This is a genomic window from Gardnerella sp. CCPDSM (genome assembly GCF_056754715.1).
The window spans coordinates 172091-229761 of record NZ_JBQEQO010000003.1 but is presented as its reverse complement, the minus strand read 5'-3'; the positions used below and the strand labels follow the sequence as shown (position 1 = coordinate 229761).

Annotated in this window: 46 protein-coding genes and 3 tRNA genes; 37 read left to right on the top strand and 12 right to left on the bottom strand. The window is 43.3% G+C overall.

All coding sequences use genetic code 11. The features are described 5' to 3' along the window. Nucleotides 1-186 precede the first annotated feature (186 nt). The 4 genes from nrdF to nrdH all read right to left on the bottom strand — a co-directional run bounded on the left by nrdF (nt 187) and on the right by nrdH (nt 4427). Nucleotides 187-1266, bottom strand: a complete 1080-nt coding sequence (nrdF, locus tag ACTJLE_RS03180; protein ID WP_481267388.1) for a class 1b ribonucleoside-diphosphate reductase subunit beta — start codon at nt 1264-1266, stop codon at nt 187-189. 97 nt (nt 1267-1363) lie between these two features. Continuing rightward, entirely contained in the window at nt 1364-3598 is a 2235-nt protein-coding gene (gene nrdE, locus ACTJLE_RS03175; RefSeq protein WP_481267387.1) for a class 1b ribonucleoside-diphosphate reductase subunit alpha, read from the bottom strand. A 72-nt stretch (nt 3599-3670) separates the two neighbouring features. Beyond that, nucleotides 3671-4162 (bottom strand): class Ib ribonucleoside-diphosphate reductase assembly flavoprotein NrdI, encoded by a 492-nt coding sequence (nrdI, locus tag ACTJLE_RS03170; RefSeq protein WP_481267386.1) that lies wholly within the window; start codon nt 4160-4162, stop codon nt 3671-3673. Continuing rightward, nucleotides 4155-4427, bottom strand: a complete 273-nt coding sequence (gene nrdH, locus ACTJLE_RS03165; RefSeq protein WP_119487099.1) for a glutaredoxin-like protein NrdH — start codon at nt 4425-4427, stop codon at nt 4155-4157. Before nrdH ends, nrdI begins: the two co-directional genes overlap by 8 nt. Nucleotides 4428-4849: 422 nt before the next feature. Between nrdH and gndA the strand changes: the two genes are divergently transcribed. Next, entirely contained in the window at nt 4850-6304 is a 1455-nt protein-coding gene (gndA, locus tag ACTJLE_RS03160; RefSeq protein ID WP_481267385.1) for an NADP-dependent phosphogluconate dehydrogenase, read from the top strand. A 93-nt stretch (nt 6305-6397) separates the two neighbouring features. Here gndA and pgl read toward each other — a convergent pair whose 3' ends face one another. From pgl to ACTJLE_RS03140, 4 genes are all read right to left on the bottom strand, one after another. Further along, nucleotides 6398-7231 carry a 6-phosphogluconolactonase gene (gene pgl / locus ACTJLE_RS03155; RefSeq protein WP_481267384.1) on the bottom strand — a complete coding sequence of 278 codons (834 nt, stop codon included), beginning with the start codon at nt 7229-7231 and terminating at the stop codon, nt 6398-6400. A 66-nt stretch (nt 7232-7297) separates the two neighbouring features. Then, nucleotides 7298-8239, bottom strand: coding sequence for a glucose-6-phosphate dehydrogenase assembly protein OpcA (locus ACTJLE_RS03150; RefSeq protein ID WP_481267383.1), 942 nt, complete (start codon nt 8237-8239; stop codon nt 7298-7300). Further along, nucleotides 8236-9816: a glucose-6-phosphate dehydrogenase gene (gene zwf, locus ACTJLE_RS03145; protein WP_481267399.1), complete on the bottom strand. Its 1581-nt coding sequence runs from the start codon at nt 9814-9816 to the stop codon at nt 8236-8238. Before zwf ends, ACTJLE_RS03150 begins: the two co-directional genes overlap by 4 nt. Nucleotides 9817-9964: 148 nt before the next feature. Next, the gene (locus ACTJLE_RS03140) at nt 9965-12523 is read right to left on the bottom strand and encodes an acyltransferase family protein (protein ID WP_481267382.1); all 2559 of its coding nucleotides are present in this window, start codon (nt 12521-12523) and stop codon (nt 9965-9967) included. A 209-nt stretch (nt 12524-12732) separates the two neighbouring features. Here ACTJLE_RS03140 and ACTJLE_RS03135 point away from each other — a divergent pair, with 209 nt between their 5' ends. Beyond that, on the top strand, nt 12733-13227 hold the full coding sequence (locus ACTJLE_RS03135) for an inorganic diphosphatase (protein WP_004105658.1): 495 nt from the start codon (nt 12733-12735) through the stop codon (nt 13225-13227). 144 nt (nt 13228-13371) lie between these two features. On the opposite strand, the gene ACTJLE_RS03130 is transcribed toward ACTJLE_RS03135, so the two are convergent. Continuing rightward, nucleotides 13372-14163 carry a beta-carotene 15,15'-monooxygenase gene (locus tag ACTJLE_RS03130; RefSeq protein ID WP_481267381.1) on the bottom strand — a complete coding sequence of 264 codons (792 nt, stop codon included), beginning with the start codon at nt 14161-14163 and terminating at the stop codon, nt 13372-13374. 354 nt (nt 14164-14517) lie between these two features. Here ACTJLE_RS03130 and ACTJLE_RS03125 point away from each other — a divergent pair, with 354 nt between their 5' ends. The 14 genes from ACTJLE_RS03125 to ACTJLE_RS03060 all read left to right on the top strand — a co-directional run bounded on the left by ACTJLE_RS03125 (nt 14518) and on the right by ACTJLE_RS03060 (nt 31672). After that, on the top strand, nt 14518-15444 hold the full coding sequence (locus tag ACTJLE_RS03125; protein ID WP_481267380.1) for a winged helix-turn-helix domain-containing protein: 927 nt from the start codon (nt 14518-14520) through the stop codon (nt 15442-15444). A 1-nt stretch (nt 15445) separates the two neighbouring features. Beyond that, entirely contained in the window at nt 15446-16111 is a 666-nt protein-coding gene (gene nth, locus ACTJLE_RS03120; protein WP_481267379.1) for an endonuclease III, read from the top strand. Between the two features lie 147 nt (nt 16112-16258). Then, the gene (locus tag ACTJLE_RS03115) at nt 16259-17746 is read left to right on the top strand and encodes an ABC transporter substrate-binding protein (RefSeq protein ID WP_481267398.1); all 1488 of its coding nucleotides are present in this window, start codon (nt 16259-16261) and stop codon (nt 17744-17746) included. A 58-nt stretch (nt 17747-17804) separates the two neighbouring features. Further along, nucleotides 17805-20564 (top strand): valine--tRNA ligase, encoded by a 2760-nt coding sequence (gene valS, locus ACTJLE_RS03110; protein WP_481267378.1) that lies wholly within the window; start codon nt 17805-17807, stop codon nt 20562-20564. Nucleotides 20565-20694: 130 nt separating this feature from the next. Beyond that, nucleotides 20695-22491: an arginine--tRNA ligase gene (argS, locus tag ACTJLE_RS03105; protein ID WP_481267377.1), complete on the top strand. Its 1797-nt coding sequence runs from the start codon at nt 20695-20697 to the stop codon at nt 22489-22491. 256 nt (nt 22492-22747) lie between these two features. Next, on the top strand, nt 22748-24262 hold the full coding sequence (brnQ, locus tag ACTJLE_RS03100; protein WP_481267376.1) for a branched-chain amino acid transport system II carrier protein: 1515 nt from the start codon (nt 22748-22750) through the stop codon (nt 24260-24262). A 371-nt stretch (nt 24263-24633) separates the two neighbouring features. Next, nucleotides 24634-25914: an ABC transporter substrate-binding protein gene (locus ACTJLE_RS03095; RefSeq protein ID WP_004135811.1), complete on the top strand. Its 1281-nt coding sequence runs from the start codon at nt 24634-24636 to the stop codon at nt 25912-25914. A gap of 2 nt (nt 25915-25916) precedes the next feature. After that, nucleotides 25917-26882, top strand: coding sequence for a carbohydrate ABC transporter permease (locus tag ACTJLE_RS03090; RefSeq protein WP_481267375.1), 966 nt, complete (start codon nt 25917-25919; stop codon nt 26880-26882). Next, nucleotides 26866-27708: a carbohydrate ABC transporter permease gene (locus ACTJLE_RS03085; RefSeq protein WP_481267374.1), complete on the top strand. Its 843-nt coding sequence runs from the start codon at nt 26866-26868 to the stop codon at nt 27706-27708. The genes ACTJLE_RS03090 and ACTJLE_RS03085 overlap by 17 nt, the downstream gene beginning before the upstream one ends. 55 nt (nt 27709-27763) lie before the next feature. Next, nucleotides 27764-29158: a glycoside hydrolase family 13 protein gene (locus ACTJLE_RS03080; RefSeq protein ID WP_481267373.1), complete on the top strand. Its 1395-nt coding sequence runs from the start codon at nt 27764-27766 to the stop codon at nt 29156-29158. After that, the gene (locus ACTJLE_RS03075; RefSeq protein WP_481267372.1) at nt 29155-30219 is read left to right on the top strand and encodes a LacI family DNA-binding transcriptional regulator; all 1065 of its coding nucleotides are present in this window, start codon (nt 29155-29157) and stop codon (nt 30217-30219) included. Before ACTJLE_RS03080 ends, ACTJLE_RS03075 begins: the two co-directional genes overlap by 4 nt. Nucleotides 30220-30353: 134 nt before the next feature. After that, nucleotides 30354-30593 (top strand): BRO-N domain-containing protein, encoded by a 240-nt coding sequence (locus ACTJLE_RS03070; protein WP_481267371.1) that lies wholly within the window; start codon nt 30354-30356, stop codon nt 30591-30593. A gap of 99 nt (nt 30594-30692) precedes the next feature. Then, nucleotides 30693-31217, top strand: coding sequence for an ImmA/IrrE family metallo-endopeptidase (locus ACTJLE_RS03065; protein ID WP_481267370.1), 525 nt, complete (start codon nt 30693-30695; stop codon nt 31215-31217). Between the two features lie 8 nt (nt 31218-31225). Then, entirely contained in the window at nt 31226-31672 is a 447-nt protein-coding gene (locus tag ACTJLE_RS03060; protein ID WP_481267369.1) for a hypothetical protein, read from the top strand. 435 nt (nt 31673-32107) lie between these two features. On the opposite strand, the gene ACTJLE_RS03055 is transcribed toward ACTJLE_RS03060, so the two are convergent. Then, a complete protein-coding gene (locus ACTJLE_RS03055) occupies nt 32108-32455 on the bottom strand; it encodes a phenylpyruvate tautomerase MIF-related protein (RefSeq protein WP_016636848.1) in 348 nt (115 codons plus the stop codon). 84 nt (nt 32456-32539) lie between these two features. Between ACTJLE_RS03055 and ACTJLE_RS03050 the strand changes: the two genes are divergently transcribed. From ACTJLE_RS03050 to ACTJLE_RS03005, 10 genes are all read left to right on the top strand, one after another. Further along, the gene (locus ACTJLE_RS03050) at nt 32540-33049 is read left to right on the top strand and encodes a GtrA family protein (protein ID WP_375169125.1); all 510 of its coding nucleotides are present in this window, start codon (nt 32540-32542) and stop codon (nt 33047-33049) included. 15 nt (nt 33050-33064) lie between these two features. Then, on the top strand, nt 33065-33793 hold the full coding sequence (locus ACTJLE_RS03045) for a histidine phosphatase family protein (RefSeq protein ID WP_481267368.1): 729 nt from the start codon (nt 33065-33067) through the stop codon (nt 33791-33793). Nucleotides 33794-33837: 44 nt separating this feature from the next. Then, a complete protein-coding gene (locus ACTJLE_RS03040) occupies nt 33838-34830 on the top strand; it encodes a hypothetical protein (RefSeq protein ID WP_481267367.1) in 993 nt (330 codons plus the stop codon). A 28-nt stretch (nt 34831-34858) separates the two neighbouring features. Further along, complete coding sequence (gltX, locus tag ACTJLE_RS03035) at nt 34859-36421, top strand: glutamate--tRNA ligase (protein WP_481267366.1); 1563 nt, start codon at nt 34859-34861, stop codon at nt 36419-36421. Between the two features lie 175 nt (nt 36422-36596). Then, a tRNA-Glu gene (locus ACTJLE_RS03030) sits at nt 36597-36669 on the top strand. Nucleotides 36670-36709: 40 nt separating this feature from the next. Next, nucleotides 36710-36781, top strand: a tRNA-Gln gene (locus tag ACTJLE_RS03025). A 371-nt stretch (nt 36782-37152) separates the two neighbouring features. Continuing rightward, nucleotides 37153-38448: a metallophosphoesterase gene (locus ACTJLE_RS03020; protein WP_481267365.1), complete on the top strand. Its 1296-nt coding sequence runs from the start codon at nt 37153-37155 to the stop codon at nt 38446-38448. A 121-nt stretch (nt 38449-38569) separates the two neighbouring features. Then, on the top strand, nt 38570-39931 hold the full coding sequence (murA, locus tag ACTJLE_RS03015) for a UDP-N-acetylglucosamine 1-carboxyvinyltransferase (RefSeq protein WP_481267364.1): 1362 nt from the start codon (nt 38570-38572) through the stop codon (nt 39929-39931). Nucleotides 39932-40068: 137 nt separating this feature from the next. Then, complete coding sequence (locus ACTJLE_RS03010) at nt 40069-42165, top strand: serine/threonine protein kinase (protein ID WP_481267363.1); 2097 nt, start codon at nt 40069-40071, stop codon at nt 42163-42165. Between the two features lie 108 nt (nt 42166-42273). Beyond that, the gene (locus tag ACTJLE_RS03005) at nt 42274-44496 is read left to right on the top strand and encodes a hypothetical protein (protein WP_481267362.1); all 2223 of its coding nucleotides are present in this window, start codon (nt 42274-42276) and stop codon (nt 44494-44496) included. Between the two features lie 56 nt (nt 44497-44552). Here the strand turns inward: ACTJLE_RS03005 and ACTJLE_RS03000 are convergent. Continuing rightward, nucleotides 44553-44625 (bottom strand) — tRNA-Ala (locus tag ACTJLE_RS03000). A gap of 137 nt (nt 44626-44762) precedes the next feature. Then, nucleotides 44763-45449, bottom strand: a complete 687-nt coding sequence (locus ACTJLE_RS02995; protein ID WP_481267361.1) for a DedA family protein — start codon at nt 45447-45449, stop codon at nt 44763-44765. Nucleotides 45450-45679: 230 nt separating this feature from the next. Between ACTJLE_RS02995 and ACTJLE_RS02990 the strand changes: the two genes are divergently transcribed. The 11 genes from ACTJLE_RS02990 (at nt 45680) to mtnN (ending at nt 57642) form a co-directional block, all read left to right on the top strand. Further along, on the top strand, nt 45680-46471 hold the full coding sequence (locus tag ACTJLE_RS02990) for a teichoic acid transporter (RefSeq protein ID WP_481267360.1): 792 nt from the start codon (nt 45680-45682) through the stop codon (nt 46469-46471). 157 nt (nt 46472-46628) lie between these two features. Further along, nucleotides 46629-46898, top strand: coding sequence for a 30S ribosomal protein S15 (gene rpsO / locus ACTJLE_RS02985; protein WP_004109774.1), 270 nt, complete (start codon nt 46629-46631; stop codon nt 46896-46898). 137 nt (nt 46899-47035) lie between these two features. Continuing rightward, nucleotides 47036-47167 carry a hypothetical protein gene (locus ACTJLE_RS02980; protein ID WP_479691523.1) on the top strand — a complete coding sequence of 44 codons (132 nt, stop codon included), beginning with the start codon at nt 47036-47038 and terminating at the stop codon, nt 47165-47167. Between the two features lie 24 nt (nt 47168-47191). Beyond that, nucleotides 47192-49993: a polyribonucleotide nucleotidyltransferase gene (locus ACTJLE_RS02975; RefSeq protein ID WP_481267359.1), complete on the top strand. Its 2802-nt coding sequence runs from the start codon at nt 47192-47194 to the stop codon at nt 49991-49993. Nucleotides 49994-50114: 121 nt separating this feature from the next. Then, nucleotides 50115-50978 carry an aldo/keto reductase gene (locus ACTJLE_RS02970; protein ID WP_481267358.1) on the top strand — a complete coding sequence of 288 codons (864 nt, stop codon included), beginning with the start codon at nt 50115-50117 and terminating at the stop codon, nt 50976-50978. A gap of 13 nt (nt 50979-50991) precedes the next feature. Continuing rightward, a complete protein-coding gene (locus tag ACTJLE_RS02965; protein WP_481267397.1) occupies nt 50992-51957 on the top strand; it encodes a purine nucleoside phosphorylase YfiH/LACC1 family protein in 966 nt (321 codons plus the stop codon). A gap of 134 nt (nt 51958-52091) precedes the next feature. Further along, nucleotides 52092-53495, top strand: coding sequence for a cell division protein (locus ACTJLE_RS02960; protein WP_481267357.1), 1404 nt, complete (start codon nt 52092-52094; stop codon nt 53493-53495). Nucleotides 53496-53638: 143 nt separating this feature from the next. After that, nucleotides 53639-54973, top strand: a complete 1335-nt coding sequence (locus tag ACTJLE_RS02955) for a C1 family peptidase (protein WP_119487293.1) — start codon at nt 53639-53641, stop codon at nt 54971-54973. A 158-nt stretch (nt 54974-55131) separates the two neighbouring features. Further along, nucleotides 55132-56313 (top strand): 3-deoxy-7-phosphoheptulonate synthase, encoded by a 1182-nt coding sequence (locus tag ACTJLE_RS02950; RefSeq protein ID WP_481267356.1) that lies wholly within the window; start codon nt 55132-55134, stop codon nt 56311-56313. Between the two features lie 105 nt (nt 56314-56418). Next, the gene (locus ACTJLE_RS02945) at nt 56419-56910 is read left to right on the top strand and encodes a hypothetical protein (protein ID WP_481267355.1); all 492 of its coding nucleotides are present in this window, start codon (nt 56419-56421) and stop codon (nt 56908-56910) included. A 6-nt stretch (nt 56911-56916) separates the two neighbouring features. Then, nucleotides 56917-57642, top strand: a complete 726-nt coding sequence (mtnN, locus tag ACTJLE_RS02940) for a 5'-methylthioadenosine/S-adenosylhomocysteine nucleosidase (protein ID WP_481267354.1) — start codon at nt 56917-56919, stop codon at nt 57640-57642. Nucleotides 57643-57671 lie beyond the last annotated feature (29 nt).

The following is a 57671-nucleotide window of genomic DNA, read 5'->3' as shown; positions in this document are numbered from 1 at the left end:
TTTCCATAGTTTTATCATAAAGCTGAGCAGTCTGTGCTACTTTCTAATTTTTAGTTTTTACGTAGGCTCTATTTTGCTGTAATAATTAATCTACCTAAATTAAAATTGGTTAACTAATTAAATTAATTAGTTAACCAATCAGTTAGTCAGTAAATTAAACAGTAAGTTAATCAATCAACTGTGCGATTAGAAGTCCCAATCGTCGTCGTCGGTTTCAACAGACTTGCCCATAATGTAGCTGGAACCAGAGCCGGAGAAGAAGTCGTGATTTTCGTCGGCAGCAGGAGAAAGAGCCGCAAGAATTTCCGGACTTACATGAGTTTCTTCTTCGCTGTACTTAGCAGGGTAACCAAGGTTCATCAAAGCCTTGTTAGCGTTGTAACGAACGAAGTCAAAAACGTCATCGTGGAAGTCAAATCCTTCATAAATCTGACCAGAATACTCAACTTCCAAATCGTACAAAGTATCAAGCAAGTTCATAGTAAACTTTTCAAGATTCTTCTTATCGTTCTCGCTTCTAAGCTCCAATCCGCGCTGGAACTTGTAGCCGGAGTAATAGCCGTGAATAGCTTTATCTCGCAAAATCAAACGAATCATATCTGCAGTGTTCATCATCTTGCCGCGAGAAGCAAAATAAAGTGGAAGGTAGAAGCCCGCGTAAAGAAGAAGCGAAGAAAGCATAGTTGCTGCAATCTTGCGCTTAAGCGGATCTTCGCTCTCATACTCGCAAAGCACGGTGGTAACGCGCTGCTGCAAAACGTCGTTTCCAACAGCCCAACGGTAAGCTTCGTCAATCTCTTCGCTAGAGCAAAGAGTGGAGAAAATAGAGGAGTAGGAGCGAGCGTGAATCGATTGCATAAAAGCAATATTCGTGTAAATAGCCTGCTCGTGCTCAGTGCGAGCGTGCTCAATCTGGCAAAGCTCACCAATAGTTGCCTGGCTTGTGTCAAGCAAAGTCAAGCCAGTAAAAACGCGAGTAGTGGTCTTGCGTTCAAGGTCGGTCAGTGTTCGCCAAGAAGGAATATCGTTGCTCAGCGGCACTTTTTCTGGAAGCCAGAAGTTAGCAATAAGACGATTCCAAACGTCCAAATCCTTGTCGTCAACAATATTATTCCAATTAACTGGGCGCACGCGCGAACCGTGATGATAGCGGTACTGAGCTGGAGTGATGGAAGCTGCCATCATAGCGTCATCTGCTATTACGCGATTCGTGCCGAAAGGCTTATCGAGGCTACTTCTAAGCTCGGTTGGGCTGAGTTCTGTCATAATTACTCCTGATTCTGTGTTTACGTTTTTATAAAATTTTTAAGTTTTGATTTAATTTTTGTAAGATTTACAGCGCTAAGATTTTTAGCGCTACGACTTACAGCGTGCAGCTTACGCAACCCTCGATTTCCGTACCTTCCAAAGCTTTCTGGCGAATACGAATGTAGTAAAGAGTCTTAATTCCCTTACGCCACGCGTAAATCTGAGCCTTGTTCAAATCGCGAGTAGTAGTAGTGTCTGGGAAGAACAAAGTAAGAGACAATCCCTGATCCACATGCTGAGTTGCTTCAGCGTAAGTGTCAATAATCGCCTTCCAACCAATCTCGTAAGCGTCCTTAAAGTACTGCATATTGTCATTCGTCATGTAAGCGGCAGGGTAGTAGACGCGACCAACTTTGCCCTCTTTACGAATCTCAATACGCGAAGCAATAGGGTGAATTGAACTCGTGGAATGATTGATGTACGAAATTGAACCAGTTGGAGGAACAGCTTGCAAATACTCGTTGTAAATGCCATCGCGCAAAATCTCGTCGCGCAACTGCTCCCAATCGCTGACGGTTGGAATTGCAACGTTAAAACGAGCAAACAAATCGCGAACCTTTTGAGTTTTAGGCTCAAGAGAGCGGCTGCCATCTGTGTACTTATCGAAATAGTTGCCTTTGCCTGCAGGCTTAGCGTAGGCGCTAGTCTTAAAGCTTGCAAAAGCGCGGCCGCGCTCCACAGCCAAAGCGTGAGAAGCCTTATAAGCGTGGTAAGCAACCGTCATAAAGTACATGTCTGTAAAGTCAAGAGCTTCCTCGCTTCCGTACTGCATGTGCTCGCGAGCAAGGAAACCGTGCAAATTCATTTGACCCAAGCCAATAGCGTGGCCTTCCTCGTTGCCGCGACGAATTGAAGGCACGGAATCAATCGAAGTGTGTTCGGAGACAGAAGTGAGAGCGCGCACAGCCAAATCAACGCTTTCGCCTAAGTTACCATCCATTGCCTTAGCGATATTAAGAGAGCCAAGATTGCAAGAAATATCGCGACCAACGTGGCTATAAGACAAGTCTGCATTATAAGTGCTTGCTTCTTGAGTTTGCAAAATCTCGGAGCACAAGTTGCTCATAGTAATGCGACCTTCAATAGGATTCGTGCGATTCACAGTATCCTCAAACAAAATGTAAGGGTAACCAGACTCAAACTGAATCTCTGCAAGAGTCATAAAGAATTCGCGAGCGTCAATGTACTTCTTATGAATGCGCGGATTTGCAACCATCTCATCGTAATGCTCGGTAACAGAAATGTCTGCGAAAGGCTTACCATACTCGCGCTCAACATCGTAAGGGCTAAACAAAGCCATTTTTTCCTTACGCTTAGCAAGCTCAAAAGTAATATCTGGAATCACAACACCCAAAGAAAGCGACTTAATACGAATCTTCTCATCCGCGTTCTCACGCTTAGTATCAAGGAAACGCATAATATCTGGATGGTGAGCATTAATATAAACGGCACCTGCACCCTGGCGAGCGCCAAGCTGATTAGCGTAAGAGAATGAATCTTCCAAAAGCTTCATAACAGGCACAACGCCGCTAGACTGATTCTCGATTCGCTTAATAGGAGCGCCAAGCTCGCGCAAATTCGTAAGCAAAAGCGCCACGCCGCCGCCGCGCTTAGAAAGTTGCAAAGCAGAATTAATTCCGCGCGCAATAGACTCCATATTATCTTCCAAACGCACGAGGAAACAGCTCACAGCCTCTCCGCGCTGAGCTTTACCAAGATTCAAGAACGTTGGGGTAGCTTGCTGGAAGCGTCCTGCGAGCATTTCGTCCAAATAGTTGAGAGCTGCTTTTTCGTCACCGTCTGCAAGTTCCAAAGCGACTGCAGCTGCACGCTGAGCGAAGTTTTCCAAATACTGCTTTCCGTCAAAAGTCTTTAAAGCGTAAGAAGTGTAGAACTTAAAAGCGCCCAAGAAAGTGCCGAAAGTGTGGTGAGCGGATTCTGCGTGCTCGTAGAATTTATCTAGAAACTCGTCGCTGTACTTTCCGAACACATTGCCGTTGTAATAGTAGTTGTCAATTAAATAATTCAAGCGTTCGCGAGTGGAAGCAAACTTCATGCTGTGTTCTTGCACGTAACCCGAAACGTAAAGCTTTTCTGCTTCCTGATCTTTGTCAAACTGAATGCCTTTTTCTGGGTCAAAAAGACCGAGCATAGCGTTAAGAACGTGGTAGTCGCGGCTGTTGCGAATGCGCTCTGCTGTGCTGCTGGCAGCTGCGTTTGCAGTTTCGCTGGAGTCAGTGTGATCAAGATTAAGCGAAGTAGATTCGCTCATCGGATCCGTGCTATTCATTTGATTATTCCTTTCCTCGTGCGTTAGTTTTGCTTTTCAAACGCTGTTTTTTGTTGATTTTGTTTATTTTGTTTATTTCGTTTCTTTTAATTGCCTTAAAAATCTAGGTATTCCCTGCGCCACTTTTTCAATATCTTCTTGAGTTCCTGTAAGCTCAAACGAATACATATTTGGAATAGCGCACTTTCCTGCAATCTGACCGCCTGCAGCGCAATAAGCGTCTCCAAAATTCGTGTTTCCGGAAGAAATTACGCCGCGAATAAACGAACGATTTTCGCGATTATTTAGGAATTTGCGAACTTGCATTGGTATTGCTTTTGAAATATTTCCGCCGCCGTAAGTTGGCACGATTAGCACGTACGGTTCGCGCACGTTTAATTCCGGATCTTTCGGACGAAGCGGTATTCGGTACACGTTTACGTTATTGCTTGGAAAATCGCAATTTTGCACGAATCGTAACGTGTTTTCGGAAACTGATGAAAAATATACTACAGCTCCGATTGATTCGCCTTGTGCACGAGATTCTGGTTCGCTTGGTTTTGTGATGTTTTCTTGTTCACTCATTGTTTTCAGCTTCTTTTGATGACTCCGTGGAAGTTCCGAGTCTATCTGCAATTTGTGCGATTAAATCTGGGCGGTATCCGCTCCAGGATGCATCTGGCGCAATTACTACAGGCGCTTGACGGTAGCCTGCATTGCGTAGCTGATCTAATGCTTCAGGACTTTTGGATAAATCAACAGTTTCAAAATTCACTCCGAGTTTTGTGAACTGTCGCTTAGTTGCATCACACTGTGGGCAATGAGGTTTGGTAAACACTGTAATTGTCATTTCAATCTCCTCTGGTGATGGGGAATTTCGTAATTCCTGGTTGTATCGACAAAAGCCAAGAAGCTAGCTTACTCCAAATAAGCACTATTTATAGTGGTGTGTCGATTGCATAAACACTACATATAGTTATTGCTTAAAATAGCTAAAAATAGCGTGTTTGTAAGCGTGTCGTGTTTTGTAAGTGGAATGTGCGCTTAGTTTTAGCTATTAAAAATGTAATTTTTATCACAAAATTTATATTTGCAACTACTAAATTTGTATATTGTGAAGCCTTGTGCATATCCGTCGATAAAATTAAAGTTGCGTTTCTTGAAGGGGCGTAACGCAAAGTAAAGATTGTGCATTTTATAGTTAATGCAGATTGCTTTAGTGCGCAAAGCGTGCGTGCAAACAAAACAAAATACAAGATAAGAGGTGTCATAATGACTCAAGCTCAGGCAAATATTGGCGTTGTTGGCTTGGCGGCCATGGGTTCTAATTTAGCGCGTAATCTCGCGCATCATGGCAATACTGTTGCTGTTTACAATCGTCATTATTCTCGCACCGAAACTTTGATGAACGAGCACGGTAGCGAAGGTGCTTTCGTTCCTGCAAAAACTGTTGAGGAATTTGTGGCATCTCTAAAGCGTCCGCGCACTGCAATAATCATGGTAAAAGCTGGTGCTCCTACGGATGCTGTTATTGAAGAACTTGCGAATGCTATGGAGCCGGGAGATATTATCGTTGACGGCGGAAACTCCTACTTTGAAGATACGATTCGCAGAGAGCGTGATATCCGCGCGCGTGGTCTTCATTACGTTGGTTGCGGTGTTTCTGGCGGCGAAGAAGGCGCTTTGCGCGGTCCTTCTATGATGCCGGGTGGCACTGAGGAATCTTGGAAAACTCTTGGCCCTATTTTGAAGTCGATTGCGGCTGTTGCAGAAGGCGAGCCTTGCGTAACGCATATTGGTACTGACGGCGCTGGTCATTTTGTGAAGATGGTTCACAATGGCATTGAGTACTCGGATATGCAGCTTATTGCTGAAAGCTACGATTTAATGCTTCGCGGCTTGGGGATGAAGTCCGACGAAATTGCGGATGTGTTTAGTGAGTGGAATAAGGGCGAGCTTGATTCTTATTTGATTGAGATTACTGCGGATGTGCTTCGCCAAAAGGATGCTAAGACCGGTAAGCCTTTAGTTGAGATGATGGTTGATCATGCTGGCATGAAGGGCACTGGTACTTGGACTGTGCAGTCTGCGCTTTCGCTTGGAATTCCAGTTACTGGTATTGCTGAAGCTGTGTTTGCTCGTGGACTTTCCAGCCAGGTTCACTTGCGTGAAGCTGCTGAAAGCCAAGGTTTAACTGGCCCGGACGCGCATTTTGATTTGAACGATGATGAGCGTAAGGCGTTTATTGATGATATTCGTCAAGCTTTGTACGCTTCTAAGATTGTCTCTTACGCACAGGGCTTCGACGAGATTGCGGCTGCTGCAATTGAGCATGATTGGAAGATTGACCAAGCTGCTGTTGCTCGCATTTGGCGAGGTGGATGCATTATTCGTGCTCAGTTCTTGAACCGTGTTTCTGAGGCTTTTGAGTCCGGTGAAGCAAGCGTTTCTTTGCTTTTCGCTCCTTACTTTAAGGATGCTATTGAAAAGTCGCAGGCTGCTTGGCGTCGTGTTATTGCGCGTGCAGTTGAGCATGGCGTGCCTGTTCCAGCATTCTCCAGCTTGCTTGCATACTATGATGGTTTGCGTTCCAAGCGTTTGCCAGCTTCGTTGATTCAAGCTCAGCGCGACTTCTTCGGCGCTCACACTTACGGACGCATTGACGAGCCAGGCGTATTCCACACTTTGTGGGCAGAGCCTAATCGCCCAGAAGTAAAGCAAGATTAAAACAAATAATATTTATAAATAACAGGCTTCTGTATTTGTTATGCAGAAGCCTGTATTTTATTGTGATGAATTATTATGCGCATTTCGCGAAATCTAGTCAATACACTCAATAGCAGCTTGCAGTGTGCCTGCGGTGGTTAGCCAAGAGATTTCGTCAGTTCCGTTTGCAAAAGACGCAGGATATTCAGGATTATTAGCTCCCGAAAGTGAATTCATTAAAGCAGCGCCCTTTTCTGCTCCAGCAGTCAAAAACCAAGTGCAGCGACTGTGAGCCAGCACAGGAACTGTAAGAGACAATCGCATTGGCGGAAGCTTAGGGGAGTGGTTTACGCCAACAACAATGCGCTCGCGATTATTAACTTGCGGCAATCCCGGGAAAAGAGAAGCCATATGCGCGTCCGGGCCCATGCCAAGAATTGCTAAATCAAATACTGGCTCTGGCCCAAGTAATCCTATAATTTCTTCCTCATAGTCGCGCGCTGCAGCATCTAAAATAGCGTCATTTTCAGCGTCGCTGGCTGCTGCAATTTCTTTCGCACTACGTTCATCTGCCGGCATCTCGTGAATATGAGATTCTGCCAAAGCTTTGTGAGAAGTAAGTAAGTCGAGAAGCGCTTCGCGAGTTTTGCGTGCGTTACGATCCTCGCTATCGTAAGCTACGAAACGCTCATCTGCCCACCAAATATGCACTAAATCCCAATCAATCACAGTCAAAAGTGGGTTGCTGGCAAGCATTTGGAACATGCGAATTGAATCCGTACCGCCAGTAATAAGTAAATGGAATGGCTTGTCGAGATTTTGCACATTAGCTTGTGATTCCATAATAATAATTGCCAAGCGTTGAGCTGCAATGGCTGAAAGTACGTCAGGGTTATTGTAGCCGTAAACGCTTGCGTTGTGCGCAAAAGTAACTTCGCTATCTGTCATAGTTATTCCTTTTATGCCGTTAAAAATGTTTCACGCGTTGTTTCACGTTTTGTATTTTTTATAGACTTAATTATTTTCTGCAGGATTATCTCGAACCAGCTGCGCGTAAATTTCGTCCGGATCAATGCGTCGCAATTCCTCGCTTAAGCAATCATCCAAAGTGCGAATAGGAAGAGCAATAGGCTGAGCAGTCTGATAGGGAAGACTAATTAAAGCTTGATCTCCTCCAGCAGGGCGAGTAAGAGACAAAGTGCCATCCTCGCGCTCTAAAGTTACGGAAGTAATAGCTTTAGCATCAGGATTTTCGACTATTTCTACAGGCACACGCAGACTGCTCTTAAGCCAAGCCGCAAGCAAATGCAAAGAAACATAGTGCGTAGGGCCGGTAACTTTTGCGCTAGTAATTGGCAAATGCGGAGGCTGATCAAGCATAGAAGCAAGTAAAGCACGCCATGGAGTAAGACGCGTCCAAGACAAATCTGCATCTTGCGGAGACCAGTTTTTGCGCAAGTTTTGAACAGTTTTAAGAGTGTCATCTGCGCGCTGAGCGTCAGTAATTCTGCTACTAGCCATAGCTCCAAGCAAATCGTGAGCAGGATCTTCAGGAGCATTCGTTGGCCACCAAGCTACAATCGGCGCATCCGGCACAAGCAGCGGAATAACAAGCGTATCCGGGTGACGAACCAGGCCGTTATGCGGATACAAAATAATAATTTCGCCAGCTCCAGCATCAGCACCAAAACGCACTTGAGCGTCAAGATTTGGCACAACTTCTCCGCGTTCAGCAGCATCCTCGCTAGACCAGTCTCGAACCATAGCAATAACTCGGCAAGGATGCTCGCGACTTGCAGCATTAGCAGCTTCGAGAGCATGCTCCAATTCCTTAAGATCCGTGTCGATTAAAAGAGTAAGAACGCGTCCGGTTGCAGATTCTCCGCGCTCTTCGTGCAATTCGTCGATTTTTTGCGAAATTTTACTGGTATTAGTATCAGGAAGGTTGATAATCATGGCAGCCTCCAATGGCGATTATTACGAGCAAGCATATCGTCAGCTTCCTTAGGACCCCAAGTTCCAGCGCGATACGGCTGTGGTTGTGTGCCAAGAGAACTCCAGAATTCCTCAATAGGATCCAAAATCTTCCAGCTCAAATCTACTTCTTCAGTAGTTGGGAACAGTGGAGGTTCTCCAAGAAGAACGTCAAGAATTAAGCGCTCGTAAGCTTCAGGTGAGCTTTCTGTAAAAGAACGTCCGTAACTAAAGTCCATAGAAACGTCGCGAACTTCCATAGCAGTTCCTCCAGGAACTTTTGCGCCGAAACGCATAGTAACGCCCTCGTCTGGCTGAACGCGAATCACAATAGCATTACTACCAAGCTCTCGAACAGCAGTTGATTCAAACGGCAAGTGCGGAGCGCGTTTAAAAATCACAGCAATTTCCGTAACGCGCTTTCCTAAACGTTTGCCGGTTCGCAAATAGAATGGCACTCCAGCCCAGCGGCGAGTATCAACGTCTAGTCGCACGGCAGCATACGTTTCAGTAGTGCTTTTAGGGTCGATTCCTTGCTCTTCCAAATAGCCAACTGCTTTATAAGAGCCTTGCCATCCTGCTGCATACTGTCCGCGAGCAGTATTTGCTGCCAAATCGTGAGGCAAACGAATAGCAGATAAAACTTTCGTTTTTTCTGCAGTCAAATCGCTGGCGCGGAAACTTACAGGCTCTTCCATAGCGGTAAGTGCCATAAGCTGAAGCAAGTGGTTCTGAATCACATCTCGTGCAGCACCAATGCCGTCGTAATAACCGGCACGTCCGCCAATACCAATATCTTCAGCCATCGTAATTTGCACGTGATCAACATAATTCGCGTTCCAAATCGGCTCGTACATTGCGTTAGCAAAACGGAAAGCAAGCAAATTTTGCACCGTTTCCTTACCCAAATAATGGTCAATGCGGAATACTGAATTAGGATCAAAAACTTCTGAAACAACGCGGTCTAATTCGCGAGCGCTCGCTAAATCATGGCCGAAAGGCTTTTCAATAATTACGCGGCGCCACGCGTGTTCGGAAGAGTGAGAAAGTCCGGATGCTGCTAACTGTTGCGCAACAATAGGGAAGCTTGAAGGCGGAATAGACATGTAAAATGCGTGGTTTCCGCGCGTACCGCGATCCCTATCTAACTCGTTTACCGTTTTGCTTAAACGCTCAAACGCAGAAGCATCGTCAAAAGTGCCGCGCACGAAACGTATGCCTTTTGCAAGATTAATCCAAGTTGACTCGCGAAATGGAGTACGGCAATGCTGCTCAATATTTTCGCGCACAAAGTTTACGAAATGCTCATCCGTCCAGTCTCGTCTTGCAAAACCAGTTAAACCAAATCCTGGAGGAAGAAGTCCACGGTTCGCTAAATCGTACACTGCTGGCATAAGCTTTTTGCGTGCTAAATCGCCTGTAATTCCAAAAATTACCAAACTGCACGGGCCAGCGATGCGAGCTAAACGCAAGTCGCGCGGATCTCGCAATGGGTTCGTCCACGCAGACTCGTCATCAGTAGCGTGTTGCGTGTTAAAAGGAATCCTCAACTCAGTCATATATACCATCGTAATATTTTGACGCTATTTTTCCTACTCGAGTTGCTATTTTAGTTACATTTTCGATATAGGATTTTCTTGTAGCTAACGCAAAATCGTTACGCTTGTTAAAATCTGAGTTTTTAAAATGCGTTAATCCTTTATTAAATTACGCTCCGCACAACGCAAGTCGAATCATCTTCGAGTATTGCGGGCCGCCGACTGGAGTTAAATGAACGCCATCATCTGTTAAGTATTCAGAATGGCCTTCACTAAAACCGTGCCAATCAATAATGCCAACGTTAGGATGCGTTGCCGCAAACTTGCGCAAGCGATCGTTAGTTACATCCTGCCAAGGCTGCGGAACGCGAGTTGTGACGAAATAAACAGGTTTGCCATGAACTACGTCAACCATATGTTGGAGCACGCTGTCATCGTGTGGAGGACCATTCGTGCCTAGAGCGTAGATAACTATATCTCCAGCATGCTTGCCCGAAATATCCTGCTCGTATTCATCAGCACCGTGGAAGATTTGCCGACTTACTTTTCCGTCAATATAAGCGTTCGGCATAACTTTTAACAAGTACGGCTTAGCGCCTTCCGTAATGGAATCTCCAACCATTGTGAAGTTTACAGAACAAGTTCCCGTGTTCTTGTCGATTCTAGTATGTGAAGCAATAAGATTTCTTGGAACTTTTTCTGCAATAGGGAATAGTATGCGATGCTTCGATGGGGTTGGAGGAAGCGTCTGCTTTGTTACGTTTTTACGCAATCCTTTTATCTTCTTACGCGTTGAAGAAGATCCTGCTTTATTTGAAGAAGAGTTCTTCTTTTGCGTATTTTGTTGCGCTGTAGCTGCTGATAATTCTGGACGGAGCTGTATAGAACGCTGTTCTGCAATGCTGCGCCAGTTTAAAGGCAACGCAATTAACGCAACTGTTATTACGCAGCAGATTGTTAATGCTACGCAATGTATTAGCTTATGCAAATGATTTTTTGCTTTATTTTCAAACAGCTGGTAGAAGCATTCCGCTATTACAACTGTGGCAGCTAATTGAAGTAACTGTTCCCACCAAGAAACTGCGGTTGTTCTAGTTGCAGGATTGCATAATTCAAGTAATGGGAAATGTACTAAATAAATCGCAAAAGATCGCTTGCCTAAGTAAGCTAATGGTTTTAAAGCAAATATTCTGGAGCAAATATTGTCGGATTGAGTGCAAGACCAAACTATAATCGTGCAAGCTGCAGCGGTTATAGTGTATCCGCCAAAAGTAAATACAGAAGAAGTACCATCTGCGTATACAAAGCAAAGGCACAGAATTATTGTTGCTGCAATTCCTATAGCAGAACGCTGCCAAGACTTCAAAGGAGAGTAAAACACTGTTTTTGGAGTGTTAAAAGCATCTTCTGGAAGCTCGCGTATGTCGGATGCGTCCGGCTTCTTTCCGGAAGTTTCAGAAGAATCTTGCGCATCTTCTGTTAAATCAATTTGCAATCCTGCGCGTAAATCTTCAGGAATACCATCGTCGTAAGCATTTTTTTCGGCGCTTATTTCTGAGGATGCGCTTGATTGCGATTCTGAATTATTCGAAGCATTTTCGTAATTGTCTGCTTTATTCTTCGAAAGCTCAACAATAATATTCTTCTTACCGCGCACAAAATACCACACGTGAATAAGCCATGCGTGTAAAGAATGCTTACTAAACCATGCGCAGTACATTGCAAGCATTGCGCCTAGCAAAAATTCCGAAGCGCGAGTATCAAGCGAATAGTACACGCGAGCTGGAGTTGTGTAATTGCCAAACAAATACGCAAAAGTAAAAGTAAGAGCAGAAGAAAGTATTGCTAAACCAGCAGTTATGTACATTCTTACCATTGCTTTTCTTACGAACTTTATTAACGCTGTAAGAATAAGCGGCCAAATTATGAATGCTTGCATAACAAGGCCCAAATACCAAAGATGCTTAATAGGGGAAGGCAATCCGCTCTGTTCAAAATAAGATAGCTTTCTAGCTACATACATTATGTTGCTAAAGAAGCCTGCTCCCGAAAAAGCGTCTGCTTGTAATTTTGGAAGTAAACTTGGCGAGAAAAGCCACATTATTGGTGCTGTAACGCCAATAATTCCAAGTGTTGGCGGCCAAATTCTTTTAATTCGGTGCCAAACATACTGCCAATAGTTATGCACTCCGCGATTTGAATCAGTGCTATTTTCCTTCTCGCGCACGCTTATGTAACGCAAAACTGTGCGCGTGCAAAAATATCCAGAAAGAACTAAGAAAAGTGTTACGCCTAAAAATCCGCCTGTAAGCATGCTAGGGCGCATGTGAAAGCACACAATTCCAATAATTGCGAGCGCGCGTAATCCGTCGATTGCTAGATTTCTTTTAGGAGCAGACTCTTGTGGCTTTTTGGTGATGTTATTTTCTTTATTTGCAGACGAATCAATTTTGTTAGTCGAATCTTTCTTAACGTCAAAAGTATTCGCTACGGATTCTTTTTTAGAATATGTATTTTCTGCTACGGCTTTTTTACTTGTGCTTGGTTTAGTAGCAATATTTTTTGCTTTAGCTTTCCCTTGATTAGGTGTCGAATTAAGCGGTGAAACAGTGTTGGCATTCACGCGTTTCTTTTTGGTCATTTTGCCTGCACTTTGTAAAACATGCTGGTATGTTTTTGCAACATATTGTGTGTAAAACAGAGCCATAATAACTGCGTATTGAGACACTTCGATTGATAAAGCGTGTCTTGCTAAAATGCTTGATATATCAACGAAAATACAGATTTTTCCATGCAATTTTTCGATGGATTTTTGATTTTTTATTGCACTTGATTATGCAGTTGAAAAAATTGTTACAGCATAACGTTCTTTGGTGCGCGCTAAAGTGAGAGGGAACAGTTATATGAATTGTTATCAACTCTATAAAAGGAGCCAAAATGGCAGAAACTTTTAATGTTGTGGTTGAAATCCCACGCGGTTCTAAAAACAAGTATGAAGTAGACCACGAAACTGGTCGCGTGTTCTTGGATCGTACCCTCTTTACCGCAATGGGTTACCCAGATGATTACGGCTACATTGATGGCACTTTGGGCGAAGATGGCGATCCACTTGACGCTCTCGTGATGATTCCAAATTCTGTGTTCCCAGGTTGCGTTGTTGAGTGCCGCGCTGTTGGCTTGTACCACATGGTTGATGAAGCGGGTGGAGACGATAAGGTTTTGTGCGTGCCTGCAGATGTTCGTTTTGATGACATCAAGGATATTGATGACGTTAACGAGTATCACAAGGCTGAAATCAAGCACTTCTTCGAGCAGTACAAGGCTTTGGAGCCAGGCAAGGAAGTTCTTCCTGGTGACTTCTGGGCTGGCGTAGAGCAGGCTGAGAAGGAAATTGTTGCTGCACGCAAGCGTTTGGAAGAAAGCGAAAAGTAAGTTTCGTTTTTGCGTAAAGCAAGCTAATTAAGCTAAATTAAGCTGAATAAAGCTGAATAAGGCTAAATAAAGCTAAGTAAAAAATAAAATAAATCTAAAATAAAACGTCGAAAGCTACTTTTGTTTTCGGCGTTTTATTTTATTTCATGCTGCTATTAGCATTCCAAGACCTGCAATGTATACAAGCATTCCAGAAAACATGATTGGCATAATCGCAAATGCAATATCGTTAGTGGTTTTATTTTCGTAGTATTCGTTGCAATTATCTCGAACCCACAAATGCGAAAGTCCCGATAATAAAATCACCATTAAAATGCACAGCAGCATTACGAGGATTCCGCCATCTGTGCTGCGCAAAGATGGCATAAAACGAACAATAGACGGCAGGAACAGCCAGCCAGGTAAAGCTGCACAAGCAATACTTGCAGTTAAAGTGTGAGCAAGATTCCTGACTAAATTCGTGCGATTTTCGCGCATCATTTGTCTTAAGAAAGTTACAAAAGTGGCCGCAACAAGAATAAGCGCAAACGACACAGCCCATCTTTCGTATGGGCGAATAGCTGCAATGAATTTGCTCATTGATACAGTTTCGTTATCAATAATAACGCTTTGAGGAAGCCAGCCTTTCAAAGCAAAAGTTGCGCACCACGTAGAAGCAATTCCTGAGCATAAAGCAATAATGCGGTCAACTATATTGCCGTGTAGCGGCCATAATGCTAGGAATGCCAAAAGTATTATCATGCACAAAGCAAGTGTTATTTTTGCTGTTGCAACTGGTAGAGCAGCAGCAATTGCAAGAAGTAATACTACAACAATTTGGCTTGCAATCATTGAAATTGTGCTTGCGCGACGAGATTTATTCTTCTTATCAAGATTTGTGCAAGAAGTAGCATCTTTTTGCGTCTTATCGTTGCAAGTGCATGTTTCATCTCTCATACGCGCTCCCAGCTACTGTAAATGCCAAGTAAAATAAGCCAACTTCGTAATATTTCGGCTTTTGTTAATTCCTTACTAATATCGTATTCTACAACCTGCGCATGTATTTCGAATTATTTTATGTTGATACAACGTTTTTTAGAGATATTTATCAAGCATTTGCTAAATAATCTGATAACTATTTGCCAACTATTTACTAATTATTTGCTAACTATTTATTTAGCAATTAGTTAGCTTTTTGCAATATTTATTTACGAAATTGTGTTGATTATTTTAATATTCTTCGTGGCATGGTTTACAATGCCTGTAAAGGCTTGAATTGGTACTACATCACCTGTTGGTTGGAGGCATCACATGACTGATATTACATTGATGACTTCGTCTGCCTCCCCGGCTTCAGTTTTGCCTTCTCTTACGTTACTTTCTCACCGTGTGCGCGTGCTTGCTTTGAATACCGCAAGTTTAACAAAATTGCCTGCACAAACCGTTCTTTTGCTTGATGCTCGTGAAGATTTAGCTTTAGCGAAGTCTATTTGTGCAGCTTTGCGCGCAACTGACATTTCAGTTCCAGTAATCCTAATTCTTACTGAAGGCGGATTCACAGTAGTAAATTCATCTTGGAATATTACGGATGTTGTGCTTACTAGCGCTTCTCCAGCAGAAGTTGAGGGACGTTTGCGTCTTGCGGCTCAACAAAATATTCCTGCAGGAACTTTTGCTCAATCGCAGGGCGTTGAAATTAGCGACGATACAATTTCGGATGACGGAATTATGCGTTCTGGTGATCTTGTTGTTGATATGCGCAGTTATACGGTTAGTTTGCACGGGCATCCTGTTGATTTAGCTTATAAAGAATTTGAATTATTGAAATATTTTGTGCAACATCCTAGAAGAGTGTTTACGCGCGCGCATTTGTTGCAAGAAGTTTGGGGATACGACTACTACGGTGGCACGCGTACAGTTGATGTGCATATTCGTCGTTTGCGCGCAAAGCTAGGTGTTGAGTATGAGCACTTGATTGGTACTGTGCGTAATGTTGGGTATCGTTTTGATCCTTCAGAGGCTGGCGAAAATGATGAGATTTCTGAAGATCAAACCGATGATACTGAATCTGGTATAAGCGATGTTGACAATTCTTCTGATAATTTTTCGGAAAAGTTGCGAGATGATATAGAAAGTACAGAAGAAACAGAAGAAAATGGATCTTCTTTAGAGGAATCTTCTGTAGATAGCGCTTATTCAAATCAATTTTACGAAAACTACGCAACAGTGAAGCGTTAATATGCGCGAATCAAAACAAGCAAAAATAGCGCGCATGCACTCAGAATATTCACTACTTTGTAAAGAAATACCTAAGCCAAAATGCGCTCTTAATTTTTCTAATCCTTTTGAGCTGCTTATTGCAACTGTTCTCAGCGCGCAAACAACAGACAAGCGTGTGAATATGGTAACTCCGGAACTTTTTAGTACGTTTCCTAACCCTAAATCGCTTTCAAAAGCTTCAGCTGTACAAGTCGAATCTATTATTAAATCACTTGGATTTTATCGTGTAAAAGCGCGCAATATTATTGCTTTATCAGCAAAGTTAGAAAGCGATTTTAACGGCGTAGTTCCGCAAAATATCGAAGATTTAACATCGCTGCCAGGTGTTGGTCGTAAAACTGCGAATGTTGTGCGCGGCAATGCTTTTGGTTTGCCCGGATTTCCTGTTGATACGCACGTAATGCGCGTTACTGGAAGGCTTGGTTGGAGAAAAGATTGGAATAAGCCTAATGTGCGTCCGGATCCAGTTGCTATTGAGAATGAAATAACTTCGTATTTTGAGCCAAGTGAATGGACTAATCTTTCGCATCGTCTTATTTTGCACGGAAGAACAATATGCACTGCAAGAAATCCTAAATGCGCATCGTGTCCACTTCGCTCAACATGCCCATCTGCGTTGCTGTGAGAAGAGTCATATTGCTCTATATTGTGTTGCTTTTTCGGTTGTTGTTATAAACTGTAACTTATGTCAAGAACAGGCAGATATGCATCACATGCTTCCAGAACATATCATCGTAAATCTAGCGTAGGCTGGATTCCATGGGTTGTTTTCATGGTTGTATCAGCAGTGATGGTTGTTGTTTTATGGTGCGGATGGCAAATATATCAAGGGCGTTCTCCTATTGAAGCAATTTCTAATCCTGCAGGTAATTCCATATTAAAAGTTGGGTTACGAACAGCTCCTGAATCTCTTGATATTCGCAATGATGATAGCGATGCCGTTCAGCAAGCTTTATTAGATAATGTTTACGAAACATTAGTTAAGCGCGGTGACGACAATAGTTTGCAACCAGGCTTAGCTCAATCTTGGAATATTTCAGAAGATGCTTTGACATACACTTTTAATTTACGCCGCGGCGTACGTTTTTCTAACGGCGACGTAATGAATTCTCAAGCTGCGCTTAAATCGTTACAGCAGGGTATTACGAAGAATTATCCTGGATATAGTACGTTAACGAATATTGAAAGCGTAAGCAATCCAAGTGATTACACTTTGGTTATTAAATTAAAAGCTCCTGATGCTTTGCTTTTGCGTCGTCTTGCAGGCAGGCTCGGTATTGTATACGACACAAATGCTATAGTTGATTACTCTAACGGAGCATTAGGTACCGGTCCTTTCACAGTAAGTAGCTATAACAAAGGTAATTCTTTAGTTCTTGTGCGTAACAATCGATACTGGGGAACTCCTGCAGAATGCGCAAGTATTACTTTGCAATATTACGCAAGTGATGCAGATTTGGCGCAAGCTATGGAGCAAAATAATGTGCAAATGGCTGTTCCTCTTGAAGGTAGTGAGAATAAGCGTCTTGCAGCTGTAGCTGATACTCAAATGGTAGAAGGACAGAGCACGCGCGTACGATTTGTGGCATTTAATACCACAATTTCATCAATTTTCAGTGACGAACAGGCTCGTAAAGCAGCTCGTTATGCTATGAACGCAAAAACAGTATTGGATGCTGACGGTAACGGAGGTGTGCCAGTCGGCGGTCCAATTGATCCGCTGTCTCCTGGATATGAGGATTTAAATGGAATGTATCCTTATAATCAGCAAAAATCTGCATCATTATTCCATTACTTCATGTCAAGATATTTAGGTACCATGACTTTCCTTGTGCCACAAGGCGAAGGCGATGTTGGGCGCGAATTAGCTAGTAAAATTATCGCCGCTAGCGGAGCAAAAGTTGATGTTCAAGAAGTTGACAGCGCAACGTTACGACAGCGTATAAAAGACGCAAAATATGATATGGCTATTGTTTCGCTAAATCACACATTAGATGAAGGAACATTTGCAGAAGCTGGATCCCCATTTGTTTTGCAAGATGTTAAATCGCAGCAAGCTTGGGCTAATGCTGTTCATTCTAAGAGTCCTGCAGAATATGAAGCGAACGTTCGCGCGTATGCGCATGAAGTTAGTAGGAATGCTGCAGCTCACTGGTTATATGCGCGCAAAAGCATTATGGCTGTGAAATCTAATATCAGCGGATATACAAAGAATATGACGGATCAGCTGCTTCCATTGCGTAACGTGACGGTGAAGTAGAAAGCGTAATAAAAGCATAATATTTGCGTTGTCGAACTGAGTTTCTAATATTCAGTTCATGAGTGAACAGGTTAACACAGTAAAGCACGCCCATTTAACGCCGCTTCCTAACAAGGTTGGTGTTGATGGTCTCGAAGATAAATGGCGTAGCAATTGGGATGAAGCCAAGACTTACGCATTCCACAATTCCCGCGACCGCAAGGCCGTATATTCTATTGATACCCCGCCTCCAACCGTAAGCGGCCACTTGCATGTAGGCCACGTATTCTCTTACACGCATACGGACGTTATTGCGCGATACAAGCGCATGAAGGGCTTTGATGTGTTCTACCCAATGGGTTGGGACGATAATGGCCTTCCAACTGAGCGTCGAGTGCAAAACTATTACGGTGTGCGAGTCGATACTTCGCTTAAATATGATCCTGATTTTAAGCCTCCATTTGAAGGTACAGAAGGCAAGAAAATTGAGGCAAAAGATCAGGTTCCTGTAAGCCGTCAAAACTTTATTGAACTTTGCGAACGCTTAACTTCCCAAGATGAGAAGCTATTTGAAGCATTGTGGCGTAGGCTTGGCCTTTCTGTGGACTGGTCTCAGACTTACCACACGATTGGTGAGCAGCCTCGCCGAGTTGCACAAAAAGCATTCCTTCGCAATCTTGCTCGTGGAGAAGCGTATCAAAAAGATGCTCCAGGCTTGTGGGATGTTACATTCCAGACTGCAGTTGCTCAGGCAGAACTTGAGGCTCGCGAATATCCTGGTTTCTACCATAAGATTGCGTTCCGTTTTGAAGATGGCACGCCAATTTATATTGAAACTACGCGCCCAGAATTGCTTGCAGCTTGCACTTCTTTGATTGCGCACCCAGACGATGAGCGTTATAAGAAGTACTTTGGCCAAGAAGTTTATTCTCCACTGTTCAAAGTTAAGGTGCCGATTTTGGCTCATCCTGCCGCTCAAATGGACAAGGGTGCTGGCATTGCAATGTGCTGCACTTTCGGTGACGTAACTGACGTTGAGTGGTGGCGCGATTTGAGCTTGCCAACTCGACCAATCATTCAGCGTAACGGCCGCATTGTGATGACCACTCCTGATTGGATTACAGACGAGTCCGGTCGCGAAATGTTCGAGAAGATTGCTGGCAAAACAGCATTCTCTGCTCGTAAGGAAGTTGTTGAAGCTTTGCAGGCTGCCGGAGACATGGATGGCGAACCAAAGCCAACAAAGCGTATGACGAACTTCTACGAAAAGGGCGATAAGCCTTTGGAAATCGTCACTTCTCGCCAATGGTACTTAAAGAACGGCGGCACTGACGAAAAGCTGAATGCTGAGCTTATTGAGCGCGGCAAGGAACTTAACTTCCACCCAGACTTTATGCGCGTGCGCTACGAGAATTGGGTTCACGGCTTGAATGGCGACTGGCTTATTTCTCGCCAGCGCTTCTTCGGCGTGCCGTTCCCACTTTGGTACCCAGTAAACGAAAATGGGGAAGTGGATTACGCAAATCCTTTGACTCCTAGCGAAGACCGTTTGCCAATCGACCCAACTATTGACGTTCCAGAAGGATTCGACGAATCTCAGCGCGACCAGCCAAACGGCTTTACTGCTGAGCAAGACATTATGGATACTTGGGCAACTTCTTCCTTAACTCCACAAATTGTGACTCGTTGGGAAGAACCAGGCGAAGAAAATCAAGCTTTGTTTAAGGCTACTTTCCCAATGGATTTGCGTCCACAAGGTCAGGATATTATTCGTACTTGGCTGTTTAGTACGGTTGACCGTGCGCATCTTGAAAACGGCTGCTTGCCTTGGAAGCACGCTGCACTTTCCGGATGGATTCTTGACCCAGACCACAAGAAGATGTCTAAATCTAAGGGCAACGTGGTTGTGCCAAACAAGCCAATCGAAGAGTTTGGTGCAGATGCTGTGCGCTACTGGGCAACTTCTGCAAAACTTGGCTTGGATGCAACTTACGACGAAGGCCAGATGAAGATTGGCCGCCGCCTTGCGATTAAGCTTTTGAACGCTACGAAGTTTGCGCTCGCAATTGGTCGCGAAGATGAGGAGCATCAGGTTCTTGAGTCTGCTACCGCGGATTGGGATTTTGCTGATGTTACTGAAGTTTTGGATCGCGCAGTTATGGCAAAGCTTGCATCCGTTATTCGCAACTCAACTGATGCGCTTGAGTCTTACGAGCATTCTAAGGCTTTGGAAGCAATCGAAACATTCTTCTGGCAGTTCTGCGACGATTACATTGAGCTTGCAAAGAATCGTGCTTACGGTACTGCAGAATCCACTGGTCGCACTCCAAGTGAGGCCGCTGTAAAGTCTGCTCGCACAACTCTTGGCCTTGCTCTCGACGCTTTGGCTCGTTTGCTTGCTCCTTACTTGCCTTACGCTACGGAAGAAGTGTGGAGTTGGATGCATGACGGCGAAGGCTCTGTGCATCGCGCAAGCTGGCCATGTGCTAAGGCTTATGAAGCTGCTGCAAACGGTGTTTCTGCAGATACTTTGGCTTATGCGGGAGAGGCTTTGGCTACTTTGCGCAAGATTAAGTCTGAAGCAAAAGTTTCTATGAAGACTCCTATTTTGCAAGTAACTTTGAACGTTGCAGAAAATGCTTATAAGGCTGTTGAGGACACTTTGGATGATGTAGCTGAAGCGGGTCGCGTTACTGGAGAAGTAAAGCTTAACGCTGTTAAGGCTGCTGTTGCTGCTGATGCTGAATCTGCTGAAGATTCTGCAGAGTCTGATGCAGCTAACGTAAACGTTTCTGTTGCTCAAAGCGAACTTGGCGAAGCTCCTGCAAAAAAGAAGTAAACGCAAGTAATCGCAAGTAATCGAAAATAATTAATTGCAAAACAAAAGCGCTGGAAGTCAATCTTCGACTCCAGCGCTTTTTGTGTATTGTAATCGCGAAGCATCGCGCGGTAACGCTAGACTGTAAACCATGAATCCAGAAAGCTTAAGTGAATTAATTGAAAAAATCGCTAAAGATTTAGTAGCAAACGGTAAAGCTGGCAGTCTAACAGAAGATTTGATTCCTGCAGCCGAAAAACTTGCAGTAATGCGACCAAAGGATCGCGCACACGGCGATTGGGCTACGAATGTTGCTATGCAGCTTGCTAAGAAGGCTGGTATGAAGCCTCACGATTTAGCGGAACTTTTTGCAGAAAGTTTGCAAGAAGCGCAAGGTATTGCATCTGTGGAAGTTGCAGGCCCTGGCTTTATTAATATAACGCTTGATTCTGCGTCTGCAGCGGCAGTCGTAGACGAGGTCTTAAAGCAGGGTGCTGATTTTGGCAAGAACACGCACTTGGGCGGCAAAACTTTAAATCTTGAGTTTGTTTCCGCAAACCCAACTGGCCCAATTCATATTGGCGGCACTCGCTGGGCGGCTGTTGGCGATTCCATGGCTCGAGTTTTGGAAGCAAACGGCGCAAAAGTTGTGCGCGAATACTACTTCAACGATCACGGCGAGCAAATTAACCGTTTCGCGAAGTCTTTAGTTGCTGCAGCTCACGGCGAAGAAACGCCTGCAGATGGCTACAAAGGCGCGTATATTAACGAAATCGCAGATGCTGTTATAAAAGAAGCACAAGCGGACGGAATTGATATTCTTTCTTTGCCAAGAATTGATCTTGGAAAAGACGAGGAAGGTTTGCCGCTTGGCGAAGGCGATTCCGAGCAGCGCGAAGAATTCCGCAAGCGCGCGGTCCCAATGATGTTTGCCGAAATTCGCAAGTCTATGCGCGATTTTCGCGTTGGTTTTGACGTGTGGTTCCACGAAAACAGCTTGTATGAGGATGGCGAAGTTGAGCGCGCTATTGCAGACTTGCGTGAGCGTGGAGATATTTTCGAAAAAGACGGAGCAACTTGGTTCGAATCAACTAAGCATGGCGACGACAAGGATCGCGTAATTATTAAGTCCGACGGCAATTATGCTTACTTTGCTGCAGATATTGCGTACTATCGCAATAAGCGTCATCGCGAGCAGAATCCTGCAGATGTGGCAATTTACATGCTTGGTGCGGATCATCACGGTTATATTGGCCGAATGATGGCAATGTGCGCGGCTTTTGGTGACAAGCCAGGCGAAAACATGCAGATTCTTATTGGCCAGCTTGTAAACGTTATGAAGGACGGCAAGCCTGTGCGCATGAGCAAGCGCGCTGGAAACGTTATTACGATTGACGATTTAGTTGATGCAATTGGTGTTGACGCTTCGCGCTACTCGCTTGCTCGCACCGACTACAACACAAGCGTTGATATTGATTTGGATTTGCTTGCTTCTCACAGCAACGATAATCCTGTGTACTATGTGCAATACGCTCACGCGCGCAGCTGCAATGTTGCTCGAAACGCAGCGGATGCTGGAATTACGCAAGATGGCGCTGATTTAAGCTTGCTTAATACCGAGGCTGACGGCGAAGTGTTGGCTGCTTTGGCGCAATGGCCTGCAGCTTTGGCTCAAGCTGGCGATTTGCGCGCTCCTCACCGCGTTGCACATTATCTTGAGGATTTGGCTGCAAGCTACCACAAGTGGTACAACCTTGAGCGCGTAGTGCCAATGGAGTTAAGCGACCCAGAAAATCGTTTGCCAGAAGCCGAGCGCGAAGCTCAACGTATTGCAAAATGCCCAGAGCCAGCGCGCGCTGCAGCCAGGCTTAAGCTTAACGCGGCTGTGCGCACTGTAATTGCAGAAGGCCTTGATTTGCTTGGTGTTTCTGCTCCAGAAAAGATGTGATTTTGCTTATTTTATATAAGATTTAGAGCAAAAATATATTGCATTTTTTGATTAAGTAGGACGTTGGTAATATTCCAGCGTCCTACTTATTTTTGATTAGAAGACACGCGCGAGATTGTAAATTTATGTCGATTAAGTACATGCGATTTATTAATATACCCCCTAATATTATTTTCGCTTTAAATCCACAATATAAAGTTATAGATTTAGCTGAATAGTATGTAAATACAAATTTATCCTTATAGGAGGTGTAAGCATGAGCGTCACAACACAAAGTGTCAGCACAGACAGTGCCCCGAAAAAAAGGAACCTGACAATTATTGAGTCCGCGTACGTGGCGGTCATGTTGTTTGGTATGTTCTTTGGCGCAGGAAACCTGATTTTTCCTGTGTTTCTTGGTGCTAATGCAGGAACTAATTCTGCGCCTGCAGCGTTAGGTTTTATTGTTACTGGAGTTGGTTTGCCATTGCTTGGCGTTACAGCACTTGCAATGAGCCGCGCAAACGGTCTTTTTGAGCTTTCTAGCAAAGCTAGCAAAAAGTACGGCATGTTCTTCACTTGTGTGCTGTATTTAACAATTGGACCGTTCTTTGCAATACCACGATGCGCAACAACTTCATACACTGTTGGTTTAGAGCGCGTTATTCCGCAAGATGGAAACGGTCAGCTTTACTTATTCTTGTTCTCTGTAGTGTTCTTTGCGCTCGCGTTCTTCTTTGCTATGAAGCCAAGCGGCATACTTACTTGGGTTGGTAAAGTTCTTACGCCAATCTTCCTTGTGTTCCTAGCGATTTTGGTATTTACAGCACTATTTTCTCCTGTAAGCGGCGCTTCTGCGGATGCTGCTCCTATGGGAAATTACGTTAATAAGTCATTCTTTACAGGATTCTTAGATGGCTACAACACAATGGATGCTTTAGCTAGCTTGGCATTTGGAATTGTGGTTGTTAGCACCATTCGCCAGTTTGGTGTGAAAGATCCTAAAGACGTTGCAGTGAATACTGCTCGCTCTGGTTTCTTTAGCTGCTTGCTTATGGCGTTGATTTACGTTGCAATTGTTGTTGTTGGTGTGCGTAGCCGTGCAATGTTCCCACCTGCGGAAAATGGTGGCGTAACTTTGGCGCAAGTTGCACGCTATCATCTTGGAAATGCTGGCTTGTTTGTGCTTGCTGCAACTGTAACGCTTGCCTGCTTAAAGACTGCGGTTGGCTTAATCGTAAGCTGCTCGGAAACCTTCTCTAAGTTATTCCCTAAGGGTCCTAGCTATCGCGTTTGGTCTGTGTTGATTACGCTTGTTTCGTTTGGTCTTGCAAACTTTGGTTTGAGCGCAATCATCGAATATGCGGTTCCAGTATTGATGTTCTTGTATCCACTGTCAATCGTATTGATTCTTTTGGCTTTGTGCGGTCGACTTTTTGGTAATTCCAAAGTTGTGTATGCTTGGACGCTTGGTTTTACTGGTATTGCAGCTGTATTTGACTTTTTGAATAGTTTGCCAACAGGTTTGCGCAATGCATTGCATATGAACGATATGTTGATTGTTGCTCAAAACTGGCTGCCGTTCTCGGAATTTGGCATGGCTTGGGTTTGCCCTGCTGTTGTTGGATTTGTTGTTGGCTATGTTCGCATGCTTCTATCTGATAACAAAGGTATGGAAGAAGTGGCTCGTGTAGCTGCTGGCCCGGATCTTGAAGGTAGCGTTGCTAGCGACGATGATTATTCTTCAAGTGATGCTGAGTTTGACGAGCCTAATTTTGGCAATAAATCCTAAAGTTTTGTAGCGCGTATAGCTAGTCATAATAATCGCCATATTTTGATACGTAATTTGCGTAACAAGATATGGCGATTTTGTATAAAACGCGCGCTTGACTTATTTATTGGAACGATTTAGTATATTTCAATAACGAACAAAATAATGTGCAATCTAAAGTAATTCTCGCTTAGCCAGTAAAGCAAGATACAAAAAGGCACGCGTCTAATGCTCGATGCTGAGGCATTAGCAAAAGTGGTTGTTCATTAGTGAAAGGAGTAAACGACGCTGTTTGCAGCAGAAGTCTGGCGTTGCTATATATCAAATGATTCATTGGGCGGTATGTCCAAGAACCTTTAAGTTTCTCTAAATATTTCTAAGGAAGAACAACGATGTTGAAACTAAAAAAGTTTGGAGCAATCTCTATGATGCTCGCTGCTGCGCTGTCTCTTACTGCATGCGGTGGCGGCACAAGCTCTACAAGCAATACTCAAGGTAAAACAACTGTTTCTGTTTGGCACTACTGGGATGGTGCTAATGCAGATGCTTTCGATAAAAAAGTAAAAGCATTTAATGCTTCACACAAGAACATTGAGATTAAAACTACGAATGTTCCTAATGCTGATTTCTTAACAAAATTACGCGCATCTGCTACGTCAAATACCTTGCCTGATATGGCCATAGGTGATTTGATTTGGATGCCTCAAATGGCGCAAATTGGCAAATCTGCAGACTTAAAAAAGCTTCTCAAGCCTGAAGTAATTGACAATATTAACCCAGCATTAAAGAATTTCGGCTCAATTGATGGTCACTTAGTATCCGTTCCAATGTCAGCCAATAATCTTGCGTATATGTACAATCGCACAGTATTTAAGAAGGCTGGTTTAGATCCAGATAAGCCGCCAAAAACTTGGGATGAATTAAAGCAAATGGCAAAGCAGATTAAGGATAAGACTGGTCTTCCAGGTTACGATTTGCCAACTGAAGCAGGAGACAGCGGTGAGGCTCTTACTTGGAACTTCCAAGTCAATCTTTGGCAAGCCGGTGGCGAATTCTTAAAGAAAGATAACTCTGCCGCAGCATTTAACACTCCTGCAGGTAAGAAAGCTGCAAACTTCTGGATGGATCTTATTAAAAGCGGAGTGAGTCCATACGCAGGATGGGGCAAGTTTGAAAAAGGCCAGGGTGGTTCTGCTCAGGAAGGTTCTTGGATGGTAGGTATTTGGGCTGCTGATCCGCCGTTTGATTTTGCTGCAGCGCCATTGCCAACCCCTGAAGGTGGTAAGCCATCTACCAACCTTGGTGGAGAACAGGCAATGTTGTTTAATAATGATGATGCAAAAGTAAAAGCCGCTGCTGAATTTGTTACCTGGTTCTTGCAAGATAAGCAAGTTCTTGATTGGTGCGAGTCTACTGGATTCCTGCCTGCAACAAAGAGTGCAGCTAGCAACGCAGAGTATCGTTCCTGGGTTGAGAAGAAAGAGCCTCGCTTGCTGCCGTACATTGAACAAATGGCAACTGCTCATACTCGCCCGAACACTAAGCTATATCCACAGATTTCGTTGGCATTCGCAAAGGAAATGGAAAAAGCATTTTCTGGCGAAGTAAATGTTGATACTGCATTAAAGAATGCAGAAAAAGCAGTCAACGACGTAATAGCGCAAGGTAAGTAGTCATGCGTAACCCGATAGCACAGCTAAAAAATAAGCAGCCAGCTGCTATTGACAACGTAAAAGTTGGCAGTAGCAAGCTGATGCGAAATGATCATAAAACTGTAGGAAAATGGGAGCAAATTCTCACAGCATGGGGATTATTGCTTCCTGGATTAGTGATTCTCGTCATCTTCACTTTTTATCCAATTATTTCTGCAGCTTACACGAGCTTAACGAATTGGAACGGTTTTTCTGCAAATCCAGATTTTATTGGATTGAAGAATTATGTAAAACTATCTCAAGATCCAGAATTTTGGAATAGTCTAACTGTGACTGTTATATATGCGTTTGGCGTAGCTGTGTTATCGGTTGTTTCCGGTTTGATTTTTGCGGTATTACTAGATGCGCCAATTCGCGCTCGCGGATTGTATCGCACCATATATTTCCTTCCTGTCGTTACCTCCTCGGTGGCTGTAGCAATTGTATGGAAATATATGTTGGATCCATCGGGTCTTGTAAATTCTGTACTCTCGTCCTTCGATATTGCAGGACCCGACTGGCTCCACAATAAGTGGCTAGCATTATTCGCTACTATATTTCTTACAGTTTGGAAGAACTTAGGTTTTAATATCATTCTATATTTGACTGCTTTGCAATCTCTTTCTAAGTCGACTTATGAAGCGGCAAGTCTTGATGGTGCTACGAGCTGGCAACAGCTGCGTTATATTACAGTTCCTCTGTTGAGACCAATGACATTCTTCGTGGTTGTGCAAGCGCTGATTAGCAGTTTCCAATCATTTGATTTAATTTATGTGTTTACTGAAGGTGGTCCTCGAGGTGGCACTGACGTACTTGGAATGTTTATGTATCGTCAAGCATTTAGATTAGGCAATTTCGGTTATGGTACGGCAATTGCTATAGCGTCGCTGGTGTTAGTTCTTATCGTAACTCTTGTACAATGGAAGGTAAGTAATGCAGAAAATAAGTAAGGTTTTTACGAGATTGCGTTCGTTGCATCTTGCTCGACATATTGTACTAATTGTTGGTGCAGCTTCAGTACTTATTCCATTTATGTGGATGTTTACAACGTCGTTGCAAACAAAAGCCGAAACGTACGCCGTTCAGTCAGTGATTCCAACATCGTGGCATTGGGAAAATTATTTGCATGCTTGGCAAAGCGCTCCGTTTGCAAATTATTATATTAATAGCTTGATTATGTCGGCAATTATTGTAGTTGGTCACCTTGCGTTTGACGCTATGGCAGCTTTTGCTTTTGCGCGATTAGAGTTTCCTGGAAAGAAAATATTATTTGTGCTGCTACTTTCTGCTTTCATGGTTCCAGCCTTCGTAACTGTTATACCTATGTACGGTATTATTGCTAGGCTGCGTTGGATTGATACTATGGCAGCGTTAACTGTTCCGCGTTTGGCTGATGTATTTGGCATTATTTTGCTGCGTCAGCATTTTAGTACTATCCCGCGTGAACTTGATGAAGCTGCACGAATTGATGGATGTTCAAGTCTTGGTATTTTTATTAAAGTTATTCTGCCGCTTTCTAAGCCAGCTCTTGCAACTCTTGGTGTGTTCTCATTCCTATTTGCGTGGAATGATTTCCTGTGGCCTCTGTTGGTTACAAATGCTGAAGAAATGCGTACTATACAAATCGGATTAAGTGGTTTTGTTGGACGTTATGGTACGTCATGGAATTATTTAATGGCTGGAACTTTGACGTCAACGTTACCATCAATTATTATTTTCTTCTTCTTCCAAAAAGCTCTTGAACGAGGAATAGCCTCTACTGGCCTTAAAGATTGAAGAAGTGCTAAAACTTTCGTAATTTGTAAAATTAACTATTTGTTAGGAACAAGTCATGCAACCTGAATGGGTAAAATCAAGCGTATTTTATCAAATTTTTCCGGAGCGCTTCGCAAATGCAAATGCTTCTATTAACCCTAATCCTGTAGAATCATGGGATAAATCTCCAACTAGAGATAATTTTTTCGGTGGTGATTTGCAAGGTATTAGTAAGCATCTTCCATATCTTGCGGATATGGGTATAAATGCTCTGTATCTTACCCCAATTTTCCAAGCAGATACGAATCATCGTTATGACGCTACTGATTACTTCAAAATTGATTCTCGACTTGGCAATGATGCAGATTTTGATGAGTTTATTAAACGTGCTCATGAATTGCAGATTCGTGTAGTTTTAGATGGTGTATTTAATCATTGTGGAATAGGTCATTGGGCTTTCCAAGATGTTGTTCGCAACGGTGAACAATCACAATATGTTAATTGGTTTTCGGTAGAGGGATTTCCTGTAGTGTCTCATCCAGAACCGAATTATAAAACATGTTCCGGTTGCTACTATTTGCCAAAATGGAATGTATATAATCCAGAAGTGCGCAGACATCACTATAACGTTGCTAAATATTGGTTGAATCGTGGTATTGATGGTTGGCGTTTAGATGTTCCATATTTCGTAAATAAAACATTTTGGAAAGGTTTCCATAAAGTAGTGAAATCTTTTGGAGATGATAAATACTTAGTAGCTGAAGAATGGCGTAACCCTTCTCAATGGCTTACTCCTGAACTTATGGATGGAACCATGAATTATACTGTTCGTGATTTAGTCCTAGGTTTTTGCGCTGATGAAACTTTGGATGCTTATGATTTTGCAGATGGCATGAATGCTTTGTATAACGATATTCCAGACGAACATCGCTCTTGTATGTTGAATTTGCTTGGGAGTCATGATACTGAGCGCTTGCTTACGCGCACAAAGGCTCATGAATATGCTTGGGATACACCTGCTGAAGACGCTGAGAATTTAGCTTACGCTCTGTTATTTGCTGCTGATGGCGCTCCTATGGTGTATTACGGTGATGAAAATGGCATGGAAGGAGAAAATGATCCGGGTTGCCGCGCTCCTATGATTTGGAATGAGAATGATTGGAATTTATCTGTTCGTAAAACAGTTTGCAAATTAATGCGTCTACGTAGAGAAAATGCTGCTCTCCAATATGGCCGGCAGCATGTAGCTGCTTTGGGAAAACATACTGTGTGTATTACTCGTACTTTGCCTTCAGGGCGTGCGTGCTTATGTTTAGCGCATCGAGGATCTGGAGCTTACATCAATTGTGATGATTTGCCAGTGCGTATAGATAGTTCGCTATTTGGTGTGCCAAGTATAATAGGTAATCAATACCGTATGGGAGAAAAATCCATTATATTGTATGAAGGTGAAGCAGTAGGGAAGCTATGAATGTTCGTAGAGTGACTATTAAGGATGTTGCAGAGAAAGCTAATGTTTCCAAGTCTGCAGTATCTTTTGCATATAATGATCCGTCAAAACTATCTGAGGCGACGGTTGAACATATTATGCAAACTGCTGAAGAAATGGGATATGTGCGAAGTGCAACAGCTAGAGCATTGCGAACTAATTCTTCGAATGCATTGGGCTTGTTGCTTCCGCAAGGTATTGATACGATTTTGCAAAATCCTTATTATTCACTCTTGATTCAAGGAATTGGGCAGGTTTGCCAGTCAGAAGGTTACACTTTGATGCTTGTTCCTCCGCTAAGAGGTTCAATGTTAAAAGCTATTCCTACGGCTGCGGTAAGTGGTTTTATAATTTGTGGCTTGGAAGCTGAACGTGCAGAAGTTGTTGAAATTTTGAATAAGCATGTTCCTGTAGTGATTGTTGATCCTGCTCAACCTATTAACGTTCCAACTGTAGAAGTCGATGATGAGCATGATTTTGAAGATTTAGTAGATCGACTTATTGATTTAGGCCATAGGAATATTGGTATTGCAGCAATTGAGACGAAATCGCATACTGATTATCCGGGATGGCAGGGAATAGTTGGTAGGCGCATGGCAAGTGTTGTGCGTGCGCTTAAAAAGCATAACTTGTCACCTGAAGATAAAGAAATTACCGTTATAGAAACGCCTTGCACGTATCAGGGTGGAGCTGATGTTTTCAACAAAATGTGGAATGACACTAGTCTCGAATATAGGCCTACTGCGATTGTGTCGTTTAGTGACATTATTGCGTTGGGTGTGCTTGGAGCAGCTCAACAGCAAGGATTACGCGTTCCTGACGATCTTTCCATTACGGGTTATGATGATTTGCCTTTGTCTACAATTTGCACGCCTCGATTAACTACGGTTCATCAGCCAATTACTTCAAAAGGACGCTTGGCTGCAGAAAGTTTGATTGATCAAATACGTTTTAATGAAGAATCTTTGCCTGTTTCGCATAAAAAATTGGGAACTGCCCTCATCGTGCGTGAATCGGTTGGGGCAGCTCCTAGTAAGAAGTAATTAGCTTAATATATTTTGCAGTTTTTACCTAGAAGTTGCCGCCGTTTTGATTGTTAATTCATATTGTTAGTAATCAAACAATATTATAAAATTAATAGTTAAAGAGGGGATAACTGTATATGAAGGGGATCAATATGGATAATGAAATTAAATTATTTGAGGGTAAACAAGTCCGCTCCGTTTGGAATAACGAAAAAGAAGAATGGTATTTTTCTGTAGTGGATGTGGTTGCCGTTTTGACAGATAGCAAGAATCCGAGCGATTATCTAAAGAAGATACGCAAGCGTGATGAACAGTTATCTGCCTACATGGGGACAAATTGTCCCATGACGCATGTTGATGACAACCTGCACAGTTTGAAGTTGTTTTATTAAATGCATGCATATAAAATTGATGTAATTTATATTAATTTCCTAATGTCGCGATGAGTATATATCGTTGATTATAGGGGTTTTTAAGGTAAAGGTATGTAGATGGCGGAATACAAGGTAGATAGTGTAAATTTTCCAGAGGTTGCTGCTCGTGAACTTCTTCAAAAAATATATAAGGGGAGAATACAGCTACCAATTGACGTGTGGGACATAGCTGAAAAGCTGAAAATTAAAGCTTTTAGAGGCAAATTTAAGGATGAAGAGAATGTCTCAGGTGTTCTTTATAAGAAAGAAGGGGATTCTTCTTTTACAGCTGTGATTAACTCAGAGGAAATTGAAGTGCGCCAGCGTTTTACACTTGCGCATGAAATTGGGCATTATATCCACAAATACCAAGATTTACCGAGTGAACAAGAAGTAGGCAAGGTTGAGTATTGCAACGAATTGTCAAGTAGGGGAATAGATTCTGAAGAAAACTGGGCGAACCGTTTTGCGGCAGCATTGCTTATGCCAGTGGATGAAATAAATAAAGAATGGGCATCGGGTAAGCTCTATGAGGAAATTGCTCAGGACTTCAATGTGTCGCGAGCTGCACTTGGTAATCGTCTAGATGAGCTTGGACTATAGGTTATACCATGAGTGCGTTAGATGTTAAAAAGCAAAGCAGTGGTGAAGAAAATAAAGAAGACAAATTGAAAGAAGAAGCAAAAGGAGCAGTCAAACCAGAAGAAGGAGTAAACGAAGTTGCAAAAGCAGTCGAACTAGGAGAGGGGGCAGAAGGAAAGAAAGAAGGAACCAGTAACCCCTCAAGTAAAGAGACCTCAGATAAACGCAATGAAAAACTCAAACGATACAGAGATACATCATTAATGAGAAAATGGCTAGGATATGTGATACTCGTAGCTGTGGTTTTACAAATCGTAGTACTTGATGTATGCATGTCATCCTATGTTTTTAATAATCTTAAAAAACTAGATGCAGCTATTGTAATTGCATGGCTCACGACTAACTTCACGGAAATAGTTGGTATCCTTATTGTCGTAGCCAGTAGCATTTTCCCATTTAAAAATGATGAGCTGTAAAAGAATGTGTCTTGAAACACAAATTTTTGTTGGAATACCGCGGAATACTGTGATTAAACTAAAAAGATTAGCAGTCAGTATTGATTTGACTTTTTATAAAGTAATTGTCTCCTATCTCAGTCCTGAGTTACACGGTATGCTATTGTGCATGTAAGCTTTTCAAGGCTAATGGTTAGTAGGGATGGGCACATTCAATGCGCAAATTGTATGAGTGTGTTTTACTATTACTTAAAATATTAGAATTATATAACAATTTACTTACTACAATAAAGCGATATTTTCATTCAGAAAATATCGCTTAATAGACACATTTTTACCGCTTACCAGTATTGACGATATTGAGTTCGTTACATCTTGCTCAACATATTGTGCGTGAATCGGTTGGGGCAGCTCCTAGTAAGAAGTAATTAGCTTAATATATTTTGCAGTTTTTACCTAGAAGTTGCCGCCGTTCCAACCCCAGTCAGTGGTTGCGGTGTAACGAATATAAGTGCGGTCTTGAGGCACACCAAGTTCGCGCTCCAAAGCTGCCATAATCTGCTCAGTCAACTTTTCCCAAGCGGACCCAGGTACGCTGGAACCAAACACGTTCACCTCAACGTAAGCTGCAGGCTTGGAATTATCTCCTGCAAAATAAATCGGCATATTGTCCTCGAACGGGCACATAAGCCAATGCTCGCTCTTGCCTGGAACTGCGCTAATTGCCTTGCCATAAGCAGCTTTTAATGCGTCGCGCTGGGCAGGTGTTGTGCTTACAGAAACATGAGTATGAATAACTGGCATAATTGCTCCTTTGCTAACTTTAGTAAGTTTTATTACGTAACAATTATATGTTAATTGTTAGCCGTCGCGTGTTTAATGGAAGGTATGAAAAAGCTTATTGAACAGGTTGTGAAATTCGGTATTGTTGGCATTATTGCGTTGATTATTGACGTTGCAATACTGAATTTATTGCTGCTTGTGCACTTAAATAATGTTGTTGCAGGCACTATTTCGTTTATTATTTCGCTTATTTTTAACTATATTGCCAGCATGAAATACGTGTTTAAGCATCGCGAAGATATGGCTCGTTGGCTGGAATTGCTGATTTTCGTTATTTCTGCAGTTATTGGTTTGCTTATTAACGATGCGATTATTTGGGCTAGCACGCTTGGAATGGCACAAACTTTGCGCGGTACTGCGATTTACATGCTTCGCACAAATATTGGCAAGCTTATTGCAACAGTTGTTGTAGCTGTGTGGAATTTTGTTATTAGAAAGTGGCTGCTTGACGACACGAAATCGCAAAAACCTGGCTATGATGCCGCTAAAGACAATACTTTTGCTCACAAATTGGGTGAGTGGTCGCTAAATCATACGCCAAAAGGTTGGAAGTAAAAGTAGGAGTTAGTAATGCCGGCTACAACAATTCATTTTGTGCGTCACGGGGAAGTAGATAATCCGAATCATGTGCTGTACGAGCGCTTGCCGGGATTTCATCTTTCTGCGCGCGGCGTGCGAATGGCAAAAGCTACTGCGCAATATATTGCAACTGTGCCGCAAATGCGAGGAATTAGCGCAATATACTCGTCTCCTCTTAATCGCACTCGCGAAACAGCGCGCGAAATTGAGGATGCTTTGCGTGCTGTTCCAGATTCTTGCTATGTAAAAGCGCACTGTGGTGAGGATTCTGCACAATCTTCTGTGCAATATTTTTCGCAATCTTCTGTGCAATCTCATGAAAGCGACATTATTTTAGATAAGCGCTTGATTGAAGCCGGTAATAATTTCCGCGGAAAACGCATTGGCTACGGTGAAGGCGCACTTTGGAAGAACAATAACTGGAAGCTTGTGGCAAATTTGTGGAAGCCAAGTTGGGGAGAAAGCTACAGAAGCATTGCAACTCGCGTTGGTGATTTTGCGCGCGAGCAGGTTCGTAAGCATCCGGGTGAGCAAATTGTGGCGGTAACACATGAGTCGCCGATTTGGTCCTATCGCCACCTGCTGGAAACCGGCCATGCTGAGCACAATATGCTTCTTCGTCACACTGCTTTAGCTTCAATTACTTCTATTACTTACGATTGCGAGACTTTGCGCGTACTTTCTATTACGTATGTGGATCCTGCAGCAAACGTTAAGTAATATAAACGAATCTTAAGTAAGCAACGAATGTAAAGGAGCGTTCGATGGTAGCTTCTGATGAAATCGTGGGAATTAAAAACATGGGAATTGAAAACTTGGAACTCGAAACAATAACAAATCTAAATAATGCAGCGCAATCTGCAGCAAGCTTAACCGCGTTATGGCCATTAACGGAAGCGCGTCACCTTGATAACGACGCAAAATATGCGGAAAATCTGGAAGTGCGCTCAATGCGAGCGATAGCGCGAATACTCACAAATCTTGACGTTACTGTGCCGGATGCTGAATTTGTGTACGAAGGTGCGGATGAAATTCCTGGCAGGCCGCAAGAAATCGTCGATGCTTTGCTTGCTGCTGCGGACGCTTATGACGCAATGGATTCGTGCTACGAGCCTAATTATGACGAAGCGGAAGCAGAAATCTTAGAAAACGACGTCAATAATATAGAAACTATTTTTAATAAACTTGTCTCTCACGCATCTGTTGATGCTGATGCAATTAATAGCGCTGCCGATACGCTGGGAGTGCAAGGAAATTGGATTGCTGAAGATTTGCAAAACGCTATCGAATACGCAAAAAAGCAATCTTTTGAATACAAAGAATCTGTAGAGTCGCAAAAAATTATTCTGGTTTTGTGCATTCTTAGCAAGCTGATTGCAAAAACTAGCGATATTCAAGAAACTTTGCCAATTTTCCTTTATATTAACGAAGTGTGCGAGTGTGCTGGCGTGCCTCGCATGATGTTTAAAGATACTCAGTGGAGTGAGCTTGTTGATTGTGTGCGCAATTTGCAAGTAGATTGCAGCGAAAGTAGCGAAAATAACGAAAGTAACGAAAATAGTATTAGCGCTCTAATTAATTTTGTGTCTCCTTTGTTAGCTGCGGAATGGCAAAAGCATCGCGAAGATGTGCTGTGGGATCCAGAAGTTGCGAAGAAACTCGCAAAAGAAGAAGACGATCGCAAATCTCGCGAAGCATTGGCAGCAAAATTTGCGCATGTAGAAGGAAATAAGGAATCTACACAAGCTCTTGACTGAATGCAATCCGTCCGTAACGCGCGGCACAATGGAACCTATGACTGATACAGAGGAAACTCAAGAAGTTGCTAATAATGCAACAAAATCCACGAAGCCTGAACTTCCAAAGAATGTTCGCGTGCGTTTTTGCCCTTCGCCAACCGGCACACCTCACGTAGGTATGGTTCGTACCGCGCTGTTTAACTGGGCTGAAGCTCGCCATACTCACGGCAAATTGCTGTTCCGCATTGAAGATACCGATAATGAGCGTGATAGCGAGGAAAGCTACCAGCAGATTATTGAGGCTCTTCGTTGGCTTAATATTGATTGGGACGAGGGCATTGATGTTGGCGGAGACAACGGCCCGTATCGCCAGTCCCAGCGCATGGAAATTTATAAAGACGTTGCGCAAAAACTTTTTGAAGCAGGATACGCTTACGAATCCTTCTCTACTCCTGAAGAAATTAAGGAGCGTAATATTGCTGCTGGTCGTCCTGCTGAATTTGGTTACGATGGCTACGATCGCAATCTTACGGAAGAGCAGAAGCAAGCTTTCCGCGCGGAAGGCCGCAAGCCTGCGCTTCGTTTGAAGATGCCAAATGAAGACATTACTTTTAACGATTTGATTCGTGGCGAGATTACTTTTAAGGCTGGATCCGTTCCAGATTATGTGATTGTGCGCCCGAATGGTGACCCGCTTTACACGCTTACGAATCCTGTTGACGATGCGTTAATGGACGTGAACGTGGTTTTGCGCGGTGAGGATATTTTGAGCTCCACGCCTCGCCAGATTGTGCTTTACCGTTACCTTATGGAAATGGGTATTGCTAAGGAAACTCCACTTTACGGCCATATGCCTTACGTTATGGGCGAAGGTAAGAAGAAGCTTTCTAAGCGAGATCCAGAGTCCAACTTGTTCTTGCATAGGGATAACGGCTTTATTCCAGAAGGCTTGTTGAATTACTTGGCTTTGCTTGGATGGTCCATTGCGCCGGATCGTGACGTGTTTACTATGGACGAAATGATTGAAAAGTTCGATGTGCGCGACGTTAAGGCAAATCCTGCGCACTTTGACTTGGATAAAGCAATTTCGATTAACGCTGAGCATATTCGCATGCTTGAGCCTCAAGATTTCTTGAACCGTTCCGTGCCTTATTTGCATAAGGATGGAGTAGTTAGCGCGGATAATTGGGATGCGTTAACTGACCGCGAGCGTGAAGTGCTTACCGCTGCAGCTCCACTCGTGCAGCCTCGCGTGCGTTTGCTCGGTGAGGTTGCTGGAATGGTTGGAAGCCTGTTAAGCGAAGATGGTTATATTGCGCCAGATGACGACGCTCGTAAGCAGTTGAAGGAATCTGCAGGCGAGGTTCTTGACGCCGCAATCGCTGCTTTACAAGGCGTTGATGAGTCTGATTGGCATACTGATTCCTTGCACGAGCTTTTGAACAAGAAGCTTGTTGAGGAAGCTGGCTACAAGCCGCGCTTGGCGTTTGGCCCTGTGCGCGTGGCACTTTCTGGCCGCCGCGTTTCGCCTCCACTGTTTGAGTCCATGGAAATTGTGGGCAAGGACGTGACTTTGGCGCGTTTGGCTGGATTGCGCGAGCATTTGTAAATTGCAAATAATTTATAAGCGCAAATAAGATTTGAATAAGGCGGGAATGTAGCGTTATTGTTGCATTCCCGCTTTTTTCTTTTATAGCATATTTTCGACACGCCGCTGTTGCATGCTGTTACGTTATGTTGTAAACTCGCTATTTGTTGCGTCTAGAGCGTAGCAATAAATGAAAGCCCCCGTCGTCTAGCGGTCTAGGACTACGCCCTCTCACGGCGCCAACACCGGTTCAAATCCGGTCGGGGGTACGAAGACCGAACGGTTCCAAGAGCCGCGAAGCCTGCCAATTGGGGTATGGTGTAATTGGCAACACAGGTGATTCTGGTTCATCCATTCTTGGTTCGAGTCCAGGTACCCCAGCGAATAGCTCTCGTAGAACGAGGGCTTTTTTGTTATCTATCTAAATTTCTGAAAATCATGTCTTTAGAAATCAAAAACCCCGGTGCGTAGCCGGGGTTAGAGAAAAAAGAGAAGAAGAGAGGTTTAAGTTATAAGGCTTGTGTAACTACTTATCTGTAGTTCGCTTTCCTTTTGATGTATATATAATAAGCACCTTAGGCTGAGTGCAATAATGCGATTAGCTGGGAATTCTCTGTGAATTTAAGATTATTTCTCTGAATTTCTGCGTTTTTTGAGTTTTAATCATTATTTTGCGCACTTATTCTCATAATTTGTGCAAGAACTTGCTCAAAATTTTAGTAAGTTGCGTATATCTGCCGTATGCTTGAAGTATGACAGATTCTGCAAAATCTGAAGTTGCTACTAATGCAGTCGCACTTCCGTTATCAATTTCAGCGCGTTTAGGATGCTTACAATTTCATCTTTCCGGTAAGTTTCGCGTGCTGCAATGTGCGGATGTGCAAGATGGGCTTCGAGTATCGCAAGATACTATTCGTCTTATTGCTGCTGCGTGCGATGCTGTACGGCCAGACATAGTAGTTTTTAGCGGAAATCAGATTGCCGGATACGAAAAAGCATTCGCTCGCACTTTTAAACGACGTCGTTGGCAGCAAACTAAGCCTCTTTCTAACCTAGAAAAGCAACAATTATTGAGTAAATTGCGTGAATCTACTGCTAAAATGGTGCAGCCTTTAGAAGAACGTCGCATTCCGTGGGTTGTAACTTATGGCAATCATGATTTTCAGTGCGGCTTAAGTAATGCAGAACTTGACGCTTTATATCAAGAATTTTCGTATTGCATGAATCGTAGTTCTGAAACTGCATTATCTGTAAAAGCAATGCAATCTACTAAATGTGCGCTGCCTAAACAGATTATTTTCCCGTGTGAGCCTGGTACTTTTGCTCTTCCAGTTAAAGACGAAAACCAAGAAAATGTTGTTTTTTCAATAGTTTTGCTTGATTCTGGAGATTATGCTAAGGAGGGTGGATACGGTTCGCCGTCTAAGAAATCTCTTGATTTTATTGCGAATCTTCCGAAATTGTTGCCTGCGCACATGTGCGTTTTCCAGCATTTTCCGTTGCCGCAATATTATCGCGTTCTTCGTGAGGTTCCTCAAGATTTAGCTGCTAGAGAGCATGCTATTGAAGGGTATCGCACATTTGCTGGCCATTATTATGCTCTTGACGAAAATTATGTGCTTCCAGATGGTTATTTAGGCGAAGGCATTAGTTGCCCGGATGTTGACAGTGGTGAATATGCTACTTTAGTTGATTCTGGCGCATTTGCGGTTGTGGCTGGCCATGATCATCGCAATTCTTTTGCAGCTAAAGAGCCTGAAAATAACATGCTGTTTGTTTCTACTCCTACTTGCGGTTTTGCGTCTTACGGTCCGGAGCCTGCTAAACGCGGTGTGCGTTTGCTTGAATTTGATATCCGCCATCCGTTTGAGCCGCGTACTCAAATGCTTGAATTTGGAGATTTAGTTGGCAAACCTTCTTCTAAAAAAGCCTATACTTATGGTCTTACTGCAGAATCCGAGCACGAATTGCCAGAGGTAGATTTATTACAAAAGCCATCGTTGATTACTAGGCTGATTCGTAGGTGGAGGAAACGTTCTTTGCGCTAATAGCACCTAACTTTTGTATTGATGCGCTTATTGAATTATTTTATGTAACTTATGTGAGCGCGTTGGCAAGTATGCCGGTATGATAGTTATTAGTTTTTTAGCGCGAACGAAAGAGGTAAATGTGTCCGCACGTAATACGGCTGAACAGAACAACAATAGCGGCATCGATGCTGCAGATGTGTTGCATGTAGAAGGTGGTAAGCCGCTTAATGGCACTATTAAAGTTCGTGGTGCGAAGAATTTTGTAAGTAAAGCCATGGTTGCAGCGTTGCTGGCTCCGGGCAAATCTGTGTTAAAAAACGTGCCAGAGATTCGCGACGTGCATGTGGTTTCTGATTTGTTGCGTTTGCATGGTGTTGACGTTGAGGTAAATGGTCCGGAAGGCGTTGTAACTATTGACGCCACAAAAGTACAGCTTGCAGACGTGGCAGATGTCGACACTCTTTCTGGCTCGTCGCGCATACCTATTTTATTCTCCGGCCCACTTTTGCACCGCCTTGGTGAAGCTTTTATTCCAGCTTTGGGCGGTTGCAATATTGGTGGACGTCCAATAGATTTTCATCTTGAAACTTTGCGCAAGCTTGGTGCAAATGTAGATAAAGATCATGAGGATGGCATTCATATTACAGCTCCGCATGGCTTGCACGGCACTAAAATACATTTGCCTTATCCTTCTGTTGGTGCTACTGAGCAGACTTTGCTTGCGGCTGTGCTTGCGGATGGCAAAACTGAGCTTTCTGGTGCTGCTATTGAGCCGGAAATTATGGATTTAGTAGCAGTTTTGCAAAAAATGGGTGCGATTATTTCCGTAGACGTTGACCGCACTTTTAGAATTGAAGGTGTTAAGGAACTTCAAGGTTACACTCATACTGCTCTTACGGATCGAATTGAGGCAGCTTCATGGGCTTCTGCAGCTCTTGCTACTCATGGTGACGTGTTTATTAAGGGCGCAACTCAGCCAGAAATGATGACTTTCTTAAACGTGTTCCGCAAAGTTGGTGGTCAATTCGACGTCACAGATAAGGGCATTCGTTTTTGGCATCCGGGTGGTGATTTGCATCCTGTTGCTATTGAAACAGACGTGCATCCTGGTTTTATGACGGATTGGCAGCAGCCGCTTGTTGTTGCGCTTACTCAGGCGAAGGGCCTAAGTATTGTTCATGAAACGGTTTACGAGAATCGTTTTGGCTTTACTAAGCCTCTTGTGCAAATGGGTGCTATGGTTCAGCTGTATCGTGAATGCTTGGGTTCTCTTCCTTGCAGATTCCAGCAGCGCAATTACAAGCATTCTGCCGTGATTTTTGGTCCTACTCCTTTAACCGGTCAAGATATTGACGTGCCTGATTTGCGTGGTGGTTTTAGCCATCTTATTGCTGCTCTTGCAGCTCAAGGTCCGTCAAATGTGCGCGGTATTTCGTTAATTGATCGCGGTTACGCAGATTTCCGAGGCAAATTACTTGCTTTGGGTGCGAATATCGACTGACGCAATTTCCTTAAAAACCCATGTTTTTGTAGGATAATAAGCTTTTATCCACAATGTAAGAAAAAGCTTTTTTCTTACTAAATTTATCGTTACAGTAGTCGCAATTGTAATTTTTTTAAGATTGCGGAGGTGTAACGATGGTTTGCGTTGGTGGGCGTTACCAGTTGCTTGGTGAACTGGGTCGCGGTGGTACGTCAACAGTTTTTCTTGCTGTTGATACCGTCTTACACAAGCAGTGGGCTGTAAAAGAGACTTTGCTTCAAGGTGACGAAAAGTATCGACAACTTATTCTTCAATCATTACGAGCAGAAGTCGATGTATTAAAAGAATGCGATCATCCAGCTATTCCGCGCATTGTTGATTTTTTTGAAGAAAACGGCAGAGCGTACGCTGTTCGCGACTACGTAAAGGGTCGTTCCTTAAAATCGATAGTTGATGAGCAAGGCTTACAAGATGCTCAAACTGTGCGCGACTGGGGTATGCAATTATGTGCAGTTCTAGCTTATTTGCATTCGCATTATCCGCCAATTTTATACGGTGATCTTAAGCCTTCGCACGTTATGATTGCAGACGATGGTTCAGTTCGTTTAATTGATTTTGGTGCAGCTACGCAACTTTATACGCATAGCGGAGCACTTGATTTACGCACTATAGAACAGCCTGACGCGCGATTTGCAACTCCTCGTTTTACTGCTCCAGAAGTTATGAATCAAAGTTCATCTCTTTCAGCTTCAAGCGACGTGTATGCAATTGGCATGACATTGCGATACGCGTTACTTCCTAATGAAATGTCAAATGCGCACTTACGAACTACATCATCTAGCACAAATCGCATACTAACTGAGCAACTTATATCTGTTCTCGCAACTGCTACAGCGCTTAAACCTTCGCAACGATACCAGGATTGCGAAACTATGTTTTCTGCTTTGCAATCTTGCGGAAGTGTTAGTAATCAACTTTCTAAAAGTTATAGAAGTTCTAAAAGTTCTAAAAGTAGTCGCGCGCACTCGCTGATTCACAAGCGTAACCGCAATAAAGAGCACTATAGGCATAATCGCAGGAACCAAAATTCTAAAAGTAGTAAACATTTTCAAAAATATGGTTCTTGCTTAGAAAAATATGCTTGGCTTAATGAAAAGCATGGCGTTGCTATAGTAATAAGTTGCGTTATTGCTGTTTTGTCTATTTTGTTATTTAGTTGTTTAGGAGCATTAAGCAGCAATGCTGCTACGAAGCAGGCTAATCAAAATAGCGCGCCTAAAACAGCTGCGCCTACTGAGCATACGGCTAAATCTTCTGCTGAGTCTTCTGCTGAGCCTTCTGACGGGTCTTCTGCTGCAACGAAAAAACATAAGCAAAATAACGCAATTGAACGCATTAAAGCTGATTATAATTCGTATATTCGTTTAGCAGAACGCGAAAGTAGCGCAGATGTTGCATGTCGTTATATTGCGCGCGCAATGCAATTGCAAAACGATATGTTGAAGAAGAACTATATTAAGAAAATATCGTTCAAGCCGCTTCATACTTTATTAGAAATACAACTTGCAGATCAACAGTGGAGTGCAAGCGAAGAGAAAAGTTTTATGAATTTGCTTAATAAGTATGAAAAACAGTTACGTGAAAATACTAAAGATTGGGTGAATCTTACGGGAGCAGTTGGCAAAGCGTATTGGTATTACTTTGCCGGATTTTCTGGGAAAGTTAGTGCTATGGAACGACTTTCACGCATGAGAGTTGCGCAAGCATGGTTTATTGAAGCGCAAAAATATAAAAAAGAAGAAGTAGAAAAAGACAATTCTTCTTTAACTTCAGCTTCGGAAAAAATTGGAAATAATCTTTCTGAACAACATGCGTTTAGTATCTATATTGCTATTGCAGATGGTTATGCGCGTCTTGTTGATGTTGCGCAAGATTCTCCTAGCTTAGCGAAGTACCAGCAGTACGCTAGACAATTGCAGCAGCTAGTAACAATGGCACAGCAAGAAAAAAATGACGTTTTACGTGTAGATACTGGTGAACTTGTGTTGCAATCCTTACATTCGTGGCTACGAATGTTTCGTGAAAGTGGTTTCAGCAAGCAAGAATCTAAACAATTATGCGAAGACGCGCATAGTCTTCTTGAAGAAGCGCACGTTTCAAACGAGGATGTGCAATCTGGGCGCAAAATAGCGCTTGAAAGTGTTAAACAAATTTTAGACGAAATCAATAATGCTTTCTCACAAAATCAATAATTCTATAAAACTAGCGCATGAGTATTTAAAACTTATGAGTATTTAAAACCTACGAGTATTTAAAACTGAAATAAATTTTTGCATAAGGAAGTTAAAAAGGGGGAATATATGAAGAAGCAACATTTTCTAAAGAAAATTAGGCTAGCAAAACAAGCATTTTGCGCAAGATGGAGGAGTGGTATTGCGCTCGCATGCGCTATTATTGCGCTAATATTACCCTATAATTCTGCGGCTTTTGCAAAGAATATTTATAATCCGCAAACGGGCTTTAGCATAAGTCATATTTCTGTTATGCCCAATCAGACTTCTGTTCGCGCGATTTCTGGATACATGTTTACAAGAAAAGCTGTTTTGTTGCGAATATCTATTGGAGGAATGAATTTTTCAACTTTCAAAAGCGTGCGTAAATTCGCTGTAAATGTGGGGAAATATAGGGTGGCGAATGCTCAAGCCGCATTGAGTAAAATCGCTAATATTTCGTGCGCTAAGAATTTTCAGTACCAGCGTTCTTCGAACGAAGCTGTAATAAACGCAGAGTTAAACGCGGAAGGAATCTACGATTTGCGCGATGTGACTGTGAGCTTTAATGCAGCAAATATGAATCCTGTTAATATTACGAGTCAAAACAGGAATAATATGCGTAGGGAAGATTTGCGTTTTATTGTTATTGATTCAACTTCGCCTCGTTTAAGTGTTAATTATGATAATAAAAAGTCCTACGAAGGCAAATATTTTAGCGAAAAACGTTCGGCAAGAATAGTTATACAAGATAATTCTTTTGTTTTTTCTAAGATTTTTCGCGATGCTTTTCCGATTGCGCAAGTTTTTGAGAATGGTAAAAAAGTTTTAGAAATAACGGCTCAAAATTTTAAAAATGATGCCTCTAATCCAAACGTATGGTATTCGGATGTTGCGTTTTCTCGTGACGCAACTTGGGATGTGCAATACGGTGCGCAAGATTTATGCGGTAATGTAGCTTCTTCTTTGCGTAATAATTTTGTTATTGATGCTAATCCTCCAACGGTAACTATTTCTGGAGTTAAAAATGGTGGAGCTTACGCTCATGTCGTTGCTCCAAGTATTGTGATTAAAGATACTTGGTTAAAGCCGGAAAGCGTAACGTATTCTTTAATAAAAACGCAATCTTCTAAAAATTTACGGATTCCAGCATCGCTAAAAGCCAGTAATCAAAGCGTAATCGCTAAATATGCGAATTTTTATCACGGTAGTAAAGATGATGGCGTTTATGAGCTTAGCTGGAGTGCAAAAGATGTTGTAAATCATGCTATTCATGGCTCGTTGCAATTTTCTATGAATAGCAGTGGTTCTACTTTTAGCATTGACAGTTCAACTTCAGAAATGAACAACAAGCAGTTGAAGAATGCTAAAGATGTTCATATTGAAGAATTAAATCTAAGCGGTCTTGCTAATCCTGCAAAAGTAAGTGTTATTAAAGATGGTGTTGAAAAAGTATTGTCTAAGAATGATTTTTCTGTGTCGAAACGAATAGATAAAGGTTTTCAACGCTTAAGCTACACGATTTTTCATCGAAATTTTTCGGATAATGCGAATTATCGAGTGCGAATCGCATCTGTGGATAAAGCTGGTAACCATTCTTTTAGCGATAGTAGCGTTAAAACTAGCAAAGGCGTGATGCAAGCGTCTGCTTCTGCTGTTCAATTTACTGTTGACCATCTTGCGCCTCTTGCAACAGTATTTAATATGCGCAATAACGCAACGTATAAATCTTCTAAAGAAGGTAAATTATTGCGAATTAGCGCAAAAGATAACGCTTCTTTAAAATCAGTAAAAGTTAATATCGATGGTAAAACAAAGCATATTTGGCGCGGTAAAGCTGCGAATAAGCCGATGTTATCTATGAAAATTAAGCCAGATTCAATTTGCCATGACGTATTAGTAGAAGCGTTGGATTATGCAGGGAACGTAACTGAAGTGAAATATAGCAATGTAAAAGTTGTGCCTATTGAAAAAAATGGTGTAAAAATTTCAGATTCCGCAGAAAATGAAAATAGTGCCGATGCTGGAAATGGTGCGGATGCTGGAAATTCAAATGAAGATAATAAAGATAATAAAGATAATAAAAATTTAGATAGCGAAAAATCTTCAGAAGATAGTGAGTGGATTTCCAAATCTCAAGTTCAAAATCCGGAAAATATTAGCATAAAGGAGGATTCATTGCAGAAAAAGTCTGCAAATTCTTTGTCAATAATTGCGTACGTTGGCGTTGCTGTTACAGCAGTATTGTGTGCTTTTCTTGGAATTGGAATGCTCTACAATAAGCGCAGCCGCAGCAGAAAGTTGATTTTATAGTAACTAACTTTCAAAATAAAAAGCCCACTGCGGTGGAATGAATGCAGTGGGCTTCGTGGAGCTAATGGTAATCGAAACCACGACCTCTTCGATGCGAACGAAGCGCTCTACCAACTGAGCTATAGCCCCAATGTCTAAAGAAATACTTTCTTACAACAACTCTGCACACTGTACTACAAGTCACGTATAAAAACAATATTTTGCAAAGTGCAGCGTGCTAGAGTGTCGTAAACTATTAAGTTATTTGCTTAAGTTATTTGCCGGCTTTATTTGCTTTCTTTCTTAGCTTTCTTAGCTTTCTTCGCTTTGTGCGCTTTGTACAATCCAATAAAAGTTGGCACAAGTGAAATTAGCAAAATAGCAACAATTACAAGCTCGAAATTCTTCTGTACGAAAGGAATGTTCCCGAAGAAATAGCCAAGTAACGTAAAAAGTGACGACCATATAATGCCGCCAAGAATAGAAAATGGCGTGAAACGAACCCATCGCATTCCGGAAACTCCCGAAATAAAAGGCATAAATGTGCGAATAAATGGGAAGAATCGGCCTAAGAACACTGCTAATGGACCCCACTTTTCAATCATGGCTTCAGTTTTTGCAACGCGCTCTGGAGTAAGAGCTTTTACTTTGCCTGATTCTACAATGCGGCGGCCAAAGAAGTGTCCAATAAAGTAATTGCATTGATCGCCAATAATTGGAGCAATCCATACTACTAAAAGAAGAAGCGGCAGAGGCAACGCGCTGTGCCCGGTTTGTGCATCCGGAGCTGCGAAGAAGCCGGCCGCAAAAAGCAACGAATCTCCCGGCAAAAATGGGAAGAATACTACGCCTGTTTCAATAAAAACAATGAGAAAAATAAGTCCCAATGCTGGCGCTGTACCCATTGCAATCCAACTTGCAATAGCGGAACGTGGATCCTTAAGTAAGTTGACAATAAAATGAATAAATCCCATGATATCCTGTCGTAAATTCTGCGGGTATTATGCCGCTTGTTAAACAAAGTGAAGGCAAATGCCACTGATAAGAGCCTAGCAGTCGGCATAAACGGCAAAAACATGTGTTGCACGCTATTTGTTGCGCGCGTTATAGCATACAATACTAAAGTAGTGCGTAATATTGAAGTGTTTAATAATTTGAGAAAAATCGAGCGAAGACTGTAAGAAAGTTGTAAGAAAGGTAACTCATGACGTTAAACGATAAGCGTGATTCAGATCCTCAAAGTTTTGCTCCGCTTAAGCAAAGAAAACGTCCTAGTGCTGTAGATGCTAAAGCTGTAGATGTTAAAGCTGCAAGTGACAATAGTTCTAAATCTGCTTCTGAAGCTACTACTAAAACCGCCACTAAAACCGTAGAGAGCAAAGTTGCTAGTGAGTATTTAAGCTCAGATTTACCTGAAACCGATTTATCAATTGCTGATTTTTCTCGTAAACATGCGAATCCTAAGCGTTGGTGGTTTTATTTAGGAGTTTTGCTTGTTGCTATTGTGATTCCATACTGGATTGGACGCACTCTTGCTGTTCAATACACTTCTTGGGTTGTATCTCATTGCGCTGGATTGTCTCCACAAGGCGTTGTGTTTATTTCTTGGGTTGTAACTGTAGCTGCTTTTACAAGTCTTGCCATGGCTCTTATTGAATCTAATCGTTGGATTTGGCGTTTTGTTTTCTTGGTATTTCTTGCTTTAGAGCAGCTTATTGCAGGCTTGTGCATGCTGAGTATGAGTTTTTGGTATTCAACTTACGTAGTTTATGGATCTTCTGCAGGTCTTGCAAATGCTGCAAACTTAGGTATTATTTCCGCAGGTTTTGCAGTTGCTGCTTTTGCGATTATCTTCGTTGGATTACTAGTAATTATTCCTAAAAAATCTCCGCTTAATGTGCTAACTCGTAGCTGGGCATCATTCATTATGTTTTATGTTGTTGAGGTTTTGGCAATAGTGGTAGTTCTTTTTGGCGGTTTTATGACTGCAATGTAGCAGTTGCTTTTAAAAGTAAGTAAAAGTAAGTAAAAGTAAGTAAAAATAAGTTGTTTGTGCGTAGTTGTATTATAGAAATTCGGCGTGTAACGCCCGCGGATTCACAAGCGCTATAACAAAGGTTATGGCACCGCGCAGTGATATTAAGGAGGACGCCGTGGCATTAACGGCTGAAGATAAGAAGAATATTATCAACGAATACGCGACGCACGAGGGTGACACGGGTTCCCCAGAAGTGCAGGTTGCTTTGCTTAGCAAGCGCATTGCTGACCTTACTGAGCACTTGAAGGAGCACAAGCACGATCATCATTCTCGTCGTGGTTTGTTGCTCATGGTTGGTGATCGTCGCCGCCTTCTCGATTACTTGAAGCGCGTGGACATCAACCGTTATCGTTCTTTGATTGAGCGACTCGGCTTGCGTCGATAGTCTTTCTTAGCCCGGGCTTAAGCTCGGGCTTTTGTATAGTACATAATTGAAAGCATAATTAAAAATTGAAGCATAACTGAAGATTGAAGCATAACTGAAGATAATAAAATTTAAGATTGAAGCATAATTTAATACGGATGATTGAAGTAACCGAAACAAAAAACACTACGAAATATTGGCGTAACGCAAGTGTTGCAAAGATTGCAAATATTCGCATTGATGGTAATAGTGCGAAGTTGCCAATGTTATTACGCATGTTGGTTGATTAGGTAAGTTAAGAAAAGGAGGAACCCGTGGAGGGTCCCGAAATTAAGGCTGTAGAAGCCGTTATTGATAATGGTTCATTTGGTAAGCGCACGCTGCGCTTTGAAACTGGTCGCCTTGCTCAGCAAGCTGATGGTGCTGTTGCTGCATATTTGGATGACGATTCCATGATTTTGTCGACGACGACTGCAGGATCTAGCCCGAAGGAAAATTACGACTTCTTCCCATTAACTGTTGATGTAGAAGAAAAAATGTACGCTGCTGGAAAGATTCCAGGATCTTTCTTCCGCAGGGAAGGCCGTCCTTCTAATGAGGCAACGTTGGCATGCCGCATTATTGACCGCCCGTTGCGACCACTGTTCCCACACACTCTTCGTAACGAAGTTCAGGTTGTGGAAACTGTTTTGTCTATTAATCCGGACGATGCTTATGACGTTATTGCTTTGAATGCTGCGTCTGCATCAACTATGATTTCTGGTTTGCCATTTGAAGGCCCAGTTTCTGGCGTCCGTTTGGCTTTGATTGATGGCCAGTGGGTTGCTTTCCCACGTTGGAGCGAACGCGAACGCGCTGTGTTCGAGATTGTGGTTGCTGGCCGCGTAATCGACAACGGCGATGTTGCAATCGCAATGATTGAGGCTGGAGCTGGTAAGAACGCTTGGAATTTGATTTACAACGAGGGTCAAACTAAGCCAGATGAGGAAGTTGTTGCCGGCGGTTTGGAAGCTGCTAAGCCATTCATTAAGGTAATTTGCGATGCTCAAAACGAGTTGAAGCGTATTGCAGCTAAGGAAACTAAGGAATTCCAGCTATTCCCAGAGTATACTGACGAACTTTACGCTCGCATTGACGAGATTGCGCATGCTGATTTGAACGAGGCTCTCTCTATTGCAGAAAAGCTTCCTCGCCAAGACCGTATTGCGGAAATTAAGGAAAATGTGCGCGAAACAATTGCGCAAGAGTTCACTGATATGGACGAAGCTGAGAAGGAAAAGGAACTCGGCAACGCCTTCAAGGAATTGCAGCGTCAGATTGTTCGTCGTCGTATTTTGACTGAGGATTATCGTATTGACGGCCGCGGTTTGCGTGATATTCGTACGCTTTCTGCTGAAGTTGATATTGTTCCACGCGTTCACGGTTCTGCACTTTTCCAGCGTGGTGAAACTCAGATTCTTGGTGTTACTACTTTGAATATGTTGAAGATGGAACAGCAAGTTGATGCGCTTTCTGGCCCACAAACCAAGCGCTACATGCACAACTACGAAATGCCTCCATACTCCACTGGTGAAACTGGCCGCGTTGGTTCTCCAAAGCGTCGCGAAATTGGTCACGGTGCTTTGGCAGAGAAAGCTTTGGTGCCTGTGTTGCCAAGTCGTGAAGAGTTCCCATACGCTATTCGTCAGGTTTCTGAGGCTATTGGTTCCAACGGTTCTACTTCTATGGGTTCCGTGTGCGCTTCTACGCTTTCCTTGCTTGCTGCAGGCGTGCCTTTGAAGGCTCCGGTTGCTGGTATTGCTATGGGCTTGGTTTCTGGCGATGTTGATGGAAAGCACATCTTTAAGACCTTAACCGATATTCTCGGTGCAGAAGATGCTTTTGGAGATATGGACTTCAAGGTTGCTGGTACTTCCGAGTTTATTACTGCTTTGCAGCTTGATACTAAGCTTGATGGTATTCCAGCTGATATTTTGGCTGCCGCTTTGCAGCAGGCTCACGAAGCTCGTACAACTATTCTTGAGGTTATTAACGAGTGCATTGATTGCCCAGCAGAAATGAGCCCATTTGCTCCACGAATTATTACCACTACTATTCCTGTGGATAAGATTGGTGAAGTAATTGGCCCTAAGGGCAAGATGATTAACCAAATTCAGGAAGATACTGGTGCTGAGATTGCTATTGAGGATGACGGCACAGTTTATATTGCTTCCGAAGGTGGAGAAGCTGCTCAGAAAGCAAAGGAAATCATCGATTCTATTGCTAATCCTCATATTCCAAAAGCTGGCGAAACTTTCACTGGTAAAGTTGTGAAAACTACAAGCTTTGGTGCTTTTGTGAATTTGACTCCTGGCACCGATGGCTTATTGCATATTTCGCAAATTCGCAATTTGGCTAATGGCGAACGTATTGACACAGTTGAGGATGTGCTTAAGGAAGGCGATGATGTTGAGGTTATCGTACAAAGCGTAGATGAGCGCGGTAAGATTTCCTTAGCAATTCCAGGATTTGAGAATCAGGAATCTTCGGCTCCAGCTCCTCGCGAAAATCGCGGACGTGGTTCGCGCGACGATCGTGACAGCCGCGGTGATTATCGTGGACGTGCACGTCGTGACGACCGTGATGACCGCGATGACCGCGATGATCGAGATCGTGCGGATCGTGACGATCGTCCTCGCCGTCGTATGCGCGATGATCGTGATGATCGTGACCGTGCGGATCGCGACGAGCGTGATAATCGTTACGATCGCGACAATCGCGACAGCCGCTACGAAGACCGTAACGTGCGTCGTGACGACCGTCGCTCGGATCGTGACGATCGTTACAATGACAACGATTTTGACGATCGTCCTCGCCGCAACTTGCGCCGTGACGACCGTGATAATCGTGACGATCGCTACAATGATCGCGACAATCGCGACAGCCGCGATAATCGCGACGATCGCAGCGAACGCGCAACTCGCAGGTCTACAGAAAACCGCCGTGGCTTAGATCGAAACCCACGATACGCTGCAGACGACAATCACTACGACGAATATCGTTCAGCTCGCGAAGAGCGTACAGAGCGTCCTCGCCGTCGCGTACGCCGCGATTTTGATCCATTCGAGGAAGATTAATCGCATAAAATTATCGAAAATAAATACTAATCGATAATAAATAAATTAATAATTTACGAAATGCCTTCAAATTGCTTTTGCGTTTGGAGGCATTTTAAAACTGTTTAAAATAAGGAAAAATATGGTAATGCATCGCGATTTAGGCTCGTTTAATACAACAGCTATTGGTTTTGGCGAAATGCCTTTAACAATTGAAAATAATCTCGGTCACGATATGGGAATCGAAACAATTCATGCAGCTCTCGACGCAGGCTGCACCCATATTGACACTGCTTGGGCATATTACTGCTCCGGAGGTGAAGAGCAAACCGGCGAAAAGCTTGTTCACGAAGCTTTAAGCACTTGGAAAGGCGATAAATCTTCTATTTTAGTTGCAACAAAAGTTGGGCATTTCCGTAACTTTACGGATGGCCGTCCAACGTGGGGCAAAGATGGAAAGCCTGAGCATTTAATTCGCCACGCAAAAGAGTCAGCTATGGTGCTGGGCGTAGATACTATTGATTTGCTTTACTTCCACAGGCCGGATCCAGAAGTGCCATACAACGAATCTATTGAAGCAATGCAACAGCTGCTTGACGAAGGTGTGGCGCGCGAAATCGGCATTTCTAACGCTTCTGTGGAACAAATTGATATTGCTCGCAACATTTTAGGAAATAAGTTAGTTGCTGTGCAAAACCAGTATTCGCCGGTTCATTTAGAAAACGAAGATACGTTGCAATATTGCGAAAAGCTTGGAATTGCTTTCGTATGCTGGAGTCCGTTAGGAGGATTCCGACACCCGTATGACGATCATCTTTTTGACCCATTCCGCAAAGTTGCCGAGGCTCATGGCGTAAGCTACCAGCAGGTTGTTTTGGCTTGGGAACTTGCAAAAGGTAATCACGTATTTGTAATTCCTGGAGCGCATAGGCCAGCTACTATTTTGGACAGCTTAAAAGCTTCAGATTTGCAATTAAGCGATGAAGAATTGGCTTATTTGGGATGAAAGAAAGCAAAATATGCAACAAACAAGCGTAACAGGCATGCCTCTTCCTCATGAAGACGAAGAAGGAACGCCAATTCCTGTAACTATTCCAGTATCACTGGGTGCTAGAACTCATGCTGTTTTTACTACAAGACTAGGTGGAATTTCTGAAGGAGCTTTTGCTTCTCTTAATTTGGGCGGACGCGCAGAAGATAGTGCGGAAGCTGTTGCTAGTAATCGCGCGTCTTTGCAGCGAGCATTACAAGCGGACTTGTCTTTGGTTGCTCAAGTGCATGGAAAAGAAGTTTTTGATGCGGATACTGTAGTTGATTCATGGAATACTTCTTACGGATTCGACGCAACCGGTTTCGCAGATTCTAAATTGCGTATTGAATCAGATGCGCAAGTTTCTACAGCTTGCTCGCTTGCTTTGGGAATGTTTGCAGCCGACTGCTTGCCTGTTTTACTTGCGGATGACGAAGCTGGAGTTATTGCTGCAGCTCATTGCGGCAGAAAAGGCTTAATGGCTGGAGTTCTTGATGCAACTATTGAAGCAATGTGCGAAAAAGGCGCTGAACGCTCGCGCATAAATGCGGTTTTAGGCCCGTGCATTTGCGCAGACTGCTACGAAGTTGGCGAAAGTATTGCGTGCGATTTTGAAAAACGATACCCACAAACTGTAACAAAAACTCGTTTTGGCGGTTTAGGTATTGATATTGCGGAAGCTGCACGAATCGACTTAGCTCTTGCAGGAGTAGCAAATATTGTTGACGCTTTGCCTCGAGTTACTGCAGCTACGCAATATTTGCAGGAAGATGAGGAATTGCGCACAATTTGCGAAGTAGACGGTGAGGGAGCATCTTTGCCGGAACGTTTGCAAAATTTGCAAAATCCAATGTGCACTTTGGAAAATCCTTTGTGGTATTCGCATAGACGCGCGCAACTTGCAGGAAAATCGCATGAAGGAAGACTGCTAGCTTTAGTAATTAAAGATAAATAATTTAGTAAGTTATAAAGCATGCAAAAAACGTTCGCAACACACGAGTATTTTGCGCACTTAAGTGATAGCGTTGATGCTGATGGTGTGTGCACAGCGGTCGGTGCAGCTGTGCGGGGGCTTGTGAAAGGAATATTATGGTAGCGGATTTATTCCCAACCGCTCTGCGTGGGTACGATAAAGACAAGGTAAACGAAGCCTTTGCAAACTATGAGCGCACTATTTCGCGATTGCGTGAACAAGTGCGTTCTAGCGATGAATCTATTTTGCAATTACAAGCACAATTGCAAGAAGAAAAAAATAATGTAAAACGCGCAAAAAGCGGAAATACTTTCGCATCTTTGGGTGCAAATGCGCAACAATTACTGGCTTCTGCAGAACAAACAAGTGCGCAATTACTTGAACGTGCTAAGCAGGATGCTGCATCAATCAAGAAGAATGCACAAGCACAAGCTGGAACGTTACTTAATAACGCAAAGCTAGATGCAGCGCATTTAATGCAAGAAGCTAAAACTAAAGCTGACACAATGCTTTCAAATGCTACGCAAAAGTCGACTCAAATGATGCAAGCAGCTCAAGAAGATTCTGCGCGTTTGCGTGATACTACAGCAAAAGATGTGCAAGCACAAAAAGATGCTGCAGAATTAGCTTTGCAAAATGCTCACGAAGAACACACTAAGCGTATGGCTTCAGAGCGAGCTCAGCAAGAAAGCAGCATTTCGCAACTTAAGTCGGAAGCTGCTCAAAAAATTGCTGAACAGCGTGCTGCAGCAAACGAAGAAATTGCTCGTGCTAAAGCGGAAACAAATGATCAAATTGAATCTGCTCTTGCCGAAGCAAATAAGAAGCTGGCTGATATGCGTGAGCATGCTTCTAAGATGATGGCAGATGCTCAACGTAAGGCTGGAGAAATTACGGATGCAGCTAGCGCGAAAGCTCAGGAAATTGCTGATGATGCTCAAGTTGAGCGCACTCGCACATTAAGCCAGGTTAGTGCTGAAGTTGAGCAAATTCGTGCAGATATTGCTTCCCAGCAAGAAGAAGCTACGAAGAAGGTTGATGCGTTACTTTCTGGCTTGAAAGAAAAGGAAAGTGCAGCTCAGGAAGAAGCAGATGCTTTGGTTGCGCGCGCAAAAACTGTGCATCAGGAAGCTGATGATTATGCTGCGCAAACGCATAAGGCTGCGGACGATCAGGCTGCGGAAATTGTGCGCAAAGCTATGCAAGAAGCAACTGCTCAAGTTGAAGAGCGTAGGGCTGCAGCACAGCAGGAGCTTGATGGAATGACTGCGCGTTTGAGCCAGTTGCAGCATCGCGAAGCAACTATTACTCAGCGCGTTACGGAATTGCGCTCGCTGTTTGCTAACGCGTTCTCCGGTTTTGATTTTGGCGATGCTCAGCAGAGCCAGCCGGTTAATCAGGCTTCTGACGATGGTGACGATTCGTCTGATGCGCAATCTTCTGCAGATGCAAAACAAGCTCAGCGTGAGGTTCAAGCTGCTTTGGCGGAATCTGCTGAAAATGCGGACGATGCTGAATAGTGCCGAATGCTGCTGAAACTGCCGAAGTGCTGAAGTGCCGAAAGTGCAGAAGTGCAGAATAGAAAGAAAATTAGTAAAATAAATTTTCTAACTAAATTTTCTAAATAAATTTAAGTAAATAATTAATAGGAAAGGTAAGAATAGTGACTGAAATCACCGCTCTAACTGATGAAGCATTGCAGGGTTTGCGTGAGGATTTTGAAGCAAATCCATTGAACCGTTTGGCTATGAATGGTGTGACTGCTGCTGGAATTGATAAGTTTGCGCGTAACTATGATCGCGCGCGCTTGCTGCAGCGTCGTTTTTCCACGATTGTTGACAACGGCGATGCTACGCATCAGGATCGTTCTGGCCGTTGCTGGCTGTTTAGCTCGTTGAACGTGGCTCGTTTTATTGCGAAGAAGTCCCTCGGCTTGAAGGAGTTTGAGTTTTCGCAGAATTATGCCATGTACTATGACAAGCTTGAGCGCGTGAATTATTTCTTGAAGGATGTTGCTGCTTTGGTGCGTGCAGGGGAGCCTTCGGATTCTCGCTTGATTCAGCACTTGTTGCATGACGTTATGGGCGACGGCGGCCAGTGGACTATGGCTATGAACGTGTACAAGAAGTATGGTGCTGTTCCTAAGGATTTGTTCCCGGAGACTGCTTCTTCTAAGAATACGGGCGCTATGAATACGCAGTTGCGTGCGCTTTTGCATACTGCTGTGGCTCATATGTATGCGAATGCTACTGAAATTGATGAGATTATTGCGGATGCTACTGCTGCAGGTCACAGGATTTTGACGATTCACTTGGGTGAGCCACCTAAGAGCTTTGATTGGGAGTGGACTGATAGCGACGGTAAGTTCCATCGTGACGGCGAGATTACTCCGGTTGAGTTCTGGAAGAAGTATGTGAATGCTGGTCTTGAGGATTATGTGTGCTTGGTTGACGATCCTCGCGCTGAACATCCTAAGGGCAAGAAGATTGCTATTGAGCACTTGGGTAATGTTGCAGGAGGAGACGCAACCGAGTATTTGAACGTGCCAAACCAGTTTATGAAGGATTGCGTGCGTAAGATTTTGGTTGAGAAGGGCATTCCAGTTTGGTTTGGTGCCGATTGCCATCCTATGATGGATCGCGAAAATGGCGCTTGGGCTACGGATTTGTTCGAGTACGGCCGCGTTTATGGCGTTGATTTTGATTTGGATAAGGAAGCGCGCGTGCGTTTTGCTGATTCTGCGATGAATCATGCTATGGCTTTTGCTGGCGTGGATGTTGCTGATGATGGAACGACTACTCGTCGTTGGCGCGTTGAGAACTCTTGGGGCACTGACATTGCGGATAAGGGTTACTTTACGATGAGTGACGATTGGTTTACTGAGTACGTGTATGAGGTTGCTGTTCCGAAGAATATGCTTCCGGAAGAATATCGCAAGGCCCTAGAAGAGCCAGCAATTGTATTACCGGCATGGGATCCAATGGGCGCTTTGGCCTAGCTTAAGCGCATTGGGCGCTTAAGCTACCCCAAAGCGCCGCGCTCACTATTGCGAAAAGCACAGTGTGCTTTTCGCGTGAGCGCGGCGGTGTTCGCGTCTTTATCTTAAGACGCGAACACCGACCACACCAAATTAGGTTTTTATAGGATGGTGAACAAATGTCTTCTACAGCTGAGCAGCGTACTTCTCGCGCGGTAAAGAAGGAAGTTGAGGAGGGGCGCAACCCTCTTAACTCTGCGAAGTTCCAGCGCTGGGAGGACCAGGTTGGTGTGGATCGCATTATTAACCGCCGCGTATTGGAGCTGGAGCCACTGCCGACTCCTGCTCAGGTGCTTGGTGAGTTGCCGTTGTCGCCGTATGCGCAGGATATTGTTGCTGAGTCGCGCGATGAGATTCGTGGCTGTTTGAATGGCGACGATGATCGCTTGTTGGTTATTGTTGGCCCGTGTTCTGTGCATGATCCTAAGGCTGCTCTTGATTATGCGAGTCGTTTAGCTAAGTTGCGTTCGGAGCTTGAAGATGAGCTTCTTATTGTTATGCGCGTGTATTTTGAAAAGCCGCGCACGGCTCTTGGCTGGAAGGGTTTGATTAACGACCCGGATATTGATGGAACGCATGATATTCATAAGGGTTTGTTGCTTGCGCGTAAGACTTTGCTTGGCGTGTTGGATGCTGGTTTGGCTGCTGCTACTGAGTTTTTGGAGCCGACTAGCCCGCAGTTTATTGCGGATGCTGTGAGCTGGGGTGCGATTGGTGCGCGTAATACTGAGTCTCAGATTCACCGTCAGCTTGCTAGTGGTCTTTCTATGCCGGTTGGTTTTAAGAATGCTACTGATGGTTCTGTTTCTGCGGCTGTGAATGGTTGCTTGGCTGCGAGCCAGCATCATACGTTCTTTGGTATTGATCATCTTGGTCGCGCTTGTGCTGTGCAGACTCTTGGCAACCCGGACTGCCACGTGGTTTTGCGCGGATCTAGTAAGGGTCCGAATTATGATGCTGCGTCGGTTGCTTCTGCTGTGGCTTCGATTCGTTTGCGTTTGGGAACTGGTTGCGTGGCTTCTAACGGCGTGGTTGTGGATTGCTCGCACGGTAATTCTGGCAAGGATGAGCATCGCCAGATTGAGGTTGTGCGTGAGATTGCGGATCGTTTGGCTGCTGGCGAGCAGGGCATTAAGGGCGTTATGATGGAGAGCTTCTTGCAGGGTGGTAATCAGGATCCTGCTCCTCTTAGCGAGCTTGAGTACGGCAAGTCTATTACGGATCGTTGTATTTCTTGGGAAGATACTGCCGATTTGCTAAGAACCTTAGCTAAATCTGTTGCAACACGCCGTAGAGATTAGAGATTGTAGTAAGATAATCTCAATTTACTTCTACTTGGCTTATATTCCTTACTGTATTTGCTGCCTATTTTGCATTATATTTTGCGTACAAGGGAGTGTGTTGAAATGTATAACGAAGACTTGAATAAAGCGAATAAAGCAGATAAAGCTAATAAAGGTTTTATGTGTAAGGCGCTACCAGTGGTGCGTTATGTGTTGTTTGCTTTGATTGCAACTGGTGTTATTTTGCTTGCTTTTGCGTGGTATCGTGGCACTCATAGTGCTGGGTATACGGTTGTTACGTTTTCTGCTTTGTGGTTTAGCGTTTTTATACCGTTTGTAACTGGAATTGCTTTGCTTGTTTTTGCTAACGGATGGCGTCGCATTGTTGGCACTTTAGTTTGTGTGTTGATTATAGCTGGATCTTTCGCTTTTCTTGCTCTGCAGAATCAAATCATTGCGTTTTTCAATGTTCCTGTTGTGAATCCTTGGTTTGATTTTCAGTGCGACGCATTGCTGAAGATTGCTACTTTAAGTTTTGTTATTATGACTTTAGTATGCGTGTTTTTGGTTAAGAATAACGATAAATGCGTAAGTAGCGAAGTAAAAAAAGGATGATTCTTAATGTCTAATACTGAAAAACTTGCGGAAACTGATATTACTAAAGTTGCTATTGTTGGCGCTTTGGATGAGGAAGTTGCGCATATTGCTAGCGCGCTTGAAAACGTGATTCACGATAAGTCTGCAAGTCTTGACGTATCTTGCGGCACTCTTGACTCGGCGAATGGCAGCAAAATCGAAGTTGCAGCTACGGTTGGCGGAATGGGCTTAGTAAATGCTGCTGCAACTGTGCAATATCTTATTGACGCATACAATCCTCAAGCCGTAATTTTTTCTGGAATTGCAGGAAATCTTAATAAAAATTTGCATACGAACGATGTTGTTCTTGGAAAAACTGTAAAATATCTCGATACTGATATGCGCTTAATTGGCCAGTGGAAGCCGTTTGCAAGCGAGTTTCATTCGGATGATTATCTTCTTAAAGTAGCTAGCAAAGTGCTTACTGATATGAAAATCACGCATATTGCTGGAACGATTGCGTCCGGCGGTTATTTTGTTGATTCGCCAGAAAAAGTTGCGGAAGTAATTGCAGCTACTCAAGCGGATGCTGTGGAAATGGAAGGCGCAGCCGTCTTGCATGTTGCTGCTCGTAACGATGTTCCTGCACTTGTTGTGCGCGCAATGAGCGATAATGCGGACACAAAATACGAGGATTTTCACACTTTTGATATTTCCGAATACGCGGACACGGCTGCAAAAATTACGGTAAATATTCTTCGCAATTTGTGACATTTCGACACGCTGAGGCGGTCGCCGAC

Excerpts from the sequence above, each read along its gene's own strand:
- nrdF (WP_481267388.1), bottom strand. The coding sequence starts at position 1,266 with ATGACAGAACTCAGCCCAACCGAGCTTAGAAGTAGCCTCGATAAGCCT.
- nrdE (WP_481267387.1), bottom strand. The coding sequence starts at position 3,598 with ATGAATAGCACGGATCCGATGAGCGAATCTACTTCGCTTAATCTTGAT.
- nrdI (WP_481267386.1), bottom strand. The coding sequence starts at position 4,162 with ATGAGTGAACAAGAAAACATCACAAAACCAAGCGAACCAGAATCTCGT.
- nrdH (WP_119487099.1), bottom strand. The coding sequence starts at position 4,427 with ATGACAATTACAGTGTTTACCAAACCTCATTGCCCACAGTGTGATGCA.
- gndA (WP_481267385.1), top strand. The coding sequence starts at position 4,850 with ATGACTCAAGCTCAGGCAAATATTGGCGTTGTTGGCTTGGCGGCCATG.
- pgl (WP_481267384.1), bottom strand. The coding sequence starts at position 7,231 with ATGACAGATAGCGAAGTTACTTTTGCGCACAACGCAAGCGTTTACGGC.
- ACTJLE_RS03150 (WP_481267383.1), bottom strand. The coding sequence starts at position 8,239 with ATGATTATCAACCTTCCTGATACTAATACCAGTAAAATTTCGCAAAAA.
- zwf (WP_481267399.1), bottom strand. The coding sequence starts at position 9,816 with ATGACTGAGTTGAGGATTCCTTTTAACACGCAACACGCTACTGATGAC.
- ACTJLE_RS03135 (WP_004105658.1), top strand. The coding sequence starts at position 12,733 with ATGGCAGAAACTTTTAATGTTGTGGTTGAAATCCCACGCGGTTCTAAA.
- ACTJLE_RS03130 (WP_481267381.1), bottom strand. The coding sequence starts at position 14,163 with ATGAGAGATGAAACATGCACTTGCAACGATAAGACGCAAAAAGATGCT.
- ACTJLE_RS03125 (WP_481267380.1), top strand. The coding sequence starts at position 14,518 with ATGACTGATATTACATTGATGACTTCGTCTGCCTCCCCGGCTTCAGTT.
- nth (WP_481267379.1), top strand. The coding sequence starts at position 15,446 with ATGCGCGAATCAAAACAAGCAAAAATAGCGCGCATGCACTCAGAATAT.
- ACTJLE_RS03115 (WP_481267398.1), top strand. The coding sequence starts at position 16,259 with ATGGTTGTATCAGCAGTGATGGTTGTTGTTTTATGGTGCGGATGGCAA.
- valS (WP_481267378.1), top strand. The coding sequence starts at position 17,805 with ATGAGTGAACAGGTTAACACAGTAAAGCACGCCCATTTAACGCCGCTT.
- argS (WP_481267377.1), top strand. The coding sequence starts at position 20,695 with ATGAATCCAGAAAGCTTAAGTGAATTAATTGAAAAAATCGCTAAAGAT.
- brnQ (WP_481267376.1), top strand. The coding sequence starts at position 22,748 with ATGAGCGTCACAACACAAAGTGTCAGCACAGACAGTGCCCCGAAAAAA.
- ACTJLE_RS03095 (WP_004135811.1), top strand. The coding sequence starts at position 24,634 with ATGTTGAAACTAAAAAAGTTTGGAGCAATCTCTATGATGCTCGCTGCT.
- ACTJLE_RS03090 (WP_481267375.1), top strand. The coding sequence starts at position 25,917 with ATGCGTAACCCGATAGCACAGCTAAAAAATAAGCAGCCAGCTGCTATT.
- ACTJLE_RS03085 (WP_481267374.1), top strand. The coding sequence starts at position 26,866 with ATGCAGAAAATAAGTAAGGTTTTTACGAGATTGCGTTCGTTGCATCTT.
- ACTJLE_RS03080 (WP_481267373.1), top strand. The coding sequence starts at position 27,764 with ATGCAACCTGAATGGGTAAAATCAAGCGTATTTTATCAAATTTTTCCG.
- ACTJLE_RS03075 (WP_481267372.1), top strand. The coding sequence starts at position 29,155 with ATGAATGTTCGTAGAGTGACTATTAAGGATGTTGCAGAGAAAGCTAAT.
- ACTJLE_RS03070 (WP_481267371.1), top strand. The coding sequence starts at position 30,354 with ATGGATAATGAAATTAAATTATTTGAGGGTAAACAAGTCCGCTCCGTT.
- ACTJLE_RS03065 (WP_481267370.1), top strand. The coding sequence starts at position 30,693 with ATGGCGGAATACAAGGTAGATAGTGTAAATTTTCCAGAGGTTGCTGCT.
- ACTJLE_RS03060 (WP_481267369.1), top strand. The coding sequence starts at position 31,226 with ATGAGTGCGTTAGATGTTAAAAAGCAAAGCAGTGGTGAAGAAAATAAA.
- ACTJLE_RS03055 (WP_016636848.1), bottom strand. The coding sequence starts at position 32,455 with ATGCCAGTTATTCATACTCATGTTTCTGTAAGCACAACACCTGCCCAG.
- ACTJLE_RS03050 (WP_375169125.1), top strand. The coding sequence starts at position 32,540 with ATGAAAAAGCTTATTGAACAGGTTGTGAAATTCGGTATTGTTGGCATT.
- ACTJLE_RS03045 (WP_481267368.1), top strand. The coding sequence starts at position 33,065 with ATGCCGGCTACAACAATTCATTTTGTGCGTCACGGGGAAGTAGATAAT.
- ACTJLE_RS03040 (WP_481267367.1), top strand. The coding sequence starts at position 33,838 with ATGGTAGCTTCTGATGAAATCGTGGGAATTAAAAACATGGGAATTGAA.
- gltX (WP_481267366.1), top strand. The coding sequence starts at position 34,859 with ATGGAACCTATGACTGATACAGAGGAAACTCAAGAAGTTGCTAATAAT.
- ACTJLE_RS03020 (WP_481267365.1), top strand. The coding sequence starts at position 37,153 with ATGACAGATTCTGCAAAATCTGAAGTTGCTACTAATGCAGTCGCACTT.
- ACTJLE_RS03010 (WP_481267363.1), top strand. The coding sequence starts at position 40,069 with ATGGTTTGCGTTGGTGGGCGTTACCAGTTGCTTGGTGAACTGGGTCGC.
- ACTJLE_RS03005 (WP_481267362.1), top strand. The coding sequence starts at position 42,274 with ATGAAGAAGCAACATTTTCTAAAGAAAATTAGGCTAGCAAAACAAGCA.
- ACTJLE_RS02995 (WP_481267361.1), bottom strand. The coding sequence starts at position 45,449 with ATGGGATTTATTCATTTTATTGTCAACTTACTTAAGGATCCACGTTCC.
- ACTJLE_RS02990 (WP_481267360.1), top strand. The coding sequence starts at position 45,680 with ATGACGTTAAACGATAAGCGTGATTCAGATCCTCAAAGTTTTGCTCCG.
- ACTJLE_RS02980 (WP_479691523.1), top strand. The coding sequence starts at position 47,036 with ATGATTGAAGTAACCGAAACAAAAAACACTACGAAATATTGGCGTAAC.
- ACTJLE_RS02970 (WP_481267358.1), top strand. The coding sequence starts at position 50,115 with ATGGTAATGCATCGCGATTTAGGCTCGTTTAATACAACAGCTATTGGT.
- ACTJLE_RS02965 (WP_481267397.1), top strand. The coding sequence starts at position 50,992 with ATGCAACAAACAAGCGTAACAGGCATGCCTCTTCCTCATGAAGACGAA.
- ACTJLE_RS02960 (WP_481267357.1), top strand. The coding sequence starts at position 52,092 with ATGGTAGCGGATTTATTCCCAACCGCTCTGCGTGGGTACGATAAAGAC.
- ACTJLE_RS02950 (WP_481267356.1), top strand. The coding sequence starts at position 55,132 with ATGTCTTCTACAGCTGAGCAGCGTACTTCTCGCGCGGTAAAGAAGGAA.
- ACTJLE_RS02945 (WP_481267355.1), top strand. The coding sequence starts at position 56,419 with ATGTATAACGAAGACTTGAATAAAGCGAATAAAGCAGATAAAGCTAAT.
- mtnN (WP_481267354.1), top strand. The coding sequence starts at position 56,917 with ATGTCTAATACTGAAAAACTTGCGGAAACTGATATTACTAAAGTTGCT.